Source organism: Palleronia salina (genome assembly GCF_900141995.1).
Taxonomy (GTDB): domain Bacteria; phylum Pseudomonadota; class Alphaproteobacteria; order Rhodobacterales; family Rhodobacteraceae; genus Palleronia; species Palleronia salina.
This window is the reverse complement of the sequence record NZ_FQZA01000015.1, coordinates 1-54732: the sequence shown is the minus strand read 5'-3', so window position 1 is coordinate 54732 and position 54732 is coordinate 1. Positions and strand designations below refer to the sequence as shown.

At 68.7% G+C, this 54732-nt stretch carries 58 protein-coding genes, 1 tRNA gene, 1 other RNA gene and 1 riboswitch (1 of these 61 only partly in view); of the genes, 23 read left to right on the top strand and 37 right to left on the bottom strand.

Translation table 11 applies throughout. From position 1 onward, the window contains the following. Together BUB76_RS15865 and BUB76_RS15860 are read left to right on the top strand one after the other, a co-directional pair. Nucleotides 1–108 carry the end of a 5-oxoprolinase subunit C family protein gene (locus BUB76_RS15865; protein ID WP_073129932.1) on the top strand. The gene continues 915 nt to the left of window position 1, outside the view, so only the last 108 of its 1023 coding nucleotides appear in the window; its start codon lies off the left edge, out of view; it ends in the stop codon at nt 106–108. Then, nucleotides 105–860, top strand: a complete 756-nt coding sequence (locus BUB76_RS15860) for a LamB/YcsF family protein (protein ID WP_073129929.1) — start codon at nt 105–107, stop codon at nt 858–860. The genes BUB76_RS15865 and BUB76_RS15860 overlap by 4 nt, the downstream gene beginning before the upstream one ends. Nucleotides 861–887: 27 nt before the next feature. Here the strand turns inward: BUB76_RS15860 and BUB76_RS15855 are convergent, their stop codons facing one another. After that, nucleotides 888–3221 (bottom strand): aldehyde dehydrogenase family protein, encoded by a 2334-nt coding sequence (locus BUB76_RS15855; protein WP_073129926.1) that lies wholly within the window; start codon nt 3219–3221, stop codon nt 888–890. A gap of 36 nt (nt 3222–3257) precedes the next feature. Then, on the bottom strand, nt 3258–4235 hold the full coding sequence (gene deoC / locus BUB76_RS15850) for a deoxyribose-phosphate aldolase (protein WP_073129922.1): 978 nt from the start codon (nt 4233–4235) through the stop codon (nt 3258–3260). Nucleotides 4236–4385: 150 nt separating this feature from the next. On the opposite strand from deoC, the gene rpe reads away from it, so the two are divergent. Further along, complete coding sequence (gene rpe / locus BUB76_RS15845) at nt 4386–5066, top strand: ribulose-phosphate 3-epimerase (protein WP_073129918.1); 681 nt, start codon at nt 4386–4388, stop codon at nt 5064–5066. A gap of 28 nt (nt 5067–5094) precedes the next feature. On the opposite strand, the gene BUB76_RS15840 is transcribed toward rpe, so the two are convergent. The 3 genes from BUB76_RS15840 to BUB76_RS15830 form a co-directional block, all read right to left on the bottom strand. Further along, nucleotides 5095–5748 (bottom strand): DUF1523 family protein, encoded by a 654-nt coding sequence (locus BUB76_RS15840; RefSeq protein ID WP_073129913.1) that lies wholly within the window; start codon nt 5746–5748, stop codon nt 5095–5097. Between the two features lie 19 nt (nt 5749–5767). Beyond that, entirely contained in the window at nt 5768–6085 is a 318-nt protein-coding gene (locus BUB76_RS15835) for a hypothetical protein (RefSeq protein WP_073129909.1), read from the bottom strand. Nucleotides 6086–6192: 107 nt separating this feature from the next. Continuing rightward, the gene (locus BUB76_RS15830; RefSeq protein WP_073129906.1) at nt 6193–7404 is read right to left on the bottom strand and encodes an aminopeptidase P family protein; all 1212 of its coding nucleotides are present in this window, start codon (nt 7402–7404) and stop codon (nt 6193–6195) included. A gap of 149 nt (nt 7405–7553) precedes the next feature. On the opposite strand from BUB76_RS15830, the gene BUB76_RS15825 reads away from it, so the two are divergent. Further along, a complete protein-coding gene (locus tag BUB76_RS15825; protein ID WP_073129904.1) occupies nt 7554–8546 on the top strand; it encodes a P1 family peptidase in 993 nt (330 codons plus the stop codon). A 7-nt stretch (nt 8547–8553) separates the two neighbouring features. Here BUB76_RS15825 and BUB76_RS15820 read toward each other — a convergent pair whose 3' ends face one another. From BUB76_RS15820 to metZ, 5 genes are all read right to left on the bottom strand, one after another. Further along, a complete protein-coding gene (locus BUB76_RS15820; RefSeq protein ID WP_073129902.1) occupies nt 8554–10035 on the bottom strand; it encodes a TrkH family potassium uptake protein in 1482 nt (493 codons plus the stop codon). Continuing rightward, a complete protein-coding gene (locus BUB76_RS15815; protein WP_073129900.1) occupies nt 10032–10607 on the bottom strand; it encodes a DUF6151 family protein in 576 nt (191 codons plus the stop codon). The genes BUB76_RS15820 and BUB76_RS15815 overlap by 4 nt, the downstream gene beginning before the upstream one ends. A 57-nt stretch (nt 10608–10664) precedes the next feature. Then, nucleotides 10665–11297, bottom strand: coding sequence for a GNAT family N-acetyltransferase (locus BUB76_RS15810; protein WP_073129898.1), 633 nt, complete (start codon nt 11295–11297; stop codon nt 10665–10667). Continuing rightward, nucleotides 11294–12334 carry a GTP cyclohydrolase FolE2 gene (folE2, locus tag BUB76_RS15805; protein ID WP_373280062.1) on the bottom strand — a complete coding sequence of 347 codons (1041 nt, stop codon included), beginning with the start codon at nt 12332–12334 and terminating at the stop codon, nt 11294–11296. Before folE2 ends, BUB76_RS15810 begins: the two co-directional genes overlap by 4 nt. Nucleotides 12335–12476: 142 nt before the next feature. Continuing rightward, nucleotides 12477–13658 (bottom strand): O-succinylhomoserine sulfhydrylase, encoded by a 1182-nt coding sequence (gene metZ, locus BUB76_RS15800; RefSeq protein ID WP_073129960.1) that lies wholly within the window; start codon nt 13656–13658, stop codon nt 12477–12479. 37 nt (nt 13659–13695) lie between these two features. Next, nucleotides 13696–13774: riboswitch (SAM riboswitch) on the bottom strand. Between the two features lie 49 nt (nt 13775–13823). On the opposite strand from metZ, the gene BUB76_RS15795 reads away from it, so the two are divergent. Further along, entirely contained in the window at nt 13824–14513 is a 690-nt protein-coding gene (locus BUB76_RS15795; RefSeq protein ID WP_073129893.1) for a glutathione S-transferase family protein, read from the top strand. Here BUB76_RS15795 and BUB76_RS15790 read toward each other — a convergent pair. Continuing rightward, nucleotides 14510–15106 (bottom strand): inner membrane-spanning protein YciB, encoded by a 597-nt coding sequence (locus BUB76_RS15790; protein ID WP_073129891.1) that lies wholly within the window; start codon nt 15104–15106, stop codon nt 14510–14512. The two genes, BUB76_RS15795 and BUB76_RS15790, sit on opposite strands and share 4 nt — an antisense overlap. A gap of 7 nt (nt 15107–15113) precedes the next feature. After that, a complete protein-coding gene (locus tag BUB76_RS15785; RefSeq protein ID WP_073129888.1) occupies nt 15114–16016 on the bottom strand; it encodes an EamA family transporter in 903 nt (300 codons plus the stop codon). A 69-nt stretch (nt 16017–16085) separates the two neighbouring features. On the opposite strand from BUB76_RS15785, the gene BUB76_RS15780 reads away from it, so the two are divergent. Beyond that, nucleotides 16086–16580 carry an MgtC/SapB family protein gene (locus BUB76_RS15780; protein WP_073129886.1) on the top strand — a complete coding sequence of 165 codons (495 nt, stop codon included), beginning with the start codon at nt 16086–16088 and terminating at the stop codon, nt 16578–16580. A gap of 10 nt (nt 16581–16590) precedes the next feature. On the opposite strand, the gene ftsY is transcribed toward BUB76_RS15780, so the two are convergent. Next, a complete protein-coding gene (ftsY, locus tag BUB76_RS15775) occupies nt 16591–18039 on the bottom strand; it encodes a signal recognition particle-docking protein FtsY (protein WP_073129884.1) in 1449 nt (482 codons plus the stop codon). Between the two features lie 87 nt (nt 18040–18126). Continuing rightward, nucleotides 18127–19809, bottom strand: coding sequence for an NAD(P)H-dependent oxidoreductase subunit E (locus BUB76_RS15770; protein WP_073129881.1), 1683 nt, complete (start codon nt 19807–19809; stop codon nt 18127–18129). A gap of 184 nt (nt 19810–19993) precedes the next feature. Between BUB76_RS15770 and BUB76_RS15765 the strand changes: the two genes are divergently transcribed. Then, nucleotides 19994–21076 carry an alkane 1-monooxygenase gene (locus tag BUB76_RS15765; RefSeq protein ID WP_073129878.1) on the top strand — a complete coding sequence of 361 codons (1083 nt, stop codon included), beginning with the start codon at nt 19994–19996 and terminating at the stop codon, nt 21074–21076. Further along, complete coding sequence (locus tag BUB76_RS15760; protein ID WP_073129876.1) at nt 21073–21471, top strand: hypothetical protein; 399 nt, start codon at nt 21073–21075, stop codon at nt 21469–21471. The genes BUB76_RS15765 and BUB76_RS15760 overlap by 4 nt, the downstream gene beginning before the upstream one ends. Before the next feature lie 7 nt (nt 21472–21478). Here BUB76_RS15760 and xseA read toward each other — a convergent pair whose 3' ends face one another. From xseA to BUB76_RS15745, 3 genes are all read right to left on the bottom strand, one after another. After that, complete coding sequence (xseA, locus tag BUB76_RS15755) at nt 21479–23026, bottom strand: exodeoxyribonuclease VII large subunit (protein ID WP_073129873.1); 1548 nt, start codon at nt 23024–23026, stop codon at nt 21479–21481. 31 nt (nt 23027–23057) lie between these two features. Beyond that, entirely contained in the window at nt 23058–23261 is a 204-nt protein-coding gene (locus BUB76_RS15750; protein WP_073129870.1) for a hypothetical protein, read from the bottom strand. Nucleotides 23262–23332: 71 nt separating this feature from the next. After that, entirely contained in the window at nt 23333–23533 is a 201-nt protein-coding gene (locus tag BUB76_RS15745; RefSeq protein ID WP_073129868.1) for a hypothetical protein, read from the bottom strand. Nucleotides 23534–23701: 168 nt separating this feature from the next. Between BUB76_RS15745 and purD the strand changes: the two genes are divergently transcribed. The 3 genes from purD (at nt 23702) to BUB76_RS15730 (ending at nt 26342) form a co-directional block, all read left to right on the top strand. Continuing rightward, nucleotides 23702–24970, top strand: coding sequence for a phosphoribosylamine--glycine ligase (purD, locus tag BUB76_RS15740; protein WP_073129866.1), 1269 nt, complete (start codon nt 23702–23704; stop codon nt 24968–24970). 92 nt (nt 24971–25062) lie between these two features. Continuing rightward, nucleotides 25063–25641 (top strand): nitroreductase family protein, encoded by a 579-nt coding sequence (locus BUB76_RS15735; RefSeq protein WP_073129864.1) that lies wholly within the window; start codon nt 25063–25065, stop codon nt 25639–25641. Next, complete coding sequence (locus BUB76_RS15730; protein WP_073129862.1) at nt 25638–26342, top strand: EI24 domain-containing protein; 705 nt, start codon at nt 25638–25640, stop codon at nt 26340–26342. The genes BUB76_RS15735 and BUB76_RS15730 overlap by 4 nt, the downstream gene beginning before the upstream one ends. On the opposite strand, the gene BUB76_RS15725 is transcribed toward BUB76_RS15730, so the two are convergent. Both BUB76_RS15725 and mce read right to left on the bottom strand, forming a co-directional pair. Further along, complete coding sequence (locus tag BUB76_RS15725; RefSeq protein ID WP_073129859.1) at nt 26296–26592, bottom strand: DUF1467 family protein; 297 nt, start codon at nt 26590–26592, stop codon at nt 26296–26298. The genes BUB76_RS15730 and BUB76_RS15725 overlap by 47 nt on opposite strands. Further along, the gene (mce, locus tag BUB76_RS15720; RefSeq protein WP_073129857.1) at nt 26589–26993 is read right to left on the bottom strand and encodes a methylmalonyl-CoA epimerase; all 405 of its coding nucleotides are present in this window, start codon (nt 26991–26993) and stop codon (nt 26589–26591) included. The genes BUB76_RS15725 and mce overlap by 4 nt, the downstream gene beginning before the upstream one ends. Before the next feature lie 150 nt (nt 26994–27143). Between mce and BUB76_RS15715 the strand changes: the two genes are divergently transcribed. Both BUB76_RS15715 and BUB76_RS18280 read left to right on the top strand, forming a co-directional pair. Further along, entirely contained in the window at nt 27144–27866 is a 723-nt protein-coding gene (locus BUB76_RS15715) for a response regulator (RefSeq protein ID WP_073129854.1), read from the top strand. A gap of 142 nt (nt 27867–28008) precedes the next feature. Beyond that, nucleotides 28009–28140 carry a hypothetical protein gene (locus BUB76_RS18280; protein ID WP_269085828.1) on the top strand — a complete coding sequence of 44 codons (132 nt, stop codon included), beginning with the start codon at nt 28009–28011 and terminating at the stop codon, nt 28138–28140. Between the two features lie 56 nt (nt 28141–28196). Here BUB76_RS18280 and BUB76_RS15710 read toward each other — a convergent pair whose 3' ends face one another. Together BUB76_RS15710 and aspS are read right to left on the bottom strand one after the other, a co-directional pair. Then, entirely contained in the window at nt 28197–28892 is a 696-nt protein-coding gene (locus BUB76_RS15710) for a GNAT family N-acetyltransferase (protein WP_073129852.1), read from the bottom strand. Beyond that, on the bottom strand, nt 28892–30667 hold the full coding sequence (aspS, locus tag BUB76_RS15705; RefSeq protein ID WP_073129850.1) for an aspartate--tRNA ligase: 1776 nt from the start codon (nt 30665–30667) through the stop codon (nt 28892–28894). The genes BUB76_RS15710 and aspS overlap by 1 nt, the downstream gene beginning before the upstream one ends. Nucleotides 30668–30835: 168 nt before the next feature. Here aspS and BUB76_RS15700 point away from each other — a divergent pair, with 168 nt between their 5' ends. From BUB76_RS15700 to BUB76_RS15685, 4 genes are all read left to right on the top strand, one after another. Then, nucleotides 30836–32032, top strand: coding sequence for an SAM-dependent methyltransferase (locus BUB76_RS15700; RefSeq protein ID WP_073129848.1), 1197 nt, complete (start codon nt 30836–30838; stop codon nt 32030–32032). A gap of 91 nt (nt 32033–32123) precedes the next feature. After that, on the top strand, nt 32124–33392 hold the full coding sequence (locus BUB76_RS15695; protein ID WP_073129845.1) for a glycosyltransferase family 87 protein: 1269 nt from the start codon (nt 32124–32126) through the stop codon (nt 33390–33392). Between the two features lie 88 nt (nt 33393–33480). Continuing rightward, nucleotides 33481–36774 (top strand): carbamoyl-phosphate synthase large subunit, encoded by a 3294-nt coding sequence (carB, locus tag BUB76_RS15690; protein ID WP_073129842.1) that lies wholly within the window; start codon nt 33481–33483, stop codon nt 36772–36774. A gap of 86 nt (nt 36775–36860) precedes the next feature. Next, entirely contained in the window at nt 36861–37451 is a 591-nt protein-coding gene (locus tag BUB76_RS15685; RefSeq protein ID WP_073129839.1) for a thymidine kinase, read from the top strand. Here BUB76_RS15685 and BUB76_RS15680 read toward each other — a convergent pair. The 10 genes from BUB76_RS15680 to BUB76_RS15635 all read right to left on the bottom strand — a co-directional run bounded on the left by BUB76_RS15680 (nt 37448) and on the right by BUB76_RS15635 (nt 45665). Further along, nucleotides 37448–38392: a 2-hydroxyacid dehydrogenase gene (locus tag BUB76_RS15680; RefSeq protein ID WP_073129837.1), complete on the bottom strand. Its 945-nt coding sequence runs from the start codon at nt 38390–38392 to the stop codon at nt 37448–37450. The two genes, BUB76_RS15685 and BUB76_RS15680, sit on opposite strands and share 4 nt — an antisense overlap. Further along, entirely contained in the window at nt 38389–38724 is a 336-nt protein-coding gene (locus tag BUB76_RS15675) for a tRNA-binding protein (protein ID WP_073129835.1), read from the bottom strand. Before BUB76_RS15675 ends, BUB76_RS15680 begins: the two co-directional genes overlap by 4 nt. Further along, entirely contained in the window at nt 38721–39524 is an 804-nt protein-coding gene (proC, locus tag BUB76_RS15670; protein ID WP_073129832.1) for a pyrroline-5-carboxylate reductase, read from the bottom strand. Before proC ends, BUB76_RS15675 begins: the two co-directional genes overlap by 4 nt. A gap of 174 nt (nt 39525–39698) precedes the next feature. After that, the gene (locus tag BUB76_RS15665) at nt 39699–40202 is read right to left on the bottom strand and encodes a type III secretion system chaperone family protein (protein ID WP_073129830.1); all 504 of its coding nucleotides are present in this window, start codon (nt 40200–40202) and stop codon (nt 39699–39701) included. A gap of 199 nt (nt 40203–40401) precedes the next feature. Beyond that, the gene (gene recR / locus BUB76_RS15660) at nt 40402–41001 is read right to left on the bottom strand and encodes a recombination mediator RecR (protein WP_073129827.1); all 600 of its coding nucleotides are present in this window, start codon (nt 40999–41001) and stop codon (nt 40402–40404) included. A gap of 4 nt (nt 41002–41005) precedes the next feature. Further along, nucleotides 41006–41350 carry a YbaB/EbfC family nucleoid-associated protein gene (locus BUB76_RS15655; protein WP_073129825.1) on the bottom strand — a complete coding sequence of 115 codons (345 nt, stop codon included), beginning with the start codon at nt 41348–41350 and terminating at the stop codon, nt 41006–41008. Between the two features lie 99 nt (nt 41351–41449). Continuing rightward, nucleotides 41450–43204 (bottom strand): DNA polymerase III subunit gamma/tau, encoded by a 1755-nt coding sequence (locus BUB76_RS15650; RefSeq protein WP_073129823.1) that lies wholly within the window; start codon nt 43202–43204, stop codon nt 41450–41452. Nucleotides 43205–43253: 49 nt separating this feature from the next. Next, nucleotides 43254–43637 (bottom strand): YidH family protein, encoded by a 384-nt coding sequence (locus BUB76_RS15645; RefSeq protein ID WP_073129820.1) that lies wholly within the window; start codon nt 43635–43637, stop codon nt 43254–43256. Nucleotides 43638–43781: 144 nt separating this feature from the next. Beyond that, nucleotides 43782–43878: signal recognition particle sRNA small type (ffs, locus tag BUB76_RS15640), an RNA gene on the bottom strand. Between the two features lie 32 nt (nt 43879–43910). After that, nucleotides 43911–45665, bottom strand: coding sequence for a bifunctional metallophosphatase/5'-nucleotidase (locus BUB76_RS15635; RefSeq protein WP_175550327.1), 1755 nt, complete (start codon nt 45663–45665; stop codon nt 43911–43913). 239 nt (nt 45666–45904) lie between these two features. On the opposite strand from BUB76_RS15635, the gene nudC reads away from it, so the two are divergent. From nudC to BUB76_RS15620, 3 genes are read left to right on the top strand one after another with little or no spacing between them, the layout of a single operon-like run. Beyond that, entirely contained in the window at nt 45905–46861 is a 957-nt protein-coding gene (gene nudC, locus BUB76_RS15630; protein ID WP_073129816.1) for an NAD(+) diphosphatase, read from the top strand. A gap of 31 nt (nt 46862–46892) precedes the next feature. Further along, complete coding sequence (locus BUB76_RS15625; RefSeq protein ID WP_073129814.1) at nt 46893–47354, top strand: SRPBCC family protein; 462 nt, start codon at nt 46893–46895, stop codon at nt 47352–47354. A 35-nt stretch (nt 47355–47389) separates the two neighbouring features. Then, nucleotides 47390–48085 carry a CDP-alcohol phosphatidyltransferase family protein gene (locus BUB76_RS15620; RefSeq protein ID WP_073129812.1) on the top strand — a complete coding sequence of 232 codons (696 nt, stop codon included), beginning with the start codon at nt 47390–47392 and terminating at the stop codon, nt 48083–48085. A gap of 7 nt (nt 48086–48092) precedes the next feature. Here BUB76_RS15620 and BUB76_RS15615 read toward each other — a convergent pair whose 3' ends face one another. The 3 genes from BUB76_RS15615 to BUB76_RS15605 are packed head-to-tail and all read right to left on the bottom strand — an operon-like array spanning nt 48093 to nt 50716. Then, complete coding sequence (locus BUB76_RS15615; RefSeq protein ID WP_073129810.1) at nt 48093–48929, bottom strand: EamA family transporter; 837 nt, start codon at nt 48927–48929, stop codon at nt 48093–48095. Further along, nucleotides 48926–49126 (bottom strand): DUF3253 domain-containing protein, encoded by a 201-nt coding sequence (locus BUB76_RS15610; protein ID WP_073129807.1) that lies wholly within the window; start codon nt 49124–49126, stop codon nt 48926–48928. Before BUB76_RS15610 ends, BUB76_RS15615 begins: the two co-directional genes overlap by 4 nt. Before the next feature lie 36 nt (nt 49127–49162). Further along, on the bottom strand, nt 49163–50716 hold the full coding sequence (locus tag BUB76_RS15605; RefSeq protein WP_073129804.1) for an AMP-binding protein: 1554 nt from the start codon (nt 50714–50716) through the stop codon (nt 49163–49165). A gap of 122 nt (nt 50717–50838) precedes the next feature. Between BUB76_RS15605 and BUB76_RS15600 the strand changes: the two genes are divergently transcribed. Beyond that, the gene (locus tag BUB76_RS15600; RefSeq protein ID WP_073129801.1) at nt 50839–51183 is read left to right on the top strand and encodes a DUF3140 domain-containing protein; all 345 of its coding nucleotides are present in this window, start codon (nt 50839–50841) and stop codon (nt 51181–51183) included. A 23-nt stretch (nt 51184–51206) separates the two neighbouring features. Here the strand turns inward: BUB76_RS15600 and BUB76_RS15595 are convergent. Further along, nucleotides 51207–51282, bottom strand: a tRNA-Trp gene (locus BUB76_RS15595). Nucleotides 51283–51403: 121 nt separating this feature from the next. Between BUB76_RS15595 and BUB76_RS15590 the strand changes: the two genes are divergently transcribed. Both BUB76_RS15590 and BUB76_RS15585 read left to right on the top strand, forming a co-directional pair. Continuing rightward, nucleotides 51404–51901 (top strand): ferritin-like domain-containing protein, encoded by a 498-nt coding sequence (locus tag BUB76_RS15590; protein WP_073129799.1) that lies wholly within the window; start codon nt 51404–51406, stop codon nt 51899–51901. 158 nt (nt 51902–52059) lie between these two features. Next, on the top strand, nt 52060–52326 hold the full coding sequence (locus BUB76_RS15585; RefSeq protein WP_073129797.1) for a hypothetical protein: 267 nt from the start codon (nt 52060–52062) through the stop codon (nt 52324–52326). Nucleotides 52327–52345: 19 nt separating this feature from the next. On the opposite strand, the gene BUB76_RS15580 is transcribed toward BUB76_RS15585, so the two are convergent. Next, nucleotides 52346–53314 carry a CorA family divalent cation transporter gene (locus tag BUB76_RS15580; RefSeq protein ID WP_073129795.1) on the bottom strand — a complete coding sequence of 323 codons (969 nt, stop codon included), beginning with the start codon at nt 53312–53314 and terminating at the stop codon, nt 52346–52348. Between the two features lie 242 nt (nt 53315–53556). Next, nucleotides 53557–54732, bottom strand: a 1176-nt coding sequence (gene tuf / locus BUB76_RS15575; RefSeq protein WP_073127489.1) for an elongation factor Tu, incomplete at its 5' end; no start/stop codon positions are given.

Genomic DNA, 54732 nt, shown 5'->3' with positions numbered 1-54732 from the left:
GCGGTGCGCCCGCTGGTGCGCGACCCGGCCAAGATGCGCGACCTGCTGAGCTATCAACTCATCTCCGGCGTCACCGCCGGCCGCCCCGAGACAGGAGACACGCAATGACCACCGTCGATCTGAACGCCGACATGGGCGAAAGCTTCGGCCCCTGGAAGATGGGCGACGACACCGCGCTTCTGGACATCATCAGCTCGGCCAACATCGCCTGCGGGTTCCACGCGGGTGATCCGGACATGATGGCCGCGACCATGGCGCGGGCGGTGAAGAACGACGTGGGCATCGGCGCGCATCCGGGCTTTCCCGACCTCCAGGGCTTCGGGCGGCGCAAGATGACCATGCGCCCCGACGAGGTCGCCCACCTGGTGCAGTACCAGCTGGGCGCCGCGCAGGCGATGGCGAAGGCCGCCGGCGGCGCGGTGCGACACCTCAAGCTGCACGGCGCCTTGTCGAACATGGCCATGGTGGACGGCGAACTGGCGCGGCGCGCCTATGACGCGGCGCTGCAGGTGGACCCGGATCTCATCATCATGGTGCTGGCCGCGACCCCCATGCAGGAGGCGGCCGAGGCCCTTGGCGCCAACATGGCCTGCGAAATCTTCGCCGATCGCGGCTACAACGACGACGGCACGCTGATCCAGCGCGGCACGCCCGGCGCGATGATCACCGATGCCGACGAGGCGGCCGAGCGGATCAGCGCCATGGTGCGACAGGGCGCCATCATCGCCGCCTCGGGCCGCGAGATCGAGGCGCGGATCGACACGATCTGCCTGCACGGGGACGAGCCGTCGGCGGTCGCCGCCGCCCGCACCCTGCGCGCGCGGCTCGAATCCGACGGCGTGACCATCAAACGCTTCTGATCCCCGGAATGTCGAAGGCGACCCGGGTCAGCCCTCGCCGTAGGGAATCCAGACCGTCTTCACCTCGGTCGCCTGCGCGAGGAAGGTGTGCGCGTCGGTCACCGACCAGTCCCGCGCACGGCCATTGTTGACCCAGGTGCGTTTCAGGTTGTGCGCCGACTCGGCCTCGATCGTGGCCGAGATATCCGACGACGAGAACGACCAGACCGCGTCCACGTCCATGTGCCCGCCCATCTGCGCGGCCAGCTCGGTCGCGTCGCCGGTCAGGATGTTCACCACCCCGCCGGGCACGTCGGACGTCTCGAGCACCTGGTAGAAATCCGTGGCCGCCAGCGGATAGGCCGTCGAGGCGACGGTCACCGTGCGATTGCCCATGGCCATGGCCGGCGCGATGACCGAGATCAGGCCCAGAAGCGGCATCTCGTCCGGGGCGAACTGGCCGATGACGCCCACCGGCTCGTTCATGGCAAGCGCGACGCCGCGGATCGGCACGCCCTTGGCGCGACCGTCGTACTTGTCGGCCCAGGCCGCCCAGGTGAACAGCCGGTCGACGCTGGCCGCGACCTCGGTCTCGGCCTGCTTGGCGGTGGCCCCGGTCATGTCGCTGATCCGGGCGGCGAATTCCCCCGCGCGGGCCGACAGGTTCTCGCCCATGTAATACAGGATCTGCGCGCGTTGATGCCCCGTGGTCTTCGACCACGCCCCTGCCCCGCGCGCCGCTTCGACCGCGTTGCGCAGGTCCTTGCGATTGGCAAGGCCCACATGCCCCAGAAGCGCGCCCCTGGGCGACCACACGGCGCGCGAATAGCCGCCATCGGGCCGCGCCTGCTTGCCGCCGACGTAAAGTTTCGCCGTCCGGTCCAGCCCCGTGACCTTCGCCTCCTTCGGCGCGGCCACCGGCGCGACGGGCTTCAGCGCCTTGCCCTCGGGGCCCTTCACGTAGGCGCGCAGCCCTTCCCAACCGCCTTCGCGGCCGAAGCCGCTTTCACGCACGCCGCCGAAACCGGCCGCCGCGTCCATCATGTTGGTGCCGTTCACCCAGACGATGCCCGAGGCGAGCTTGGGCGCGATGTCGAGCGCCAGGTTCACGTTCTCGGTCCAGACCGTCGCCGCCAGGCCGTAGCGCGTGTTGTTGGCGAGGCTCACCGCCTCGGCCGGGGTGCGGAAGGTGGTGCCGACCAGGACCGGGCCGAAGATCTCGTCCTGCATCAGCGGATCGGCGGGGTCGAGCCCGGTGATCAGCGTCGGCGGGTAGAAACAGCCCTCGGGCGCGTCCCCGCGATGCACCTGGCCCGTCGTCCCGTCGACCATGGCCGCGATGCGGTCGCGCTGCACCGGGTCGACGATGGCGCCCATGTCGATGCATTTGTCCAGCGGATCACCCACGCGCAGCTTGGCCATGCGGGTGCGCAGACGCTCGTGGAAATCCTCGGCGATGCCTTCCTGCACGATCAGCCGCGATCCGGCGCAGCAGACCTGCCCGCCGTTGAACCAGATGGCGTCGACGATGCCTTCGACCGCCGAGTCGAGATCGGCGTCGTCGAACACGATGAAGGGCGACTTGCCGCCCAGTTCCAGCGTCAGCGCCTTGCCGCTGCCGGCGGTGGCGCGGCGAATGGCCTTGCCCACCTCGGTCGAGCCGGTGAAGGCGACCTTGTCCACGTCCGCGGCCACCACGGCCTCGCCCACCGCGCCGTCGCCGGTCACGATGTTCAGAACGCCCTTTGGCAGCCCCGCCTCGCGCGCGAGGTCGGCGAAGGCCAGCGCCGTCAGCGGCGTCCACTCGGCGGGTTTCAGCACGACGGTGTTGCCCATGGCCAGCGCCGGCGCGACCTTCCAGGCCAGCATCAGCAAGGGGAAGTTCCACGGGATCACCTGGCCGCAGACGCCCAGCGCCCGCGCGCCCGGCAACTCGTCTTCCATGAGCTGCGCCATGCCCGCGTGGTAATAGAAATGCCGCGCCACCAGCGACACGTCGATGTCGCGCGCTTCGCGGATCGGCTTGCCGCTGTCGAGGCTTTCGAGAACCGCGAACAGCCGCGACTGTTTCTGGATGATCCGCGCCAGCGCGTAGAGGATCCGCGCCCGGCCCGGTCCGCCCAGCTTCTCCCAGCCCGGCTGGGCCTTGCGGGCCGCCGTCACCGCCGCCGTGACGTCCTCGGACGTGGCCTGTGTCACCTGCGCCAGCGTCTTGCCGGTCGCCGGGTTGCGCGTGTCGAAGCTGCTGCCCGGGTCGGTGAACGCGCCGTCGATGAACAGGCCGAACCGGCCGCCATGGCCGTCGATCCACGCCATCGCCTCGGCGCTGCTTTCCGGCGCGGGGCCGTAGTCCATCGTTTCGAAGATCTCGGCCACTGTCATGGCTTCACCTTTCCGAAAATACCTTGAAAGCGCCGCCTACGACAGCGCGTGACGGTGCCCGGCCGAATAGCGCCCGGTGACATGGTGTTCGAGCTGCCGCTCGATATCGCCCAGAAGCGACGAGGCGCCGAAGCGGAAAAGATCGTTCCGCAGCCAGTCGTCGCCCAGTTCGTCCTTCATCAGAGCGAGATAGGTCAGCGCGTCCTTCGCCTTCGAGATGCCGCCCGCGGGCTTGTAGCCGACCTTCACGCCGGTCTGGCGCTGGTATTCGCGGATCGCGCGGACCATTACCAGGCTCACCGGCAGGGTCGCGTTCACCGACTCCTTGCCGGTCGACGTCTTGATGAAATCGGCCCCCGCCATCATGCACACGTGCGACGCGCGGGCCACGTTGCGCAGCGAGCCCAACTCGCCCGTGGCGAGGATCGCCTTGACGTGCGCCGGTCCGCACGCCGCACGGAAGGCGCGCATTTCATCATAGAGCGCCTGCCAGTTCCCGGTCAGCACGTGGCGGCGCGAAATGACGATGTCGATCTCGGACGCGCCGGCCTGTACGCTGCGCTCGATCTCGGCGATGCGCAGGTCCAGCGGCGACAGGCCCGCCGGAAAGCCGGTGGAGACGGCCGCGACGGGGATCCCGCTGCCCTGAAGGGCCTCGATCGCCGGTTCAATCATGTCGTGATAGACGCAGACGGCGCCCACGGTGATCGGCCCCATGCCCAGCGCCTCGAGCAGGTCCGCGCGCACCGGCTGGCGCGCCTTGGCACACAGGCGGCGCACACGGCCGGCGGTGTCGTCACCGGCCAGCGTGGTCAGGTCGATGCAGGTGATCGCGCGCAGCAGCCACGCCGCCTGCCAGTCCTTCTTGACCGACCGGCGTCCGGGCAGCGACGCCGCGCGACGCTCGATCGCCGAGGTGTTGGCCTGCACGGCGCGCACCCGGTCGAGATCGAAGGGCAATCCCGGGTTGCGCGCGTGGGCGTGGGCGTTCAGCTGGATGGCAGGGTCGGACATGGTCAATCCTTTCAGGCAGCCCTTGTGCCAAATGTCCCCCCACGCCGCAAGCTTTCCCCCACGGTGGGCTACCGGCGGCGGACGCTTGGCGCTATGCAGGCGGCACCGAACGCGCCCGGTGCGGCGCGCGCCCATCGAAGGAAGGCCGCCATGTCCCAGACCCTCATCGCTCCGTCGATCCTCGCCGCCGATTTCGCCAATTTCGGCGCCGAATGCCGCGCGGTCGAGCAGGCGGGCGCCGACTGGATCCACGTGGACGTGATGGACGGGCATTTCGTGCCGAACCTGACCTTCGGTCCGGCCATGGCCAAGGCGATCCGCCCGCATATCAAGGGCGTGATGGACGTGCACCTTATGATCGCGCCGGTCGATCCCTATATCGACGCCTTCGCCGACGCGGGCGCCGACATCCTGACCGCGCACGTGGAAGCCGGACCGCATATCCACCGGACGTTGCAGGCCATCCGCGCGGCCGGCATGCGGCCGGGCGTGGCGCTGAACCCCGGCACGCCGGCCAGCGCCGTGGCCCACGTGCTCGACCTCGTGGACCTCGTCTGCGTGATGACCGTGAACCCCGGCTTCGGCGGCCAGAGCTTCCTGGACATGACCGGCAAGATCGCCGAGCTGCGCGCCATGGCCGGTGACCGCCCCCTGCATATCGAGATCGACGGCGGGATCGATCCCAAGACCGCGCCGAAGGTCGTGCAGGCCGGGGCCGACGTGCTGGTGGCGGGCTCGGCCGTGTTCCGGGGCGGGTCGGTGGACGATCCTGAACCTTATGCGAAGAACATCAAGGCGATCCGCGACGCCGTCTCCGGCACCTGGGCCTGATCCAACGCCGCACGCGACGCCCCCGCGTTCAGCCCTTGTCCCTGCCGGTCCAGCGATCCACCCAGCGGCGCCAGATCCGGCGCTTGTCGGCGGCGCGCAGTTCGACCTGGTCCCAGGTCTCGGACGCGTCCTCGACCAGCGGGTCGATCCGGCGACGGCGGAAATTCAGCCATGTGCGCCACAGGATCGCGACGATCAGCGCCAGCACGACCAGGAACACGATGTTGAACCACGGCACGAAGCTGGCATCCGGCCCACTCACCTGCCGCACCTTCACCGCGTTGGGAAAGGTCGTCAGCAACTGCGACCGCCAGCCGTAGTGGGTCACCGCCACCCAGACTGGCGCGTCGCGGGTCGAGATCAGATCCGCCGCCTGCGCCTGCAGGTCCGAGCTGTCCAGCTTGAAATACGGCGGCCAGCCCCAGCCGGTATCCTCGTTGCGATAGACTTGCGGGCTGCCGTCGGGGTTCACGGCCTCGATGAAGCGGATGTCGCGGTTCACCCCCGCCTCGCCGCTGCCGGTGTCGCCGCCCGCCCAGAAGATCGAGTTGGTGCCGAAATCCATGCGCCGGATCTCGGTATTGACGATCCGCACGATGTCGCGCTGCGGCAGGGTGTAGTGCAGCACGGCGAACACCGCGAGCAGCCAGCCCAGGATCAACGTCCATTTCACGTAGCGCATGATCGCCCCCCTTGTCCGGCTACCATGTGGCCTTGGTCCAGCGGCGGGGCAACCCCGCAACGCTGAGCACCAGCACCGGCAACCAGATCAGCGCCGAGATCAGGCCGAGGCGCAGGCAATAGAGAACCGCGGCAAAGCCATCGGGCAGTGTCGGCGGGGTCAGAGCGTAGAGCACCGCGAAGCCGGCGGCGGCGATCAGCCACATCAGCAGGACGGCGACGGCCGCCAGCAGCAGGAGCGGCTTCACACCCTCGGGAAAGAACCGCGCCAGCACGCGCGGCACGGCCCAGCCCAGCGCCGCGATCAGGATGGCGGGCAGGACGAGATGCAGCGTCACGGGCGGGCCCCTTGGGGGCTGAAAACTCGGGCAGGCAAGGTCGTCCCCGTCATGAAACGTCCTGCCGACCCTAACAGCCCCTGTTCCGCCCGTCACGCCGCCGGGCGTCAGCCCACCACGTTGAACCCCGGGCCGTAGGGATAGCCGGTGATGTTTTCAGCACCATCTTCCCCCACGACGAGGATATCGTGCTCGCGGTAGCCGCCCGCGCCAGGCGTGCCCTCGGGCAGGGTCAGCATCGGCTCCATGCTGACCACCATCCCGGGGGCCAGCACCGTGTCGATATCCTCGCGCAGCTCAAGCCCCGCTTCGCGGCCGTAGTAATGCGACAACACCCCGAACGAATGGCCGTAGCCAAAGGTGCGGTATTGCAGCAGGTCGCGCTCGGCCAGGAAATCGTTGAGCTTGTGGGCGATCTCGGCGCAGGAGAGACCGGGCCGGATCAGCGACAGCCCGTATTCGTGCAGCGCGACGTTGGCCTCCCATATCTTCAGCGACGCGTCGTCGACCTCGCCCACGAAGAGCGTGCGCTCCAGCGCCGTGTAGTAGCCCGAGATCATGGGAAAGCAGTTCAGCGACAGGATATCGCCGCGGCGCAGCTGGCGCGCGGTGACCGGATTGTGCGCGCCGTCGGTGTTCAGGCCCGACTGGAACCAGACCCAGGTGTCACGATACTCGGCCTGCGGGAAACGGCGGGCGATCTCGGTCTCCATGGCGTCGCGGCCCGCCATGGCGATATCGATCTCGCGCGCGCCTTCGCGCACCGCGTCGCGGATGGCATAGCCGCCGATATCGGCCACCGCCGCGCCCGCGCGGATCAGCTCGATCTCGGCTGCTGACTTGACCATCCGCTGGGCCATGGTGTCCGGGGCGATATCGGTGACCTGGGCGGGGCTGAGAAACCCGTCCAGCTTGCCGCGCTGCACCAGTGTCAGGTGATCGCCCTCGACCCCCACATGGGCGCCCCGCCCCGCGACGTGGACCACCGCGCGCCAGAAGTTGTCGCCCCGCCAGTCGCTATAGGTGATCGCGTCGCCGTGACAGCGCCGCCACGGCTGGCCCGCGTCGATGCCCGCGCCGATCACCACGCTGTCGGTGGCCGTCACCACCAGGGCGTAGGGCCGCCCGAACGCGCAGTAGAGAAAGCCTGAATAGTAGGCGATGTTGTGCATCGAGGTCAGCACCGCCGCCGTGACGCCGCGCGCCGCCATGATGCCGCGCAGCCCCGTCAGCCGCGCGTCATATTCCTCGGACGCGAAGGGCAAAGGCGCCTTCTCGCCGTTGTGGAAGCGATAGAAATCCTGTCGGGTGTCGGTCATGTCGCATGCCTCCTGACCAAATGCGTCCCGGCGTTCAGGACGGATCGGAGCCATCGGCGGGCGACGCCATCGCCCGCGCTCGTGACCCGATTACTGCCCGCGCGACGCCGGCCTTGCAAGCCCTGCCGCGCGGCGCCACCATCGGCCCCATGGAGCATCCTTTCGCCCCCGGACCGCGCAACGCGATCACCGACGTGGCTGGCCTGAGTGTCGGGCAGGCCCGGGACGAGACGCTGAAATCCGGCGTGAGCGTGGTGCTGGGCGACGCGCCCATGGTCGCGGGGGTCCACGTGATGGGCGGCGCCCCGGGCACGCGGGACTGCGACCTCCTGGCGCCCGAGAACACGGTCCAGGCCGTCGACGCGCTGGTCCTGTCGGGCGGCTCGGCCTTCGGTCTGTCGGCGGCGGACGGCGTGATGGCCGCGCTGCGTGAACGCGGGCGCGGCTTCGCCGTGGGCGACGTGCGCGTGCCCATCGTGCCGGCGGCGATCCTGTTCGACCTGGCCGCTGGCGGCGATCACGGCTGGACCGAGAGCCCCTATCCCGACCTCGGCCGCCGCGCGGTGGAAAGCGCGGGCCCCGACGTGGAACTTGGCAGCGTCGGCGCAGGAACGGGGGCCGTGGCGGGCAAGATCAAGGGCGGGATCGGCTCGGCCTCGGCGGTCTTGCCGGACGGCACCACCGTGGGCGCGCTGGTCGCGGCGAACCCGGTGGGCAGCGTTGTGCACCCCGACACCGGCCAGTTCTGGGCCGCCGCTTTCGAGCAGGGAGACGAGTTCGGCGCACGTGGCCTACCCCCGGCACCCGGCGGGATGGACCTGCCCTCGCTGGTGAAGGGGGCCAACACGACCATCGCCGTGGTGGCCACCGATGCGCGGCTCGACAAGGCGCAGGCCACGCGGCTGGCCATGGTCGCCCATGACGGCATGGCCCGCGCGATCCTGCCGTCGCACACGCCCTTCGACGGGGACCTGGTCTTCGCTGCCGCGACCGGGCTGCGCGACGCGCCGGACGCCGCGGGCCTCCTGACGCTGGGGCACGCCGCCGCGCTGTGCCTGTCACGCGCCATCGCGCGGGCGGTCTATCATGCGCGCTCCGCACCCGGCGACACGGTCCCGAGCTGGTTCGACAGATACGGGTAGGCGCGCCTCAGATCTTCCAGAACGCGCTGGTGAACAGCACGTAGACCGCCATCAGCTCCAGCCGGCCCACGAGCATCCCGGCGATCAGCAGCCATTTCGCGGTGTCGTTCAGCGGGCCGAAATACCCCGAGGGGCCGATGATCGGGCCAAGACCCGGCCCCACGTTGCCGATGGCCGTGGCCGCGCCCGACAGCGACGTGACCATGTCCAGCCCCGTCAGGCCCAGCGCGACGGCCAGCACGCCCATGGACACGATGAACAGCACGAAGAAGGCCATGACCGAGCTCAGCACCTCGGGCGTCACGCGCCGGTCCTCGAACCGGGGGGCGAAGACACCGTGGGGCGCGTGGATGCGGCGGATCTGGACCGCGATCGCCGACAGCAGGATCTGGTAGCGAAAGACCTTCACCGAACAGCTGGTCGACCCGGCGCAACCGCCGATCAGCCCCAGCACGAAGAAGGCGACCATCGCGAAGCCGCCCCAGAGCTGGTAGTTGACCGACGCGTATCCCGTGCCCGAGATGATCGAGGTGACGTTGAACACGGCCTCGCGCAGGGACGGCTCGACCGCGAACTCGTCCACCCACATCTGGAACACGGCCAGGACAATCGTGAAGCTCGCGATGATGGCCAGATAGGCGTGGATCTGGCTGTCGCGGAAAATCGGGCGCGCCTGCCCCGCGATCAGCTGGACGTAGCGAACGAACGGCAGGCTCGCCAGCAACATGAACACCGACGCAACGTATTCAGGCGCCCCCTGGAACGCCCCGAACGAGGCATCGGTGGTCGAGAAGCCCCCCGTCGAAACGGTGGTCAGCGCGTGGTTGATCGCGTCGAAGCCGCTCATCCCGACGGCGATATATGTCAGGAAGCAGGCGAAGGTGATGATGACGTAGATCCAGCTGATCTGGCTGGCGATCTCGGCCGCGCGGGGCAGGATCTTGCCCAGCGTGTCGAAGGCCTCGGTCCGGAAGATCTGCATGCCGCCGATGCGCAGCTCGGGCAGGAACACCATGGCCACGACGACGATGCCGATGCCGCCGAACCACTGCATCATCGACCGCCACAGCAGGACGCCCGCCGGCAGGCTGTCGAGCCCCGAGAAAACGGTGCTGCCCGTCGTGGTCATGCCCGACATCGCCTCGAAGAACGCGTCGGTCACCGTGGCATCGGGCGGCCCCAGCACGAACGGAATCGCACCGAAGATGGGCAGCGCCACCCAGACGCCCGTGGTCAGCAGGAAGGTCTGTTGCAGGCCCAGCCGACCCGTGTTGCCCGACGCGCAGGCCAGCGCGGCAAGCCCGCCCACCAGCATGGTCAGCACGGCGGATTGCAGGAAGACCGGCCACTGCCCGTTGCCCACCACCAGGTCGACGGCGAAGGGCACCAGCATGGTCGCGCCAAGGCAGGTGACGAGAAGCCCGATCAGGTAGCCGACGGGCCGCAGGTCGAAGGTGTGGGCAGAGGGGGTCGCCGCGGTGCCGCTCATGTCCGGGCCCCGTAGGCGAGACGCAGGTCATCCCCGTCCGGACGGCCCGGCTTGGACACCGGGCGGCCGTCCGCGTCGAAGAACGGCGTGTCACGCCAACGGCCCGACAGGCGGGAGGCGAGAACGCGGCGCGCGACGCCCAGTGCCAGCGCGTAAAGGCTGCCATGGGGGCGCGGCACCCGGCCGGTCGCCGATCCGCGATGCAGCCGGACGCGCGGTTTGGGCGCGTCCTCAAGACCCGCGGTCATCAGGCTGAAGAACGGCACGCCGCGGAACGGTGCGGTGTTGCCCAGCGGCGTGTCGCAGCAGGTCGTGAACCAGCGCAACGGCCCGCGACGGGTCAGACGCTGGCACCCGAGGTGCTCGGCCCCTTGCAGGATGCGCAGCCGGTCGGACGTGGTGGAATAGAGGGCGACGCCACCCGCCGTATCAAGGGTATCCGCAGCGCTATGCAGGCGGGCGAAGGCGCGGCAATCGGTGCAATAGCAAACGGCGGGCACACCGCTTTGCGGCACCTGGGCGACCGTCGCCTCGACCGCGCCGCAGCGGCATCGCCAAATCCGGTCGCTCATGGATGCGCCTTTCGCCCGTTCGCCGAAGTGCTGCTTAACACGCCCGGCGCGCGGCTGTCAGGGCACATCGCGCCGCTGCCGCGCATTCTGTGCCATCCGCATCGCATCGCCCGAGGGCGTGGCCGGGTAATCGGCCGCGTCCTGCTGCAATGGCAGGACGATCTCCACGTCATCGCCCAGCCGCGAGCCCGTGACAGCGCCGAGATCCGACAGGATATGGCGCATCACGTGGTTGTCGCGATGCACCAACGCGAGGAACCGAGCGATCCCCCTATCCCGCGCGACACCCGCGATGAAGCCCAGAAGCAGCGCGCCCAGCCGTCGCGACTGGGCGTGGTCGATCACGGTCAGGGCGAATTCGGCCGCCTTCGCGTCCCGTGTGCGATAGTAGCGCGCGACCCCGGCCGGCGTTTCGCCGCCATCGGCATCCAGCAGCGCCACGCCGATCGCCTCGTGCTCGGTCCCGTCGGGCGTGGTGAAGGCGGTGATCTCGGGGCCGCTCAATTCGGGCTTGTCGCGCAGGAACCGCATGTAGCGCGACTGCTGCGACAGCAGCTCGAACCCGCGCTCGAGGCTTTGCGCATCGTCGGGGACCAGCGGCCGGAACCGCGCCCGTCCGCCATCGGGCAACGTCAGGTCCAGCGCCGTGCGGTCGTCGGCGCCGGCCCAGCGCGCGTTGCCCTGGCTCACCCCACGTGGAACAGCGTCGCGAACAGCCGCGGGTCAAGGCTGTCGTGGTCGAAGGTCGGGCCCTCGGTCAGGACGCTGACGGCATCGTGACTGTGCAGGCTTTCCTGGTGCGAGGCGACAACGCGGAAATCACCGACGCGTGGCTCGTCCTGCAATTGCAACGCGAAAAGCCGCGCGGCGTCCTCGACGAAGATCGGGTTGGCGGCGTTCAGCTCGGCGAAGGCCTGTTCGTCCTCGCGCTTGACCATCACCTGCGTCTCGGTCGGCACGGCGGCGCGGCACAGGTCGATCAGGTCCTCGAACCACAGGGTATCGTCGCCCTCGTCCAGCACCACCGACACTCGCGCGACGGAACGCTGGGAATGCGGGGTGGCCAGCTGGCCCCGCTCGCGCCGGGCGTGCTCGCTCAGTTCCAGCGAACAGGGGCAGGTCGACGAGTAGACGTAATCGAGATGGACGATCTTGCGGCGCACCCCGGCCTTCTCGACCAGTTCGAGCGCGAAGTCGTAATACTGGTATCCCGTCAGCCCCGAGCGCAGGCTTTCCACCTTCATCGGGAAGGAAAACCGCATCTGGATGCGCGCATCGAAGCTCTCGAGGTCAGCCTTGTAGTCGTCCAGCGCCGCCTCGATCACCGCGAAGCTGAAGGTTTCCTCGGCGCGGCGATAGAAGGTGCGCATGATGCGCGACATGTTGATGCCCTTCTTCTCGGCCTCCAGGCTCACGGTGCCCGTCACCGAGGTTTCGAGCGTCAGGTCGCCGTTGTCGCGGGTGCGAAACCGAATGGGCAGACGGAAATTGCTTATGCCGACGTGCTGGATCTGGCGCGGTGCGCCCTCGATCAGCGAGGCGGGGCCGTTCTGCAGGTCGGGCATCGTCGCGCGATACGCGGCATCGGCGCGGAAGGTATCGTCGTAGACATCGTCCAGCGCCGGGTAATCGTCGCCCAGGCCACCGGCGAGGGATCGAATCGCCGGGTCGAGCGTTGCAAGATCATCCGGGTCCGCTGATCGGGCCCAGGCGCGCAGCCGTGCCATCAGGCGCTGCGCCTCCTGCCGTGACATGTCCCCGTCGTGGTCGTGAAGATGTATGTTCATGCCCTTGTCCTCGCCCCGTTCCGAGCAACGGGCATGTAGGCGCGGGCGTCCCGAAATCCAGACGCGCCGCGCCATCAGGATGTCAAATGACGTCCAGCGCGGCGGTCAGGTCGGCCATCAGATCGCCCGCATCCTCCAGCCCCACGGACAGCCGCAGCAGCCCGTCGGTGATGCCCAGATGCGCGCGCTGCGCCTCGCTCAGCCGCTGGTGCGTGGTGGTGGCCGGATGGGTCACGATGGACTTCGCATCCCCGAGATTATTGGAGATCGTGACCAGTTTCAGCGCGTTCAGCACCCGGAAGGCGGCGTCGCGTCCCCCCGTCACGTCCAGCGCGATGACCGTGCCCGCGCCGCCCATCTGCTCGGCCACGACCTGCGCCTGGGCATGGTCCGGAAGCCCCGGGTAGATCACCCGCGACAGGCCCTTGTGGCCCTGCAGCGCTGCGGCCAGATGCCGCGCCGTGCGTTCCTGTTCGCGCACGCGCAGCTCCAGCGTCTCGAGGCCCTTGAGCATCATCCAGGCGTTGAAGGGCGACATCGCCCCACCCGTGTGCTTCAGGTACGGCTCGACCGTCTTGCGGATGAACTCGCGGCTGCCAAGGATGACGCCACCAAGGCCCCTGCCCTGGCCGTCGATATGCTTGGTCGCCGAATAGATCACCACGTCGGCCCCCATCTCGAAGGCCCGGCTGAAGATCGGCGTGGCGAAGACGTTGTCGACCACCACCGTCGCCCCGGCCGCGTGGGCCAGCCGGGCCACCGCCCGCAGGTCGATCACCTCGAGCGTGGGGTTGCTGATCGTCTCCAGGAACACGGCCTTGGTGTCGGGCCGGATCGCGTCGCGCCACTGGTCCAGATCGGTGCCGTCGACGAAGGTGACCTCGACCCCGAAGCGGGTCAGGATCTCTTCGAGGATGTAGAGGCACGACCCGAACAGCGCGCGCGACGACACCACGTGGTCGCCCGCCTTCAGCATCGACATCATCGCGCCGTTCACCGCCGCCATGCCGCTGGCGGTGGCGAAGGCATCCTCGGCGCCCTCGATGGAGGCGATGCGTTCCTCGAACATGGCCACGGTCGGGTTGCCGTAGCGGGCGTAGATGAATTCGTCCTCGCCCAGGCTCTCGAACCGCTGGGCGGCGGCCTCGGCGCTGTCATAGACGAAGCCCTGGGTCAGGAAGATCGCCTCGCTCACCTCGCCGTACTGGCTGCGGCGCGTGCCTGCATGGACCGCGCGGGTCCGGTGGTTCCAACTGTCACTCATGGGGTCCCTTTCGACGTTTGCCCCACCGATCACGAAGCGGGGAAACATCCCGACCTCTTTAGCGGCATGTTTAACGTGGCCCGCAATCCGGTGTACAAATCGCCACGCTGCATCCGATACTGCGGCGCCGGGGAACGGTCAAGACGGCCGAGGGGAAAGCACGCCATGTCCGAGATCACGCTGTATTACTGGCCCACGCCGAATGGCTGGAAAACGTCCATCGCGCTGGAGGAATTCGGCCTGCCCTACCGGGTCGAGCTTATCGACATCGGCGCGGGCGACCAGCGGACCGACGCCTACCTGGCCGTGTCGCCCAACGGACGCATCCCCGCGATCACCGACCCCGACGGCCCGGACGGGCAGCCCATCTCGATCTTCGAGTCGGGCGCCATCCTGCAATACCTCGCCCGCAAAACGGGCAGCTTCGGCGGCGCGACCGAGCGGGCGCGGACCGAGGTGGACCAGTGGCTCATGTGGCAGATGGGCGGCGTGGGTCCCATGGCGGGCCAGGCGCACCATTTCCTGAAATACGCGCCCGAGGATATCGCTTACGCCAAGGACCGCTATCGCGGCGAGGTCGCGCGGCTTTACGGCGTGCTGGACCGGCGGCTGGCGGACCGGGAGTACGTGGCCGGCGACGACTACACAATCGCCGACATGGCGATCTATCCCTGGGCATCGCTGTGGGAGGGACAGGAGCAGACGCTGGACGACAAGCCCCACCTTGCCCGCTGGCTCGAAACGGTCGCCGCCCGCCCGGCGGTCAAGACCGGGACGGGGCTGCATCTGGACAAGCGGAAGGCGTTCCAGAAGGACGCGGACGCGCAGGACCGGCTGTTTCAGCGCAAGGGCTAGTCGCCCTCGCCCGTCCCGTGTTCCTGGAACAGCTTCCCCTGGAAGATGAAGAACACGAAGATCGCGCCCGTCAGCCCGAAGGTCTTGAAGTTCACCCAGGCGTCCGTGGACATGAGCCGCCAGACCAGCTCGTTCGCCACGGCGAGCGCGAAGAAGAAGGCGCAGAACCGGCGGGTCAGGATCATCCAACCGGTGTCGTCCAGCGGGACCATGCCCTCCATCAGCATCCGCAGGTAGCTCTGGCCGCGCAGCAGGCCCACCAGCAGGATCACCCCGAAGATCAGGTAGATGAGCGTGGGCTTCATCTTGAAGAACCGCTCGTCGTTCAGCCACACGGTCAGGCCGCCGAAGACCACCACCAGAACCAGCGTCATCACCTGCATTTTCGACAGATGCCCGGTGATCCGACGGATCAGCGCCATGGACACGATCAGGATCGGGATGAAGAGCGCGGTCATGAGGATGAAGCCGGTGTATTCCTGCCCCAGCACAGTGAACGTCCGGTCGCGCAGCAGCAGGTAGCCCACGAAGAACAGGGCCACGGGGCCCAGCTCCAGCGCCGTCACCAAGCCCTTTTTCGAATCTTCCGCCATGGTTTCCCTATCCGCTGAATTCCACGATGACCGCACCTATCGCGATCAGCGCCATGAGCGCCAGCCGCCGCGGCCCGGTTTTTTCACCCAGCATCAGCCAGCCGATCAATGCGGCAAAAACGGTCGAGGTCTCGCGCAGCACCGCCGCCTCGCCCACCTTGTCGAGCCTCGTGGCCAGCATGATCGACCCGAAGCTGCCGAAGGCCACCAGCCCGCCGATCACGCCGCGCCGGGCCAGGCTGGCCCAGTCGGTCACCTCGGCCACCTTGCGGCGGTGGAACCACGCGACCAGCGGCGCGAAGCCCAGCCCGTCGATCAGGAAGAACCAGGCGAGGAAGGTGAACGGGTTCGCCGTCGCGCGGATGCCGTAGGCGTCGTAGGTCGTGTAGAGCGCGACGAACAGCCCGGTGACCACGGCCAGGCCCAGCGCCAGCGGCATCGTCTCGCGGTCCACCGTCCAGTGCCGCAGGTTGTAGGCGGCCAGCCCATAGATCCCCGCCAGCAGGGTCGCCACACCAGCCCATTGCAGGGCCGTGAACCGCTCGCCGAAGACGATGCTGGCGCCGATCACGGCGAAAAGCGGCCCGGTGCCGCGCACCACCGGATAGACCACCGTGTAGGCCCCCTTGGTATAGCACAGCCCCTGCAGCAGCTTGTAGGTCGCGTGGATGACGAAGGCGCCGGCGAAGATCGGCCACATATGCGGCTCGGGCCACGGCACCGGGAACAGCGCGATGGGCAGCGCCATGAGGCCGTAGCTCGCGTCGATGACCATGCGGCTCAGCCACGGGTCATGCCGCCCCTTCTGAAGCGCCCCGAAGATCGCGTGCAGCAATGCGGCCGTCAGCGCGAGGACCAGCGCAAGACCGTGCCCGGCGTCGGTCCCTTCCAGCCCTGTCAGTGCGTCCATGCAGGGCTCCGCTGGAACGGGCGCCGCGCCGCATCGTTGTGACCCGAGAGCAAGCCGGAGGAGCGGACCATGTGGGCCACCATCGTCGATGAGCTGAACGGATCCTTCAGCACCGTGCCGCCGGTCGTCGCCTTCATCCGCCTGATGCTGGCGGCGATCCTTGGCGGCATCGTCGGTTGGGAGCGCGAGCGCAGCGACAAGCCCGCCGGCCTGCGCACCCACATGCTGGTGTCCATCGCCGCGTGCCTGTTCATCGTCGTCGGCGCGCAGCTGTCGACCATCGATTTCCTGTCGGCGGGCGGCGGCGACGGCGAGTTGCGGGTCGATCCGCTGCGCCTGATCGAGGCGGTCACCGCCGGCGTCGCGTTCCTGGCCGCGGGCATCATCTTCACGTCGGGCGGACAGGTTCGAAACATCACCACCGGCGCGTCGCTGTGGCTGTGCGGCGCCATCGGGCTTGCCTGCGGCGCGGGGCAGATCCCGCTCGCCGCCATGGCGACGGTCATCGTGTCTGTCGTTGTGGGGGTCATCGGCCGGATCGAGGACGCTCGGTCATCGGACTGACCGGCGGTCCTCACGCATCCGCCCCGGTCAGGGCGGCGGCGAATTCCTCGGGGTCGAACGGCGCCAGGTCGTCGAGTTGCTCGCCCACACCGATGGCGTGGATCGGCAGGCCGAACCGGTCGGCCAGCGCCACCAGCACGCCGCCGCGCGCGGTCCCGTCCAGCTTGGTCATCACCAGCCCCGAGACATCGGCGAGTTTCTGGAAGATCTCCACCTGGCTCAGCGCGTTCTGGCCGGTGGTCGCATCCAGGACCAGAACCGTGTTGTGCGGCGCCTCGGGGTCCTTCTTGCGGATGACGCGGACGATCTTGGCCAGCTCTTCCATGAGGTCGGCCCGGTTCTGAAGCCGCCCGGCGGTGTCGATCATCAGCAGATCGGCGCCGTCGGCCTCGGCCTTGGTCATGGCGTCGAAGGCCAGGCTGGCCGGGTCGCTGCCCTGCGGCGCCGTCATCACCGGCACGCCCGCGCGGTCACCCCAGACCTGGAGCTGCTCGACCGCCGCGGCCCTGAAGGTGTCGCCGGCGGCGATCACGACCTTCTTCCCGGCGGCGCGAAACTGCGAGGCGAGCTTGCCGATGGTCGTGGTCTTGCCCGACCCGTTCACGCCCACGACCAGCACCACCTGCGGGCGCTTGGAATAGATCGGCAGGGGCTTGGCCACCGGCTCCATGATTCGCGCGATCTCCTGCGCCAGCAGCGCCTTGATCTCGGCGGTGGACAGCCGCTTGCCGAACCGCCCCTCGGCCATGTTGGACGTCACGCGCGCGGCGGTCTCGACCCCCATGTCGGCGGTGATCAGCAGGTCTTCCAGCTGCTCCAGCATGTCGTCGTCCAGCGGGCGGCGCATGACGGGGGCCGCGTCGCGGCGCCCGAACAGGCGGCCCAGCAGGCCGGACTGGCGGGCCTCGGCGCGCGGCGGCGTGTCATCGGGAATCTCGATCGGGGTCGGCTGGGCTGGCGCCTCGGGCGGGGCCTGCGGCGCGGGCACCTCGGGCGGCGCATCGGCGGGGCGCGGGTCCTGCGGCCGCGGGAACGGGTCCGGCGCGGGCGGCGGCGTGGGCGCGGGGCGCGGTTCCGGCTCGGGCTCCGGCTTTGGTTCAGGCTGCGGTTCCGGCTCCGGCTGAGGGTCGGGCTGCGGCGCAGGTTCTGGCGTGGGCTCGAGTTCTGGCGTCGGCTCGGGCTCGGGCTCCGGCTCAATGTCGGGAACCGGGTCGGGCACCGCTGCGGGCGGATGGTCCGGCACGGGGTCGAGTTCGGGCGTCTCCTCGGGCTCGGACGGCTCCGGCGCGGGCTCGGTCGCCGTTTGCAGGGGCGTGCTGGCGACCTCCTCGACAGGGGGTTGCGGCTCGGCCTCGGCCTCGGCCACCTCGCCGCCATCCTCGACGATCGCGTCGATCCCCTCGTCCAGCTTCGAGGACGACTTGAAGAGCTTGGATTTCAGCTTGTTGAAGAACGACACGAATGGGACCCCGCCTGTGGTGTACGTCCCTTCACCTAGGCCGGATCCGCGTGATTTGAAAGGCCGGGCGACCGCGCGGGGACGCGGTCAGACCTCGTCGGGGAAATGCTTCAGCACCAGCTTGATGGGGTTCTGCGCGGCCTGCCCCAGCCCGCAGATCGACGCGTCGGCCATGACGGTGCAGAGATCGCCAAGAAGGTCGCGGTCCCACGCGTCGGCCTGCATCAGCTTGACCGCCTTCTCGCAGCCCACCCGGCACGGGGTGCATTGGCCGCAGCTTTCGTCCTCGAAGAACCGCATCATGTTCAGCGCCGCCGCCCGGGCGCTGCCCCGGTCGGACAGGACGACCACGGCGCCCGAGCCGATGAAGCTGCCGTGTTCCTGCAGCATGTCGAAATCCATGGGGATGTCGTCCATCGATGCGGGCAGCAGCCCCGAGGACGGTCCGCCCGGCTGGTAGGCCTTGAACACGTGGCCCTCGGCCATGCCGCCGGCGGCCTCGATGATATCGGCGATGGTCGACCCGGCGGGCAGCAGGTAGACGCCCGGCGCGGCGACCCGGCCCGAGACCGAGTAGCTGCGCAACCCCTTTCGGCCATTGCGCTCAACCGATGTGAGGACCTCGGGGCCTTCGCGCAGCACGCGGGTGATCCAGGCCAGGGTTTCGACATTGTGGACCAGCGTGGGACGCCCCCACAGCCCCACCTGCGCCACGTAGGGCGGGCGGTGACGCGGAATGCCGCGCTTGCCCTCGATGGATTCCAGCATCGCCGACTCTTCGCCGCAGATATAGGCCCCCGCGCCGCGGCGCAGATCGACATATCCCGGGGCGATGAGACCAGCGTCCTCCAATGCCGCGATCTCGCGCCGCAGGATTTCCAGGGACGCCGGATACTCGTCGCGCATGTAGATGAAGCAGCGTTCGGCCTCGACGGCCCAGGCGGCGATCAGCATGCCTTCCAGCATCAGGTGCGGCGCCGTCTCCATCAGCGCGCGGTCCTTGAAGGTCCCCGGCTCGCCCTCGTCGGCGTTCACCGCAAGATAACGCGGACCCTCGTTGGCGCGCACGAAGCCCCACTTCTTGCCCGACGGGAAACCGGCACCGCCGAGACCCCGGACCCCGGCATCCAGCACGGTCTGCTGCACCGCTTCCCAGTCGCCGCCGTCGCGCAATGTCGCAAAAGTGCTGTAACCACCGTCCTCGCGGTAGGACTCAAACCCCTGGTAGTCGGGAATGTGCACTTCCGTGTCGCCGGTATTGATGGCGTCGCGGATCATTTCGGGCGTGGCGAAGTCGATATGGTTGTGCCCCAGCTCGACCACCGGGGCCGTGTCGCAGCGGCCCATGCAGGGCGCGCGCACAACGCGCACCGCCGCCGGGTCCATGCCGTCCTCCAGCGCCTGCTTCAGCGCCTGCGCCCCCGCCAGTTCACAGGCGAGCGAGTCGCAGACCCGCACGGTCAGCGCGGGCGGCGGCGTCTCACCTTCCTTCACCAGGTCGAAATGGGCGTAGAAGCTCGCCACTTCCCAGATCTCGGCCTGCGACAGGCGCATCTCGTGGGCCAGCGCGCGCATGTGGGCGGCGGACAGGTGGCAGTGGGCGTCCTGAATCAGGTGCAGATGCTCGATCAGAAGGTCGCGGCGCCGGGGCCTGTCACCCAGCAGACGCTGCACCTCGGCCAATGCCGCGTCGTCCAGCTGCCGCCCCTTCGGCGTGGCCCGTCCCCGGCCCTTCCGGGCCTTCCCGATACCGTCGCGTTGATCCAGCATGTGCGCCCCTCCTGCCCGCCCGTCCTAGCCCGGCGCCGCGCGCGCGCCCAAGCCAAAAGCGACGCCTTTCGGGTCACAAAAGGCGTGATTTCGCCCACGGCCCGCCGTGACCGGGTCACGCGCTTATGATTTTACTCGGACCATGCCGCCCCGACACTGGGGCCGACCACCAAGGAGGAGGCCCATGACGGGCGCACGCACGCTGTTCTTCGCGGCCACGCTGGGGCCGCTGGCCTGCCTGCTGGCGGGGCTGGCGCTGGGCGGTCCCTGGACGCTGGTTGCCGTCCTGAGCATGACCGGCGTGGTCTTCCTGCTCGACCGCATGATCGCCGAGCTCGAGATGCCGGACGACGCTGCGCAGGAATTCCCGGTCGAAACGGGCCTGTCGGTGGCCCTGGCGGTGGCGCACCTGGCGCTGGTGCCGCTGCTGGTGGCGGCGCTGTCCGGCCCGGCGCTGAGCCCGGTCGAAAAGGCGCTGTCGGCCTATGCCGCGATCCTGTGGCTGGGCCAGATCGGGAATGCCAACGCGCACGAGCTGATCCACCGGCCCCGGCGCGCACTGGCCTGGCTGGGACGCGCGGCCTTCATCGCGCTGCTGTACGGACACCATGCCTCGGCCCATCCGAAGGTGCATCACCGCTGGGTCGCGACGCCGCTGGACCCGGCCACCGCGCGGCTGGGCGAGACGTTCTTCGCCTACGCGCCACGCGCCTGGTGGGGCGGATTCCGTGCGGGCCACGCGGCCGAGACGCGGATGCTGCGCGCGCGCCACGGCGACGCGTGGCGTCGGCATGACCCGTATCTCGTCTATGTCGGCGGGGCCATCGCCTGCCTCACGCTAACCGCCGCCGTCGGCGGTATCGCGGGCGTGGCGTGGTACGTGCTGATCTGCGTCGGCGCGCAGGCGCAGATCCTGCTGTCGGATTACGTGCAGCACTATGGTCTGGCCCGGGCCGAGATCGCGCCGGGCCGCTATGCGCCGGTCGGACCGGCCCACAGCTGGAACGCGCCGCAGGCGTATTCGGGCGCGATGATGTTGCAGGCGCCGCGCCACTCCGACCACCACGCCCACCCCGCGCGCCCCTTTCCGCAGCTGCGCCTGCCCGACGCCGATACGGCGCCGCGCCTGCCCCGGTCGCTGCCGATCATGGCGGCGGTGGCCTGCGTGCCGCCGCTCTGGCGTCGGCTGATGGATCCGCGGGCCCGCGCGTGGCAACAGTCTGCCGCTGGCGACGCCGCGCGACCCGTGGCAGAAGGGGCCGCATGAAACGCATCGCCGCCACCCTCGCCCTGCTCGCTTCCATCGGTCCGGCCCTGGCCCAGACGCCCATGACCGCCGAGGAATTCGAGGCCTATACCGAGGGCCGCACGCTCTACTACGCGTCGAACGGAATCTCCTACGGGATCGAGGAATATCATCCGGGCCGCACGGTCAGTTGGTCGTTCCTCGATGACGAATGCAAGGAAGGCTTCTGGTACCCCCAGGGCGAACAGATCTGCTTCGAGTACACCGACGGGACAGGCCCGCAATGCTGGACGTTCTTCCTGACGTCCAGCGGCCTGACGGCGCGCTTCGCGGGCGACCCGCCGGGATCCGAGCTTTACGAGACGCGCGCCAGCGACGAGCCGCTGAAATGCCCCGCGCCCAACCTGGGCGTCTGATCGGCCGTCAGAGCAGGCTGCCCTGCTGGGGCGGATCGTCCTTGGGCTTCTTCGTGCCGCGCGCCGGTTTGGCAACCGGTTTCATCCGGCCGTCCCGGAACTCGATCTCCAATTCCGGCGCCGCGCGGGCGGCCTTGGCCGTGGTCACGACGGCACCGCCACCGCGCACCACGGCATAACCGCGCGACAGCGTCGCCTCGTAGCCCAGGGACTGGCGCAGGCGTTCGAGCGCGGCGAGCCGATCCCGGTCGGTGCGCTGTCGGGCCGTCCAACCGCGCGCCATGCGCGCGCCCAGGTCGTCGAGCTTGCGGCGCAGGCCCGCCGCGTCGCGCGGCGGCGCGAGCGACGGCAAGCGTGCGGCCACCTGGTCCAGCCGCCCCTGCCCCTGCCGCACCGAGCGCGCCAGCGCGGGCGCCAGCCGCCCCGCCAGCAGGTCGATCCGCGCGCGGCGGTTCTCGATGGCGCGGCGCAGGTTGCCGGGCCGCAGGTCGGCCGCCGCCTCGACCAGCCGGGCGCGGGCGCGCGACACCCGTGCGGCGAGCGCGGCGTCCAGCCGGGTTTCGGCCAGGTCGAGCCGCTGCCGCGCCGGCGACAGGAGCGAATCGGGTCGCGGCAGGGCGCGGCCCAGGTCGTCCAGCCGCCGCCGCCGGTCGCTGACGCCGCGATGCAGGGCCCGCGACAGCCGCGCGCCCTGGTCGTCCAACATGGCCTGAAGCTCCAACCGCACCGGCACGGCCATTTCGGCGGCGGCGGTGGGCGTCGGCGCGCGGCGGTCCGAGACGTAGTCGATCAGCGTGGTGTCGGTCTCGTGCCCCACGGCCGAGATCAGGGGGATGCCGCTGGCCGCCGCCGCGCGGGCGACGATCTCTTCGTTGAAGCCCCACAGATCCTCGATCGACCCGCCGCCGCGGGCGACGATCAACAGGTCCGGACGCGGCAGGGCCCCGCCGGGCGTCAGCGCGTTGAAGCCCTCGATCGCGCGGGCCACCTGCGGCGCGCAATCCCGGCCCTGCACCGCCACGGGCCAGACCAGCACCTTGCGCGGGAAGCGGTCGCGCAGCCGGTGCAGGATGTCGCGGATCACGGCGCCCGAGGGCGAGGTGACAACGCCGATGACCTCGGGCAGGAACGGCGTGGGCCGCTTGCGCGCGGGGTCGAAAAGCCCCTCGGCCTCGAGCGCCTTCTTGCGCTTCTCCAGCATCGCCATCAGGGCGCCGACGCCCGCCGGGCGCAGGTCATCCACGTTCAGCTGGTATTTCGATTGCGAGCCAAAGGTGGTCAGCCGACCGGTTGCGACGACCTCCATCCCCTCTTCCGGCCGGGTGGCGAGCGCCGCCACCTGCCCCTTCCACGCGACCGAGGCCAGCACGGCACGGTCGTCCTTGATATCGAAATAGAGATGCCCCGAGCGCGCCACGAAGACGCGCCCCACCTCGCCCTTGACGCGGACGCGGCCGAACTCGCCCTCGAGCACGCGTTTCACCGCGCCCGAGATCTCGGAGACGGTATATTCGTGGGCGTTTTCGCCCGGCTGCGGATCGTCGATCAGGTCCATGGCGCGACGCTACTGCGGCGCCGGGGCGGGCTCAACCGGGGAAGCGCGGTGCGGGAGCGGCCTCGGGGTCGTCCGGCGACGGGCCGGTGTCGTCGAGCACCAGCGCGCGCCTTGCGGCGTCCTCCAGCCGGGCCTGCGCACCGGTCGGGGGTCTGAACGGGTCGGCGCGCCCGCGCAAAAGCCGCGGACGGGACAGCCGGATTTCGCCCAGGCGGGTCAGTGACAGTCCAAGCATGCTATGTCCCTCGGTTCCATGACCGCTTGTATGGCAGGCTCGTGTGACAGGGCCGTGACCCCCGCCGGGGGTCATCCGGAACAGTCGGAACAGCAGGTGTTGCAGGGCGTGACGGTGTCGAACGCGTCCCGCGCGTGCTTCAGCCCGGTATCGCAATTGGCGTAGTCCCCCAGGGCCTTGCGCTTGTCGGCATTGGGCAGGAACTGGCAGGTCTCGGCATGCATCACGTGTGTGCCGTCGTCGCGCGCCTCGGTGTTGACGTAGTATTTCATGCGGCTCTCCTCTTTCGCCCGAGAACGCGCGCGCCACTGCAGGGGTTTCGCCCGCGATGGGCCGGGCACCTGAGGTATTTGTGGAAAGATGAAGCCGGGGGCCGGCGCACTTCCCATCCGGCAGGCGCGGTTGTATGCGGTTGCGCGACCGGACAAGGGGGCCACGCGATGAACATCCTGATCCTGGGCGGCGGCGGGCGCGAACATGCCCTGGCCTGGGCCGCGCTGCAGAACCCGCGCTGCGACCGGCTGATCGTGGCGCCCGGCAATGCCGGCATCGCGGGCATCGCCGAGACCGCGCGGCTGGATATCGAGGACGGCGCCGCCGTGGCGCAGTTCGCGGGCGAGAACGCGGTGGACCTGGTCATCATCGGCCCCGAGGCGCCGCTTGCCGCCGGGGTGGCCGACCGGTTGCGGGACGCGGGTCTCCTCGTGTTTGGGCCGAACCGCGCCGCGGCGATGCTGGAGACCTCGAAGACCTTCACCAAGGAGATCTGCGACGCCGCCGGGGCCCCCACGGCCGGCTGGGCGCGGTTCGAGGACGCCGCGGCCGCGCGCGCCCATGTCGAGGCCACCGGCGCACCCATCGTGGTCAAGGCCGACGGCCTGGCGGCGGGCAAGGGCGTCGTGGTGGCCGAGACCGTGGCCCAGGCGCACGCGGCCATCGACGACATGCTGGGTGGCGCCTTCGGCGCGGCGGGCGCGTCCGTGGTGATCGAGGAGTTCATGGCCGGCGAAGAGGCATCGTTCTTCGTGCTGGTCGACGGCGAGGACGTGCTGCCCATCGGGACCGCGCAGGACCACAAGCGCGTGGGCGACGGCGATACCGGCCCCAATACCGGCGGCATGGGCGCCTATTCCCCCGCCCCCGTGATGACCGATGCGGTGACCGAGGCCGCGCTGGCGCGGATCGTGCGCCCCGTGGTGGCCGAGCTCGCCCGCCGCGGCACGCCCTATTCCGGCGTGCTTTACGTGGGCCTGATGATCGAGGACGGGCAGCCCCGGCTCGTGGAATTCAACGCCCGGTTCGGCGATCCGGAATGCCAGGTGCTGATGATGCGGCTGGGGGCGCAGGCGCTGGACCTGATGCTCGCCTGCGCCGAGGGCCGGTTGGCGGAGGCGCGGGTGAACTGGGCCGACGACCACGCCCTGACCGTGGTGATGGCCGCCGAAGGCTATCCCGGCCGCTATGAGAAGGGCAGCGCCATCCGCGGGCTCGAGGCGCTGACCGGCACCTCGTCCCAGATGGTGTTTCACGCCGGCACCGCGCTCGTGGACGGGCAGCTTGTCGCCAATGGTGGGCGGGTCCTGTCGGTGACGGCACGGGGCGACGACCTGTTGCAGGCCCGCTCGCGCGCCTATGCCATGTGCGAGGCGGTGGATTGGCCCGAGGGCTTCTTTCGCAGCGATATCGGCTGGCGCGCGCTGGGCGATTGAGGCGTATGACCCTGTGGTTCGGCGTCCGCCCTTGACGGCCCGGCGCGCCGCGCCGACATGGAAAACGCCTGCCTACCCCTCAAGGAGCCACGATGCCCGATCCCAACCCCGTCGCGCTGGATTTCCTTCTGAGCCGCCGGTCGCGGCCCGCCAAGACCCTCGGCCGGCCGGTGCCGGATCGCGACCAGCTTGAGCCGATCCTGCGCGCCGCGCTGCGCACGCCGGACCACGGCAAGCTGGAACCGTGGCGCCTGGTCGTGCTGGAGCGCGCCGCGCTGGACCGGCTGGCGGGGCTGATCCCCGCCTGTGGAGAGCGCCTGTCGCGCCAGCCCGAGGACATCGCCAAGCAAACGGCGCAATACGCCGACGCAGACCTGGCCGTCGCGGTGATCGCGAGCCCGGTGGAAAGCCCCAAGATCCCGCAGGTGGAACAGACCCTTTCCGCCGGCGCCGTCTGCCTGCAACTGCTGAACGCGGCGCTGGCGGCAGGCTGGGGGGCCAATTGGCTGAGCGGATGGGCCTCGCATGACGCGGACTTCGCGCGGCAGGGTCTGGACCTGGCCGAGGGCGAATGGATCGCCGGGCTTATCCATATCGGCACCGAGACCTCGGCCCCGCCCGAGCGGCCCCGCCCCGACCTCGCGGCGAAAGTCAGCTGGCTGGGCGCATGACCGTCATCGGCGACGCGTCCCGGGCCATCGGCCAGATGGGCGACCCGGCCTTTCGCGGAACGCTGCTGAAGGGCGTGGGGCTGACGCTGGCGCTGCTGGCCGGTTTCATTGGCCTGGTCGTGTGGGGGCTGGGCTGGCTCATACCCGACACGCTGTCCCTGCCCTTCGTGGGCGACATAAGCTGGGTGGACGACGCGGTTTCCTGGTCGTCGGTGCCCGTGCTGCTGTTCCTGTCGACCTTCCTGATGGTGCCGGTGGCCTCGGCCTTCACGTCGCTGTTCCTGGACGACGTGACCGACGCGGTCGAGGCGCGGCACTACCCCGCCCTGCCCCCGGCACCGCGGCTGTCCTTCGGGCGGGGGCTGAGCGATTCGCTGAAATTCCTGGGCGTGATCGCGGGGGCCAATATCGCGGCCTTTGCGCTCTACCTGATGGTGCCGCCCTTCGCGCCGCTGATCTTCTTCGGGCTGAACGGCTTCCTGCTCGGGCGCGAGTATTTCCAGCTGATCGCGGCGCGGCGGCTGGGGCCGAAGGGCGCGCGGCGGATGCGGCGCCGGCACGGCATGCGCATCTGGATCGCGGGTTGCCTGATGGCGGTCCCGCTGGTGGTGCCCCTGCTGGGCCTAGTGGTGCCGGTGTTGGGCGCGGCCACCTTCACCCATCTGTTTCACCGGCTTCCGAAACCGGATCCATTCGGTTGAACCAGTCGATGTCGCGCACGCCGTAGCCCGAGAACAGGATGAAGCCGGCGATCAGCGCCCACAGGATCGCCGACACCCAGGTCACCGTGCGCGCCTTGCGCCACATGTCGGTGCGCGCGGGGCTGCCCGCGTGGGTGCCCGGCACGATCTCGCCCTCGTCGCCCTGCGTGCGCAGGCCCACGGGCAGCAGGATGAACAGCACCATGAACCAGATCACAGCGAAAAGCACGATGGCCGAGGTGATGCTCATGTTTCCTCCAGCTCGATCAGGCAGCCGTTGAAATCCTTGGGATGCAGGAACAGGACCGGCTTTCCGTGGGCACCGATCTTGGGCTCGCCATTGCCGAGGATGCGGGCGCCCTGATCGACCAGGCGGTCGCGGGCGGCGAGGATATCATCGACCTCATAGCACATGTGGTGGATGCCGCCGGACGGGTTCTTGTCGAGAAACCCGGCGATGGGCGAGCCCTCGCCCAGCGGATAGAGCAGCTCGACCTTGGTGTTGGGCAGCGTGATGAACACGACCGTGACCCCGTGGTCGGGTTCGTCCTGCGGCGCGCCCACCTCGGCGCCCAGCATGTCGCGGTATTGCGCCGACGCGGCCTCGAGGTCGGGCACGGCGATGGCGATGTGGTTCAGGCGTCCGATCACGCTGTCTGTCCTTGTCCTTCTGGTGTCCGGGACCCGAGATAGGCCCGAGGCGCAGGGCACGCAAGCCGCGCCGTGGTCGCGGCGCGGTGGTGTTAACCCTACTTTAGGATCGTCGGTCCCTACTGGAGACACCAGATTCGGAGAGCCGCCATGACCGACATTCTCGACGATTTCCTGTATCCTAGGCGCCCGACGGCCGAACGGCCGCTGCTGGGGCAGACGGTGCTGGTGGTCGAAGACAGTCGCTTCGCGGGCGAGACCATTCGCCTCATGTGCCTGCGCGGCGGCGCGCGCATCCGCCGGGCCGACAGCCTGCGCGCGGCGGCGCGGCACCTGTCGACATACCGCCCGTCGGTCATCCTGGTGGATCTGGGTCTGCCCGACGGCTCGGGTCTGGACCTGATCCGACAGTTGGACGACGCGGTGCCCCGTGTGCCAGTGCTGCTGGCCCTCTCGGGTGATCCCGCGCTCGAAGAGGCGGCGTTGAACGCCGGGGCGAACGGCTTTATCTCGAAGCCCTTCGGCTCGGTCGCAGGGTTTCAAAGCAAGATCCTCGCCCATCTTCCGACCGAGGCGCAGCCGCGGAGGCCGCGCCCCCTGAGCGACGAGGTGGTCCATGCCGATGCGGGCGCGCTGGGCGACGACTATGCGCTGATCCTCGATCTGCTCGACTCGCCTCAAGGGCCCGAGGATTTGCTTTATGCCATCAATTTCGGCGCGAACCTGGCGCGCAACCTCGAAGACGGGGCGCTGGACGCGGCCGTGACCGCGCTGCGCGAGGACGTGACTGACGGCCGTGGCCATCGTGGATCGCTCGCGCATCTGGCCGGTCTCGTCCAGAGCCGGCTGGCCCGGGGCGCCATCGCCGTCTGAGGCAAGCAAAGGATCCGTCGCGCGGACGCACGCGCGCCGCGAAACTTCACGATTGAAGGCACTCTGCCGCCGCAATCGCACGCGATACAGCACGCTGCCGGGATCCGCCCCGACAGCGCCCCGCAATGGGAAGGAGCACGCCATGATGGACCGACTTGTGGACCGCGTTCTGCGGCTGGAGCACGAGACCCCGTTCCTGGACCGGGCCGTGCTGGCGCTTGGCGCCTTTTCGATCACCTTGTCGCTGGCGGGGACGGTTCTGCTCTACACCTGATCGCCGCAACGCGGGGACGGACGGTCTGCTGGCGGCCCCCAAGGTCGCCGAACAGCCTAGCCCAGCGCGGGATCGATGGCCGCGAGACACGGCCGCGTCAGGTCCGAGAACCGCTGCTTCTGCCGTCCGTCCGCGTCGAAATTCGCGGGATCGAGCCAGGTGGACCACGCCTTGTCGAGCGTGGCCGCGTCGCCATCTGTGATCGCGAACCATGCAGTATCGCGGTTCGCGCCCTTTACGACGCCCGCCTGCCGAAACACACCTTCGAAGCCGAACCCGAATCGCTGCGCCGCGCGCCGCGACGCCATGTTGGCGGCGTTGCATTTCCACTCGAACCGGCGATACCCGGCGCCGAACGCCCAGCGCGCCAGCAGGATCACCGCCTCGCTGGCCGCGCGGGTGCGTTGCAGACGTGGTGCGAAGGTCAGCCAGCCGGTCTCGACGCTGCCCGCACACGGATCGATCCGCAGCAGCGAAAGCGACCCGCCCAGCCGCCCGTCCTCGCCCCGCACGGCGAAATGCAGCGGATCATGGGTGGTGCGGGCGGCGTCGAACCACGGCAGGTAGTCGTCCACGGATGCGAATGGCCCGACCGGCAGATACTGCCACATGGCGCCGCCCGCGTCCTCGGCAAAGGCGTCGAACAGCCCGCTCTCGTGGCCCGGCGCGAAGGGCTCGAGCCGGACATAGCGACCGTCCAGCGCCACGCGGGACGGCAACTGCGGCGGTCGCCAGCCCGCGAGCGGTCCCATCAGCTCTCGGGCGGCAGCACCCGCAGCCGCAGTTCCCGCAGCTGGGCCGCCGTCGGCTCGGACGGGGCGCCCATCATCAGGTCCTGCGCCTGCTGGTTCATCGGGAACATGATGACCTCGCGGATGTTCTGCTCGTCCGCCAGCAGCATGACCATGCGGTCGATCCCGGCGGCACAGCCCCCGTGGGGCGGCGCGCCGTACTGGAACGCGTTGACCATGCCGCCGAAGCGATTGCGCACCTCGGATTCGTCGTAGCCCGCGATCTCGAAGGCCTTGAACATGATCTCGGGGCGGTGGTTCCGGATGGCGCCCGACACCAGTTCGTAGCCGTTGCAGGCCAGGTCGTACTGGTAGCCCATGACCTCGAGCGGGTCGCCATCCAGCGCGTCCATCCCGCCCTGCGGCATCGAGAACGGGTTGTGGCTGAAGTCGATCTTGCCCTCGTCGTCCCGCTCGTACATAGGGAAATCGACGATCCAGCAGAACGCGAAACGGTCCGTGTCGGTCAGCCCCAGTTCGTCGCCGATCACGGTGCGCGCGCGACCCGCGACACCTTCGAACTCGGACGGCTTGCCGCCCAGGAAGAACGCCGCGTCCCCGGTGCCGAGGCCCAGCTGCTGGCGGATGGCCTCGGTCCGCTCGGGTCCGATGTTCTTGGCCAGCGGACCGGCGGCTTCCATGCCGTCGCTGCCGTCGCGCCAGAAGATATAGCCCATGCCCGGCAGGCCCTGCTCCTGCGCGAACTTGTTCATGCGATCGCAGAACTTGCGCGACCCGCCGCCCGGCGCGGGGATGGCGCGGATCTCGGTGCCCTCGTTCTCGAGCAGCTTGGCGAAGATGGCGAAGCCCGAGCCGCGGAAATGGTCGCTGACCACCTGCATCTTGATCGGGTTGCGCAGGTCGGGCTTGTCGGTGCCGTACCACAGCGCCGCGTCGCGGAAGCTGATGCGCGGGAAGGCCTCGTCGACCTTGCGGCCACCGCCGAACCGCTCGAAACAGCCGCGGATCACCGGCTCGATCGTGGCGAACACGTCCTCCTGCTCGACGAAGCTCATCTCCATGTCGAGCTGGTAGAAATCGGTGGGCGAGCGGTCGGCGCGCGGGTCCTCGTCGCGGAAGCAGGGCGCGATCTGGAAATACTTGTCGAAGCCCGACACCATGATCAGCTGCTTGAACTGCTGCGGCGCCTGCGGCAGCGCGTAGAACTTGCCCGGATGCAAGCGCGAGGGCACGAGGAAGTCGCGCGCCCCCTCGGGGCTGGACGCGGTGATGATCGGCGTCTGGTACTCGTTGAAGCCCTGCCCCCACATCCGTTCACGCAGGTCGCGCACCACGTCCGAGCGCAGCACCATGTTGTCGTGCAGCCCCTGACGCCGCAGGTCGAGGAAACGGTATTTCAGGCGCGTCTCCTCGGGGTAGTCCTGCTCGCCGAAGACCGGCAGCGGCAACTCGCCCGCGCGGCCCAGGATCTCGATCCCGCGGGCATAGACCTCGATCTCGCCCGTGGGGATCTTGGGGTTCACCAGCGCGGCGTCGCGGGCCTTCACGCTGCCGTCGATGCGGATGCACCACTCGGCGCGGACCTTCTCCATCTCGGCGAACGCGGCCGAGTCCGGATCGCAGATCACCTGGGTGATGCCGTAGTGGTCGCGCAGGTCGATGAACAGCACGCCGCCATGGTCGCGCACGCGGTGCACCCAGCCGGCAAGCCGGGCTTCGGTGCCCACGTGGCTTTTGTCGAGATCGGCGCAGGTGTGGCTGCGATAGGCGTGCATGAGGTGTCCCCCGGGAAGACTGTCTTGGTGAAACTGCGCGCGATACACCTGCCCCCCGGGCGGAAGTCAAGGGACAGCGAACCCCCGATCCCCGAGCGGGGGGTTGACGCCCGGACAGATTGTCGCAGATTTTTCCCTTGGTGAACGGTGGATTAACGGGACGAGGGCATGTGGGAAACGCTGCTTGAACGGACGGTTCGTGAGATCTTTCATGACGGCACGCTGCGCGTGACGCTGCCGGGGGGCCGGCGTTTCACCGCCGGATCGGGCGCCCCCGAGATCGCGGTGACCCTGACCGATCCCACCCTGCCCCGCCGCCTGGTACTGAACCCCGACCTGGGCCTTGGCGAGGGCTACATGGATGGCGGGCTGGTGATCGAGAACGACGACATCCGCGGCCTGCTGGACATGACCCTGCGCAACTTCGCACAAGGCAACCGGTCGCGCGTGCTCGACCTGCACAACCGACTGCGCCGCCACTCGCGCAGCCTGGGGCAATGGAACCCCATGGACCGTGCGCGCAAGAACGTGGCACACCACTATGATCTTTCGTCCGATCTATACGACATCTTCCTGGACGACGACCGGCAATACAGCTGTGCCTATTTCCGCGACCCGTCCGATACGCTCGAACAGGCCCAGCTTCAGAAGAAACGCCACATCGCCGCCAAGCTGCTGATCGAACCCGGGATGGAGATCCTCGACATCGGCTGCGGCTGGGGCGGCATGGCGCTGACCCTCGCGCGCGAGTTCGGCGCGCGGGTCCACGGTGTGACCCTGTCCGAGGAACAGCACGCCTATGCCACCCGCCGCGCGGCCGAGGACGGGTTGGACGACCGTGTGACGTTCGAGCTGCGCGATTACCGCACGCTGGACCGGAGCTTCGACCGGATCGTGTCGGTGGGCATGTTCGAACATGTGGGCGTGCCCCATTACGACGAGTATTTCCGCCACGTGAACCAGATGCTGCGGCCCGATGGCGTGGCCCTGATCCACACCATCGGACGGACCAGCCCGCCCGGCGCCACGTCGCCCTTCATCGCGAAGTACATCTTCCCGGGTGGCTATGTCCCCGCCCTGTCCGAGATGTCATCCGCGTTCGAGCGTCAGCGGCTTGAGCTGACCGATCTCGAGGTCTGGCGCTATCACTACGCGAAAACGCTCAATCACTGGGATCAGCGCTTCGTGGCAGGCATGGACAAGGCGAAGTCGCTTTACGACGAGCGGTTCTGCCGGATGTGGCGCTATTACCTGATCGCGTCCGAACTGACCTTCGTGCACGGGCAGCAGGTCGTCTTCCAGGCGCAGCTGGCCCACCGGAAGGACGCCGTGCCGATCACGCGCGACTATCTCTACACCGGCTGACGATTGTCCGCGAAATGGCCCCAATCGGGGCCGCGCGCCGCCATTCTGTCGCCACCGCCATCCGCCATCCTCATCTACAGGGAGGCGCATCATGGCGGACGGCACGCACACCGCGATTCATCTCGTCCTGCTCGCCGGGGTGGCATGGTTGTGCGTGTCGGCCCTCATGATGCCGCCGACCGGCGAGGACCTGCTGGCGCTCTGGCTTGCCGCGACCGCCGTTGCCGAGGGGGCGCCGCAGTTGGTCTACGCGGATGGCGCGGTGTTCACGCTGCGCCCGGATCCCGAATGGGCCGACATGGCCCTGGCCGCGGGATATTCGGGGCCGGTCTTTCCCTACCTCTATCCCCCGCTCTGGGCCGTCTTGCTGGCGCCAATCACGCAGGCGATGTCTTTCGCCGCGTTCTCCACGATCCAGCACGGGGTCCACGTGGCCATGATCGGCGCGACGGTCTGGCTGGCCTGGCGGGCCACCGGCCGGGTCGTGCCGCTGCCCGTGTTCCTGGCGGCGGGCGTTGGCATCATCCACCTGACCTTCGCCGGGGCCGTGGCGGTGTCGGTGGGGCAGCCCCAGATATGGGTGGCCTTCCTGACGGTCCTCGCGATCGAACGGCTGGGCGCCGGCCGGCAAGCCAGCGCCGGCGCCGCGCTGGCCCTGGCCGCCGCGCTGAAACTGACGCCGGCCGTTTTCGCGGTGGCCTTCGTGGCGCGGGGCGACTGGCGCGCGCTGCTGAGCTTCGCCATCACCGGCGGCGCGCTTGGCGGCCTGTCGATCATGCTGGGCGGACCGGCGCTGCACGCGAATTTCCTGGCGCAGGTCGCGGCGGTGTCGAACACGGTCATCGCCTTGCCGCTGAACTTCTCGCTGGATTCGGCCATCGCGCAGGTCCTTGGGCTGGGTCACGCGATCCCGAAACTCGGCACGACGGGCTTAGACACGAGCCTCGGCGCCACCGGCATCGCCGAAAAGACCCCGCTCTGGTCCCTGCTCAGCCAGATGGCGCTTCTGGCGGTGCTGGCGGTCTCGGCGCTGGGGTTCCGCCGTCGGAAGGAAGACGTCCTGATCTGGCCCGCGATGATCGCCGGCGTGTCGCTCGTGTCTCCGCTGGCTTGGGGTTATCACTTCCTTGCGGCGCTGGCCTTTGCGCCTGCGCTCATGCCGCGCTGGGGCGCGCTGCCGGTGCTCGGGCTGTTCGTACCGCTGACGGTCGGTCTGCTCCGCATCGAACCGCTGGCAGAACCGCTCTTGCGGGCCCTGCCGGTTCTGGGTGCCGCGATCATGGCGCTCTTCGCGCTGGGCTGCGTCGTGCGCCCGGCCGCGCGGCGCTCCGCGCCACGCTCGGGGTCGGCCGTCCTTTGACCTTGCACGTAACGGCCCCGCGACTATAACCCCGGACGATTTGCGCGCCGGGATCTGCCCCGACCGCGACACGCGCCAGGGGACAGCCATGCCGAAAAGAACCGACATCCAGTCCATCATGATCATCGGGGCGGGACCGATCATCATCGGACAGGCCTGCGAATTCGACTATTCCGGCGCGCAAGCCTGCAAGGCGCTGCGCGAGGAAGGCTATCGCGTCATCTTGGTGAACTCGAACCCGGCGACGATCATGACCGACCCGGGCCTGGCCGACGCCACCTATATCGAGCCGATCACGCCCGAGATCGTGGCCAAGATCATCGCCAAGGAAAAGCCCGACGCCCTGCTGCCCACCATGGGTGGCCAGACCGGCCTGAACACCGCGCTGAAGCTGGAAGAGATGGGCGTGCTGGCCGAACACGGGGTCGAGATGATCGGCGCCCGGCGCGAGGCTATCGAGATGGCCGAGGACCGCAAGCTGTTCCGCGAGGCGATGGAGCGGATCGGCCTGGAAAACCCCGCGGCCACCATCGCGTCGAACATGGACGAGTGCATGGCCGCGCTCGAGCATGTGGGCCTGCCCGCCATCATCCGCCCCGCCTACACGCTGGGCGGCACCGGCGGCGGCGTGGCCTATAACCGCGACGACTACGTGCGCATCTGCAAGGGCGGGCTCGACGCCTCGCCCGTCAGCCAGATCCTGATCGACGAGAGCCTGCTGGGCTGGAAGGAATACGAGATGGAAGTCGTGCGTGACCGCGCCGACAACGCCATCATCGTCTGCGCCATCGAGAATGTGGACCCGATGGGGGTGCATACCGGCGACTCGATCACCGTGGCCCCCGCGCTGACGCTCACCGACAAGGAATACCAGATCATGCGCTCGGCCAGCATCGCCGTGCTGCGCGAGATCGGGGTCGAAACCGGCGGGTCGAACGTTCAATGGGCCGTGAACCCCGAGGACGGCCGCATGGTGGTGATCGAGATGAACCCCCGCGTCTCGCGCTCGTCGGCGCTGGCGTCGAAGGCCACCGGCTTCCCCATCGCCAAGATCGCGGCCAAGCTCGCCGTGGGGTACACGCTCGACGAGCTCGACAACGACATCACGGGCGTGACGCCAGCGTCGTTCGAGCCGTCGATCGACTACGTCGTCACCAAGATCCCGAAATTCGCCTTCGAGAAGTTCCCGGGCGCCACCCCGGACCTGACCACCGCCATGAAGTCGGTGGGCGAGGCCATGGCCATCGGCCGGAGCTTCCACGAGTCGCTGCAAAAGGCGCTGGCCTCGATGGAGTCGGGGCTGACCGGCCTCGACGAGATCGCCATCGACGGCGCCCCCGACCGCGCCAGTATCACCGCCGCGCTCAGCCAACAGACGCCCGACCGCATCCGCGTCATCGCCCAGGCCATGCGCCTGGGGCTGAGCGACGACGAGATCCAGGCCGTGACCAAGTTCGACCCGTGGTTCCTGGCCCGCATCCGCGAGATCATCGACGCCGAGGAACGCGTGCGCTCCAGCGGGCTGCCGACCGACGAGGACGGCCTGCGCGCCCTGAAGATGATGGGCTTCACCGACGCGCGGCTGGCCAAGCTGACCGGCCGGGACGAGGGCAACGTGCGCCGCGCCCGCCACAACCTTGGCGTCACCGCCGTCTTCAAGCGGATCGACACCTGCGCGGCCGAGTTCGAGGCGCAGACGCCCTACATGTATTCCACCTACGAGCACCCGGTCATGGGCGAGGTCGAATGCGAAAGCCGCCCGACCGACGCCAAGAAGGTGGTGATCCTCGGCGGTGGCCCCAACCGGATCGGACAGGGGATCGAGTTCGACTACTGCTGCTGTCACGCCTGTTTCGCGCTGACCGATGCCGGGTTCGAGACCATCATGATCAACTGCAACCCCGAGACCGTCAGCACCGACTACGACACCTCCGACCGGCTGTATTTCGAGCCGCTGACGCTGGAACACGTGATGGAGATCCTGCGCGTCGAGCAGTCGAACGGCACGCTGGCGGGCGTCATCGTGCAATACGGCGGCCAGACGCCGCTCAAGCTGGCCAACGCGTTGCAGGAGGCTGACATCCCCATCCTCGGCACCTCGCCCGACGCCATCGACCTGGCCGAGGACCGCGAGCGGTTCCAGGCGATGCTGAACGAATTGGGCCTGCGCCAGCCCAAGAACGGCCTTGCCCGTTCGGACGACGAGGCGATGGCGATGGCGGCCGAGGTCGGCTACCCGCTGGTGATCCGCCCCTCCTACGTGCTTGGCGGCCGCGCGATGGAGATCGTGCGCGACGACGCCCACCTGGCGCGCTACATCCGCGACGCGGTGGACGTGTCGGGCAAGAACCCGGTCCTGCTGGACAGTTATCTGAGCGGCGCGGTCGAAGTCGACGTGGACTGCCTGAGCGACGGCACCGATGTGCACGTGGCCGGCGTCATGCAGCATATCGAGGAGGCGGGCGTGCATTCGGGCGACAGCGCTTGTTCTCTGCCGCCCTACACCCTGAGCGACGACACGATTGCAGAATTGGAACGTCAGACGAAGGCAATGGCCCTGAAACTGGGCGTTGTCGGCCTGATGAATGTTCAATTCGCGATCAAGGACGACGATATCTACGTGCTCGAGGTCAACCCGCGCGCGTCGCGCACGGTGCCCTTCGTGGCGAAGGCGACCGACAGTGCCATCGCGTCGATCGCGGCACGGCTCATGGCCGGTGAAAAGCTGGCGAGCTTCCCCATGCGCGACCCCTATCCGGATGGCGTGCAACCGGGCGAGACCGTGCCCATCGCCGATCCGCTGACGCTGGCCGATCCGGCGATGCCGTGGTTCTCGGTCAAGGAGTCGGTGCTGCCCTTCGCGCGGTTCCCCGGCGTCGACACGCTGCTCGGGCCCGAGATGCGCTCGACCGGCGAGGTCATGGGCTGGGACCGCGACTTCCCCACCGCCTTCCTCAAGGCGCAGATGGGCGCGGGCGTGCATCTTCCGACCGAAGGCGCGGTCTTCCTGTCGATCAAGGACGCGGACAAGACCGGACAATTGATCGACACCGCGCGCATCCTGACGGAGCTCGGGCTGACCATCGTCGCCACGCGCGGCACCGCCTCGTTCCTGGATGAGAACGGAATCGCGTCGAAGACCGTGAACAAGGTCTACGAGGGCGGGCGTACCATCGTCGACGTGATGAAGGACGGCGACATCGCGCTGGTCATGAACACCACCGAGGGCGCGCAGGCCGTCGAGGACAGCCGCTCCATGCGCAACGTGGCCCTGATGGACCGCATTCCGTATTTCACCACGCTGGCGGGGTGCCACGCGGCGGCGCAGGCCATGCGCGCCCGGGTCGCGGGCGATATCGAGGTGCGCAGCCTGCAGGGCTGAGATCATCCGGGATGATCTCAACCAGACGATCTGGGATCGTCTCTTGCAGATGATCCGAGATCATCTGACCGCGGGATGGAGGGGATTTGGCCAAGCTATACTTCAACTACTCGACCATGAACGCGGGCAAGTCGACGCTGCTCTTGCAAGCCGCGCACAACTACCGCGAACGGGGGATGGAGACGCGGCTGCTGACCACCGGCACCGACACCAGGGCGGGCCTTGGCCGGATCGGCAGCCGGATCGGCATTTCGGCCGCGGCCGAAACCTGCGGGCCGGACGACGACCTGTTCGCGCGCGCCGAAGCCTGGCTCTCGGAGGCCGAGATTGCCTGCATCTTCGTGGACGAGGCGCAGTTCCTGACGCCCGAACAGGTCTGGCAACTGGCCTGCGTGGCCGACGATCTGAGCGTCCCGGTCATGTGCTATGGCCTGCGCGTCGACTTCCAGGGGCGGCTGTTCCCGGCCTCGGCCGCGCTCCTGGCCTGGGCCGACGACATGCGCGAAGTTCGCACCATCTGCCATTGCGGCCGCAAGGCGACCATGGTGGTCCGCAAGGACGCCAAGGGCCGCGTGCTGACTGAAGGCGCGCAGGTGCAGGTCGGCGGGAACGAGACCTACCTGTCGCTCTGCCGGCGCCACTGGCGCGAGGCCACGGGCGAGGCCAGCCCGCTCTAGAGCGCGTGGGGCGGCTCGCGCCCTTCCGCGAAGGCGCGCAGATCCTCGAGGATCACCTCGCCCATGATCAGCCGCACGTCCATCACCGAGGTGCCCATATGCGGCAGCAGGGTGACCCGCTCCATGCACTTCAGCGCGTCCGGCACGTGCGGTTCGTGCTCGTAGACATCCAGCCCCGCACCGGCGATGCCGCCGCGTTCCAACACCTCGATCAGGGCGGACTCGTCCACCACGTCGCCGCGGGCGATATTCACCAGGCAGGCATCGGGGCGCATGGCACCCAGCACCTCGGCATCGATCAGGTGATGCGTCTGCGGTGACGCGGGCACGGCCAGGACGAGAATGTCGACGCGGCTCGCGAGGTCCTTCAGGTCCTCGACCTGCGTGGCGGGAACCCCGGGATCTTCGACGCGCGAGCGGTTGTAGAACGACACCTCCATCCCGAAGCCTTGGTGACAGCGGGCGGCGATGGCCTTGCCGATGCGGCCCATCCCAACGATGCCCAGATGCGCACCGGTGACCTTCTCGCCCAGCAGCGCGCCGGGGTGCCAGCCCTCCCACTCGCCGCGGCGGAGCAGCCGCTCGCCTTCGCCCGCGCGACGGCGGGTCATCAGGATCAGGGTCATGGCGATGTCGGCCGTGCCGTCCGTGACGGCGCCGGGGGTGTTCGTGACGGTGATGCCCTTCGCCCGCGCCGCCTCGACCGCGATGTGGTTGAAGCCGACGCCGTAATTCGCGATCAGCCGGCAGCGGGGATCGCCCTCGAACGCCGCCTCGGAAAGGTCGTCGCCGATGCAGCAGAGCATGGCGTCGAACTCGGCCATCCGCTCGCGCGCGGCCTCGGGCGTCAGCGGCCGGTCCACGTGGGTGACGTCGAAAATGGCTTCAAGCTTTGCATGCGTTTCGTCCGGCAGCCATCTGCTAATGAACAGTTTTTTCAAAACATCCGCCCTCCCAATGGCACATCCCGATCCGGGGCCAGCAACACGACCTCGCCGTCTTCATCCGGCACGCCCAGCACCAGGATCTCGGACATGACGGGTCCGATCTGGCGCGGCGGAAAATTCACGACCGCCATCACCTGCCGACCGACGAGCCCCTCGGGCGTGTAGTGGCGGGTGAGCTGCGCCGAGCTCTTGCGCTCACCCAACGCGCCGAATTCGACCCAAAGCTTGATCGCCGGCTTCCGCGCCTCGGGGAACGGTTCGGCCCGGGTGATGCGCCCCACCCGGATGTCGAGCTTCTGGAAATCGGCGAAGCTCGCCTCGGTCATCCCTTCAGCTCGCGCGAGCGGTCGGCGGCCGCCTTCACCGTGCGCTCCATCAGGTCGGGCAGTTCGCCCATGAGCACATCCAGACCCGCCTGGGTCGTCCCGTTGGGCGAGGTCACGTCGACGCGCAGCTGGCCGGGGTCCTTGGGGCTGTTCTCGGCCAGGTGCCCGGCGCCGCCGACGGTCGCCTTGGCCAGCGCCATGGCCAGGTCGGGCGACAGGCCCTGCGCCTCGCCCGCCTTGGCGAGGCTTTCGATCATGTGGAACACGTAGGCCGGGCCGGAGCCGGACACGCCGGTCACGGCATCCATCTGGTCCTCGCTGTCGAGCCGGACGGTCTGGCCCACCGCCTGCAACAGGTCCTCGGCCAGCGCCAGCGAGGGCTCTCCGCGCTCGTTGGCGACCAGCGCCGTGATCCCGCGGCCCACGGCGGCGGGGGTGTTCGGCATGGCGCGGATCACCGGCGTCGCGGCGCCCAGCGCATCCTCGAACGCGCTGATCGGGGTGCCCGCCGCCACCGACAGGAACACGGTTTCACCGTCGCCCAGCGCGCGCATCTGCGGCAGCGCGTCGCCCATCATCTGCGGCTTCACCGCCACCAGGACCATGGCGGGCGCTTCGGGAAGATCCTCGTTCAGGTGCAGCCCGTCCAGCGATTGCAACCAGTCCGACGGCTTGGGGTCGATCACCCAGACATCCGAGGGCGACAGGCTGCCCGCCAGCCAGCCTTCCAGCATGGCCGACCCCATCTTGCCGCAGCCCAGCAGAACCAGTCCCCGTTTCTTTAGATCGTCCAGATTCATGGCGGCCCCTTTCCTGTCTGCGGCATTCTGTCATTGCGTGACAGAACATGCCGCGACGGTCAGCGCAATCAACCCCGCGCGCCCGGTCGGGGCAACGGCGGGGCTGTCGTTTCGGGGAACAGTCAGGTCGGAACGGGCGCGGCGCCGGCCCCGGCGCCCGCCCGTGTTGGCGGATCAGGCCCGGCCGAACGCCTCGGCAATGGCGATCTGCAGCGCGTCGTCGGGCGCGCGGCCGCCCCACCCCACCAGCTGGAACGCCGGGTAGAACCGCTCGGAAGCGGCGACGGCGGCGCCGATCATGCGGTCGATCTGCTCGGGCGTGGCCGATTGCCCGCCCGACAGGACCAGGCCGTAGCGGAAGACCATCAGGCGCGGTTCGCGCCAGTAGGTGAAGGCGCCCGCCCAGATGTTGTCGTTGGCGCCGTTCAGCACCTCGTAGATTGCCGGCAGGCGATCCTCGGGCGGCTCCATCTCGAAGGTGCAGATCAGGCGCAGCGTCTCGTCCTGCGGCGACCAGGCCAGCGTCAGCGAATAGCTGCGCCATTGCCCCTGTACCATCATCGCGATCTGGTCATCGGCCACGCGGTCGAATTCCCACTCGTGATACTCGGCAAGGTGTTCGACGATATCGATCGGATCCAGCTCGTCGCTCTGGAAATACTGCTCGCTCAGTGCCATGGCGCCCTCATGTTTATTATGCCGCGGGCCTCTTGCGGGCCGCTTTGGCTGGTGCCTGTGCAAGGACGGCGGTTTTTTTTCGCCTGTCCTTGACAACATGGTGTGGGAAGGGCGGTCACCTGTAAAGGACTAACTGGGGCCTGATTCCACGGTTCTTGTGGATAGGCGGGAAGATTCACCAAGATATGGCCGAATTTCGCTAGATTTGCTTCCGCGCGCGCAGGGCCGCGCCAATCGTGCCGTCGTCGAGGTAGTCCAGCTCGCCGCCGATGGGCACGCCCTGGGCCAGCGACGTGACGGTGACACCGCGCCCCTGCAACTGGTCCGCGATGTAATGGGCCGTCGTCTGCCCGTCGACCGTGGCGTTCAGCGCCAGGATGACCTCGGTCACGCCATCCGCCGCGATGCGGTCCATGAGGTGGGGAATGCGCAGATCCTCGGGGCCCACGGCATCCAGCGCCGACAGGGTGCCACCCAGGACGTGATAACGGCCGCGAAAGGCGCCGCCCCGCTCCATCGCCCACAGATCGGCCACGTCCTCGACCACGCAGATTTCGCCGGTGGTCCGCTTCTCGGACTGGCAGATCGCGCAAAGCTCTTCGGTGCCGATATTGCCGCAATTGATGCAGGGGCGCACGCGGTCGGCGACCTCGGCCATGCTTTGCGCCAGCGGGCGCATGAGCTGGCCACGCTTCTTGATGAGGTGGAGCACCGCACGCCGGGCCGAGCGCGGCCCAAGTCCCGGCAGCCGCGCCATCAGGTCGATCAGAGCCTGAACATCCTCGCCCGCGCCCGCCACGTGATCAGAAGGGCAGCTTCATGCCCGGCGGCAGGCCCAGGCCTTCGGTCAGCTTCTGCATCTCCTGCTGGCTGCGCTCGGAGGCTTTCAGCTGCGCGTCCTTGATGGCGGCGAGAATCAGGTCCTCGACGACCTCTTTCTCGTCGGGATTGAAGATCGACGGATCGATGTCCAGCGCCGTCAGCTCGCCCTTGGCGGTGGCGGTCGCCTTGACGAGGCCCGCGCCGGATTCGCCGGTGATGGTGATGGTGCGAAGCTCTTCCTGCAGGTTCTCCATCTTGCCCTGCATATCCTTGGCGGCGGCCATCATCTTGGCCATGTCGCCCAATCCGCCCATGCCTTTGAACATCCTGTCACTCCTGCCTCGGGATCTTGCGTTCAATCACAGATACGAAGCGTCTTGCCGCATCGCAAGGCATGCGCCGCGCGAAAGCGGGCGCGCGGCCGCTCAATCCTCGGCGAAGGGATCCCATTCGTCCTCGACCTCGGGCAGGGCCTCGGCTGCGGCCTCGGCCGCGATCTGCGCGGCCGACCGGATCTCGAGGATCTTGGCCTCGGGAAAGCGCGCGCGCACCGCCTGCATCAAGGGGTGCGCCTCGGCCCTGGCCTCGAGCTCCAGCCGCTCGCGGTCGCGCTCCTCGGCGATGGTCGGCGCGCCGCCTTCGGCGACGACCGACACCGCCCAGCGCGCGCCGGTCCAGGTTTGCAGGCGTTGCGACAGCCGCGCGGCCAGGTCTCGCGGCGCGGCGTCGGTGGGCGCGACCTCGATCCGGCCGGGGCTGTAGCGGACCAGCCTCACGCCGGTTTCGACATCGATCAGCAGCTTGGCGTCGCGGTTGAAACGGATCAGCGCGACGACCTGTTCGAACGTGGCGAACCGCGCCAGCGCGTCCGTGTCGGCGGCCAGCGCCGTGACGGCGCCGCCGGACCCGCCACCGCCGCGCGGCGCCGATCCGCCGTTCGTGTGCGGCGCCGAGGCCGAGGGCCCGGCGGGGGCCGGCGCGGGCGCCGCGGGGCCCGGTGCGGGCGCACCGGCGGGCGGGCCGTCCTGCAACTTCTTCAGCAGGTCCTCGGGCGGCGGCAGGTCGGACACGTGGGTCAGGCGAATGATCGCCATCTCGGCCGCCATCATGGCGTTGGGGGCGGCCGCGACCTCTTCCAGCGCCTTCAGCAGCATCTGCCAGCTGCGGGTCAGCACCCGCATGGACAGGGCTTCGGCCATGCGGCGGCCGCGGTCACGCTCGTCGGGGCCCACGGTCGGATCCTCGGCCGCGTCCGGCGTGATCTTGATGACGCTGAGCCAATGGGTGATCTCGGCCAGGTCGCGCAGCACGGCCAGCGGGTCGGCCCCGTCGGCGTATTGCCCCGCGATCTCGGCCAGCGCACCGGCCGCGTCGCCGCGCATGATCGTGTCGAAGAGGTCGAGCACCCGGCCCCTGTCGGCCAGCCCCAGCATGGCGCGCACCGCCTCGGCGGTGGTCTCGCCCGCCCCGTGGGAGATCGCCTGGTCCATCAGCGACAGCGCATCGCGCACCGACCCTTCGGCGGCGCGCACGATCAGGCCCAGCGCATCGGCGCCGATCTCGGCCCCCTCACGGTCGGCGATGCCGCGCAGGTGCGCCAGCATGACCTCTGGCTCGATCCGGCGCAGGTCGAACCGCTGACAGCGCGACAGGACGGTGACCGGCACCTTGCGGATCTCGGTCGTGGCGAAGATGAACTTCACGTGGGCGGGCGGCTCTTCCAGCGTCTTCAGCAGCGCGTTGAACGCGCTGTTCGACAGCATGTGGACCTCGTCGATGATGTAGATCTTGTAGCGCGCCGAGGCGGGCGCGTACTGCACCGAGTTCAACACGTTGTCGCGGATGTCGTTGATGCCGGTCTGCGACGCGCCGTCCATCTCCATCACGTCCACGTGGGTGCCCTTCGCGATGGCGATGCAGGGCTCGCATTGGCCACAAGGGGTGGTGGTCGGCCCGCCCTGCCCCTCGGGACCGATGCAGTTCATGCCCTTGGCGATGATCCGCGCGGTGGTCGTCTTCCCGGTGCCGCGGATGCCCGTCATCATGAAGGCCTGCGCGATGCGGTCCGCCTTGAACGCGTTCTCCAGCGTGCGCACCATCGCATCCTGCCCGATCAGGTCGGCGAAGGTCTGGGGGCGGTATTTGCGGGCAAGCACCTGGTAGGCGGGCTGGTCGGTCATGGGCTCTCGGTCGAGTCGGGATGTGAGCCGCCAGCCTAGCGCCCTTGGCCTAGAGCAGCCAGAGCACGACGCATGTGAATACCGTCCCGGCGCAGAGCACGACGGTCAGGAGGTGCAAGCGCCACACCGGCTGGCAACGGGCATCGCGGGTCGTGAAATTGCCGTGGTTGATCCGGGCTTCGGACCATCCTGCCAAAAAGATGCACAGCGCCGCGAAGATGAAGACCGACGCGACAGCTTTCGGCAGCCAGGTCGGCTCGGCCGGGCCGAACACTCCCTGCAGAGCGATGGCCACCACCATGGTCGTCAGCCCGGTGCGCACCCAGCCGGCATAAGTCCGCTCGGCCGCCAGAACAGTCCGATCCTCGGCCCAGTCCGTCCGGTCCTCGGCCCATTGGGTCCGATCCCGCGCCATCTGGTTCTTGTCGCTCATCGCAGGGAGGATAGCGCCGTTGGGACGCGACGCCATGCGGTCCGGCGATTTGCGCGACGCACGCCCAGCTTCCCGGCTTGGCGGGCCGAGCGATTGGACCAGGGACCGCGACGGCCGATGCGGCCCATATTGTCAGGAGAAGTGGGTGAGAGGCTGGACAGCGACCCAAGCGGGGCTCGTTGCGGCTGCTTCCTTCCGGATCTGACCGGGTTGGCGAGGCGCCTGCCCGCGCCAGCCTCTCGACCCCGCAGATAACCGCGCGCGCGGGGGAATTCAACCGGCGCCGGCGCCCAGCCGGAACCGGGCCCGCGCGCCCGCGCCATCGACCTGTGTCACCGGACCCAGATCCTCGATCAGGTCCAGGACATGCGCGGCCTCGGGCGCGGTCGTGAAGACGGGCCGCACCGTGGTGGGCCAGCGTAGCGTGAAGCACGGCTGCCACAGGGATTCGTCCACCAGGTCCAGCCCGCGCTCGACCAGCGCGGACTGCACGGTCCCCAATGTGCCGTAACGGACCTTCTGCTGGCTGCAGCCGGGCCACGCCCGCCCGCCGCAGGCGCGGAAGAACGACATGGCGACGGTGTACCGGGCGTCGAAGTCGAGCGCGCGGCCGCGCACGCGGATGTCACGGACCCGCCCATTGGGACGCTCGCTGGAAAGGTCGAAGGTCACGTCGATATCGGGGCTCAGGCTCAGTTCGAGCCCCGGGACCCGGTCGTTCACGATTTCCCGCCCGTCGGCATGATCCGGCAGGAACCGGAACCCGGCCGCACTGCGCACCAGGATCGCGCGCAGGTCGTCACCGCTGAGCGTCACGGCGCAAATCCGTTCCGCGTAGGGATGAAGCCGGGCCATTTGGGCCAGCCGCACCTCGCCCGCCGGCAGGTTCGTCCAGGAATCGCGTCCCCCCTGCCAGCCCGTGTGGGGCGGCCCCGCCAGCCCGATCAGGTATGCCGGGTCCAGGTCGGGGAACGCATCGGCCACCACGTCGCGCATGACGCGCGCCACGAGCATGGTGCCCGGATCGCGCCCGAGGCGGGCAAAGTAGGACGTGGCCGGTCGCGGCATCCGACCGAGGATTCGACCGGCCGAGGCTTCTGCCCGGGCGTGAGCGTCCGCGGTTACCGCGTGAACGCGCAATGCGGGCGACACATCGGTATCGACGGCGCCGCGGGCCGCGTACACCCGGGATTGGTGCCCCAGCACGCGCCAGCCGTTCCCTTCGAATTCCAGCGACAGGTCAATGCACCCAAGGTGACGACCGTAGCACCCCGGCATGATCGCAGGCACCCCGCCGATATCCCCATCCGAAGGGGCACCCTCCGCCGGAAAGACGGCGTGCCGATGGCCCATGACGATGGCGTCCACGCCGTCCAGCGCCGCGATGTTCTCGACCAGATCCGACCGGTTCGACGTGCCATAGGACGGACCTTCGTGACACAGGACGAGACAAATGTCGGCCCCCATGGATCTGAGATCGTCCAGGCCTTGCGTCAGCGCCTCGATCGGCTGCTCCATGCGAAGATCCGCCATGTCCGTGTGGGCATGGCGGAGCTCGGCCACCGTGTGAGGCGGAAGAGCAGACAGGATCCCGATCCGAATGGACCGCTCCCCGTCGTCGTCCCCGTGCATCGTCCTGGTCACCATCGCCGTGCGGACGACCGGCCCGGCTGGCTCATCTGCGATCAGGTTGGTCCCGAGGACTGGAAAATCGGCCTCGCGCAGTGCCGTCCGAAGGCTCCTCAACCCGAAGTCCATGTCGTGATTACCCAGGGCGACCGCGTCATATTGCAACGCGTTCATCGCGGCGATGACGGGGTTCTCCTCGTCATCCGGTTGCTCCATCGCCTGGTCGGCCAGGAACGTCCCGGTCAGGAAATCGCCCGCATCGACAAGGATGCTGGGCCACGGACCGTCGCGCATCGCCTCGATCACGGGCGCCAGGGACGTGAGGCCACCGGACTCTTTCGTCCGTCCGGCGACATAGTCGAACGCCCGCAGATGACCGTGCAGGTCGATGGTGGCCAAAATCCGGAGCCTTATGGCCCGTCCACCCTTCTGTCGCGACAAATTTTCTCTGGAAAACGCATGACCCTGCGAAGACCGGTACATGGAACTCGAAAAATCCCTTCAAACCGCGTAGTGCGTTGATCCACAACGCGGATCCTTCCTCCAAAAGTTGAAGTGTGCAACCTTTCTGACACACTTGCAATCCTCCTCATGCTTGGCGATTAGGGCGACGTAGCGTCGCGGGGAAGGTGGCCAAAATGCAACGTGCCGAACTGGTAACCTTTGGCGGATCCGGGCTGGATCGTGCGGCGTACCTGCGCAAGGACGTCGAGGACCAGCGCAAGGCCGCCGGCGCGCGTGTGCTGCTCTTCTGGCGCGGGAAACCGCTGGTCCGCGGCGATGCGACCGCGCCGCGCCTGGGCGAGATCGCCCCGGACAGCAAGGCCCTTCAAGATGCCGGGCCGCTGATCCTGCTGGGCGTCGACGACACGGGCCCCCTGCTGGCCGCATCGCTGGACCGCTGGCAGCCGGACAAGATGCCCGAAAGCCTCAACGCTTTCCTGGACCCGTCGGTGCAGCGTCACCCGGCCCTGCCCGACGATCACGGGTTCCACGAACTGCGCGCTCTGATGACCCGGCTCACCCCGCGCGAGGCCGAACTGGCGGCGACGGCGCGCGGGCTGTTCGAATGGCACCGCATCCACCGTTTCTGCGCGCGTTGCGGCGCCGAAAGCGAAATGGCGCAGGCCGGATGGCAGCGCGACTGCCCCGCCTGCGGGGCGCATCATTTCCCCCGCTGCGACCCGGTGGCGATCATGCTGATCACTCACGGCAACGACCTGCTGCTGGGTCGCTCGCCGGGCTGGCCGGACCGGATGTATTCGCTGCTGGCCGGTTTCGTCGAACCGGGCGAGACCATCGAGGCCGCCGTGCGGCGCGAGACCTTCGAAGAGTCCGGCATCCGCGTCGGGCCCGTGCGCTATCTCGCCAGCCAGCCCTGGCCCTTCCCGGCATCGCTGATGCTGGGATGCCATGGCACCGCCACCAGCCGCGAGATCCGCATCGATCCGGCCGAGATCGAGGACGCGCTGTGGGTCTCGCGCGAAGAACTGATGCGCGCCGTCTCGGGCGAGCATCCCGACATCGCACCCGCGCGCCCCGGCGCCATCGCGCATTTCCTGATCCGTCACTGGTTGGCCGACACGCTGGATTGACGCGCCGCGCGGGCTGGGCAACAAACGCGCCATGAAGATTTCCACCCGCCGAGATGTGGATGTGGCCCCGGACCGGGTCTTTGCCGCACTGACCGACTTCACGCGCTTCGAACAGAAGGCGCGGGCCGCCGGCGCGCAGGTCGACCTGACCAACGGCGAAAGCCGCGGCATGGCGGCATGGCGGGTCCGGTTCGACTATCGCGGCCGATCGCGCAAGGCCGACCTGCGCGTGGTCACCTACGACCCCGACACACAGCTGGCGATCAAGGCCGAGCTGGATGGCATACACACCCTCTTCAATGTCGAGGTGATGGAGGTCGCGCCCAACTGCGCGCGGATGTTCGTATCGCTGGATATCCGTCCCACCACCATGAAGGGCCGCCTTCTGGTGCAGTCCCTGAAGCTGGCCAAGACGTCGATGACGCGGCGGCTGGATCGCCGGCTGGACCAGTTCGCGCGCGAGATCGAACGCCGCCCGGCCGGCGGCATCTGATTGCACTTGGCCGCACCATCCGGCAGGAGGCAGCCATGACCCTGCGCATCAAGGCCCTTTTCGTCCACCTGCTGACCGCCAGCGGCGCCGTCTTCGCCATGCTGGCGATGCTGGCCGCGGTGGACCAGAAATGGGACATCATGTGGCTGTGGCTTGTGGTGGCCTTCTTCGTCGACGGCATCGACGGCCCGCTGGCCCGACGCTACGACGTGGGAACGAACGCGCCGCAGCTCGACGGGGTGTTGATGGACCTGATCATCGACTACCTGACCTACGTTTTCATCCCGGCCTACGCGCTGTTCCGGTCGGACCTTCTACCGGGCTGGACGGGCTGGATCGCCATCATCGTCATCACCTACACCTCGGTCATCTACTTCGCCGACACGCGGATGAAGACGCGGGACTACTCGTTCCAGGGCTTCCCGGGCTGCTGGAACATGGCGGTGCTGGTCTTCTTCGCGGTCCAGCCGGAATGGTGGACGATCCTCATCATCACGGTCCTTCTGGCCGCGGCGATGTTCCTGCCGCTGAAATTCGTGCACCCGACCCGCACGCAACGCTGGCGCGTGCTGACGCTGCCGGCCGCACTGGCGTGGACGGTCCTGGCGGGCGTCGCGGCGTGGCAGAACTTCCAGACCTCCGATGCGCTGCACCTGGCGCTGATCGTCCTGTCGATCTACCTGGTCTTCGCCGGGATCGCGCAGCAGTGGATCTACCGCGAAAAGCTCTGACCCTGGGTCAGAGCCGGGTCAGCGCGACGCCCGCCACGATCAGCAGGGCCGAAAGCGCCTTGCCCCGGTGCATCCGTTCGCCCAGCACCAGCCAGCCGATCAGCACCGCGAAAAGGATCGAGCTTTCGCGCAGCGCCGCCACCAGGGCAATGGGCGCAACGGTCATGGCCCAGACCGCGATGGCATAGGCGCCGTAGGACGCCGCCGCGGCCAGCGCCCCCAGGCCCCAGGCCCGCCTGTCGGCCCGCAACACGTCCCGCCCCCGCAGCGCCAGGCAGACCGGCGTGAACAGCACCATGTCGAGAAAGAACAGCCACGCGACGAAGGTCACCGCGTCGCCCGACACCCGGGCGCCCAGCCCGTCGACGATGGAATAGCCCGCCGTCATGGCCGCCGAGCCCAGGGCGAAGGGCAGCAGGCGCACCGCCTCGCCGCCCGAGAACACGCCCCGCGCCATGCCGAGGATCCCCGCGCCCAGCACGGCGATGCCCGCGTATTCCCAACCCGTCAGCGCATCGGTCAGGACCAGCCCGCTCAGCGCCATGACGATCAGCGGCGCGGTGCCGCGCGCGATGGGGTAGACCCGGCTCAGGTCGCCCTGTTCGTAGGCCAGCGCCAGGAACAGCTTGTATCCCGCGTGAAACAGCCCGCTGGCGGCCAGCCACGGCACCACCTCGAGCCCCGGCAGGTCCCGCATGAGCAGGATCACCAGCCCGGCCACCCCCTGCACGATGGTGAGGATCAGCATGCCGGTGATCTTGGACGCGCCGAACTTGATCAGGCTGTTCCACGCCGCGTGCAGGAAGGCCGCCGCCATCACGGCGGCGAAGATACCGGCGCTCATTCCGTGATCTGCAAACGGATCGGGCCGCGTGCTGCCACCGGATCGACCGGACGGCCCCGCTGGGTCGCCCGCAGCGGTAGCGTGGCGGCGACGCGGCGCACGTCGTCCATCAGTGGCCGCCAGTCATCCGCAAGCCGGCGCGCGGCCTCGGACGGGCAGAAGGTCTTGTCGGGCCCGCGGCTGCGGGCCAGCGCCATCAATACCTCTGCCACCTCCTCGTCCGATGCCACCGGTCAGGCCAGCCCGTCCCGCAGCACCCGGCGCAGGATCTTGCCAGAGGCGGACTTCGGGATCTCGTCCACCAGCCGCACGTCCCGCGGCACCTTGTAGGACGACAGTCGCCCGGCCAGGAAGGCGGTGACGTCTTCGGCCGACAGCCCGGCACCGTCCTGCGCGACGACGAAGGCCACCGGCACCTCGCCCGACTCGTCGTCGGGCTTGCCCAGCACGGCGCAGTCGGTGATGGCGTCGTGGGCCAGCAGCTCGGCCTCGAGCTCGGCGGGCGCCACTTGGAAACCCTTCACCTTGATCAGCTCCTTCACCCGCTCGCGCATGAAGAAGTATCCGTCCTCGTCCGCCACGGCCAGGTCGCCGGTGCGCAGCCAGCCATCCTCGGTGATGGTGGCGGCGGTCGCCTCGGCGTTGTTCAGGTAGCCCAGCATCACCTGCGGCCCGCGCACCCACAGCTCGCCCTCGCCGCCCGGGGCGCAATCCTCGCCCGTTTCGAGATCCACGATCCGGCACTCGGTATTGGCGATCGCCACGCCCGAGGCGCCCGACTTGGGCCGCGCCAGGGGCGTCGCGTGGCTGACGGGCGACAGCTCGGTCATGCCGTAGGCCTGCGTGGTCACGGCGCCCAGCCGCTTGGCCGCCGCGTCGGCCACGTCGCCGCCCAGGGGCGCCGCCCCGCTGATGAGCTGCTTGACCGACGACAGGTCGTGTTCGTCCACCATCGGGTGCTTGGCCAGCGCCAGCACCACGGGCGGCACGAGGTATAGCTTCTTCACACCGTGCCGCGGGATGAGCTGCAAGAACAGCTCCAGCTCGAAACGCGGCATGGTCACCAGCGCGCCGCCCCCCGCCAGGAAGGCGTTCATCAGCACGTTCATCCCGTAGATGTGGAAGAACGGCAGGAAGGCGACCGTGCTTTCGCCCTTTTCGATGGGCAGTGCCGCCAGCGTCTGGTCCACGTTGGCGACCATGTTGCGATTGCTGAGCATGACACCCTTCGGCAGGCCCGTGGTGCCCGAGGAATAGGGCAGCACCACGATGTCCCGCTCCAGGTCCACCGGCACCTGCGCCCCCAGCGGGTCGCCCATGAGCGCGGTCAGCGGCGTCGCCTCCGGCGCCTCGCCGATCACCGCGATCTGGCTGACCTTGGTGCCTTCTGCCGCCGCGCGCGCGGTGTCGAGGAACATGGGCACCGTCACCAGCCAGGTTGCGCCCGAGTCGGTCAGCTGCTTGCGCACCTCGTGGGCTGTGTAGGTCGGGTTGACCGTGGTCACGGTGCCGCCCGCGAAGGCCGTGCCGTGGAAGACCACTGCGTATTCCGGCACGTTGGGCGCCATCAGCGCCAGCACGTCGCCGCGCTTCAGCCCCCGGTCGATCAAGCCGCCCGCGAGCCGGCGGACCGCATCCTCCAAAGCCGCCGCGGTCAAGCTGCGCCCCGTGGGACCATCGGTGAGAACGACGGCGTCGCCCTGCCCCTCCAGGCCGGCGATCAGGCGTTCCGTGATCGACATCTCGGGGATGGCAATCGTGTCGTGCGGGCTTGTGATGATGGCCATGCGCGTCCTCCCAAACGGCGTTGATCCGTCCGACCCTAACCAAGCCGACGCCAATGACCAGAGCCCGCGCGGAACCCGACGGACACCCGGTCGATTGCCGCTGCAACGAAAGGATAGACGCAATGGCAAAATCGAAAGACGAGATCTGGGACGAATGGGGCGACCGCGTGAACATGGCGCCGCAAGAGCTCGAGGACTGGCTGGAGACCGAGGAAAGCAAGTCGGTGGGCGATGACGATGGCGGCGAGTCCACGGGTCACCAGTCGGGCCGCAAGATCGTGAAGATCAAGCGCACCAACAAGGACGACCTGACCGACGCCCAGTGGGACCATATGCAAAAGGTGGTGGGTTACATCAATCGTCACTGCGCGCAGGTGCCCAACGGTGATCTCGAGGACAGCACGTGGCGGTATTCACTGATGAACTGGGGGCATGACCCGCTGAAGGACGACGGCTGCGCGTCGTGACGTTCGCGGGTCTTTTGGTGGATTGGCAGGGGCAGCAGGGCTCGAACCCGCGACCTACGGTTTTGGAGACCGTCGCTCTACCAGCTGAGCTATACCCCTAGGCCGCGTGTTGCGTATGGCAGGCGCGGGCCCCCGTCAAGGCCGGATCGTGTGGAACAATGGGCGGCTGCGAATGTTGTTTTCGCAACGAATGCCTACTTCGACGGAAGGAGATAACACCATGGCGATGAACAGCCTCAAAGACGTCTATATCGACCAGATCCAGGACCTCTATAGCGCCTGCAAACAGTCGATCGAGGCGACGACCGCCCTTGGTCAGGCCACCGAGGACAAGGAACTCGGCGAAGCCATGGCCGCGGGCAGCGCCGGCATTGCCGACGGCATGCAGAAGCTCGAACAGATCTGCTCGGACCACGGCGTGAACCCCGATGGCGAGTTCTGCAAGGGCATGGAAGGTCTCGTGAAAGAGGCGCATGCCCACGCGCTCGACGAAGAGTTCGGCGATAGCGACGTGCGCGATGCCATGATCATCACCCAATACCAGCGGATGGTGCATTATGCGCTGGCCGGCTATGGCTGCCTCGTCGCCTTCGCCAACCGGCTGAAGCTGGACGGCGACGCGGCGATCCTGCAGGAATGCCTCGACCAGACCTACGATGGCGACCGGCACATGACCGAGATCGCCACCAAGGGCGGCGTGAACGCCGCCGCGGCCTGATCCCCGATCTTTCCGGCGCGGCCTGACCCGCCGCGCCCGACACACCCCCGCAGTTCTCTGCGGGGGTGTTTTCGTATGGCGCGAAAGCCCGGTCCGTCCGGCCAATCTCCTGCCCCAATCGCGTGCGATGACTGGCCCGGTGCAGAACGGAGGGTCGGTTGCTCACGCTCGATCTCGAATGGCTGGCATGGCTGCTGGTGGCCTGGCTGGTGGGCGGCCTCGCATGGCGGGGGCTCGCGCACGTGGTGCAGGTGCGCACGCTTCGCCGGACGAGGACACCCCTGGGCAGCCCCGTCTATAGCTGGAAAACCCCGCTGGGCCGCACCCGCAGATCGCACACGCATCCGGGCCTGGGCCAAAGACCGGGCGACAGTTTCGACGGTGGCGACTGGGGGGCGTGCGGGGACGGCGACGGCGGCGACTAGGCCGGGCGCCGGCGACGCGTCAAAGCACGCGGAACAGCCGCAGCACCGCCAGCACCGCCACCGCCATGACCACCATCGACCCGCTGAACACCCAGAAGGCGGGCGGCCATGACGCGCCCGGCATGCCCGCGAGGTTGATTCCCATCAGGCCCGTCATGAAGCCCAAAGGCAGGAACACGGCCGAGATCACCGACAACACGTAGAGATTGCGGTTGAGCCGCTCGTCGCGGGCGCCGTCGATCTCGGCGCGGATGGTGGCCAGCTGTTCGCGCACGGCATCCAGCGTCTCGGTCACGCGGGTCAGCTGGTCGAGCTGTTCGCCCAGCTTCGCGTGATCGGCCTCGTCGACCCAGTCCAGTCCAGCCCGCAGGCAGTCGCGCACGGCGTCGCGCTGGGCGGGAAGGAAGCGGCGCAGGTCGGCCACCTCGAGCCGCTGATCGGTTGTCTCGGCGGCGTGGTTCGGCATCGGATCCTGGATGACCGCCGCCTCGAGCGCCTCGCTCCGCGCCTCGAGGTCGGCGACCTGCGCCTCGATCCTGTCGGTCAGCAGCTCGACCAGGTCGGCCAGGAACGCGCCCGCGTCCTCGGGCCCCTGCCCGCGCGCGATGCGATCCGACAGCTCGCCCACCGATCGCAGCTTGCGCCGCGACAGCGACACGATCCGGGCGGGGTCGATATAGACGCGCAGCGACACCATGTCCTCGGGGTCGGCGCCTTCGTTCAGGTTGATGCCCCGCAGGATCAGCAGCAGGCCCGCGCCGATCCGCAGCGCGCGCGGTCGGCTCATCGGTTCGGTCAGGGCGGCCCGGATCGACGGATCGAGATAGTCCAGATGCCGCTCGATCCAGATCGCGGTTTCGGGGCGGTCGAATGACAGGTGAACCCAGGCGCAGCCATCGGCGGCCAGCGCCTCGGAAATGTCCTCGTCGGTGTCGATCGCGGCGCCGTCACCGGCCAGTCGGTGGGCAAGGACGATATGTCGATCCATGGGCGGGGTCCTTTCCGGTCGCGCGGTCCCGAACCCTCTACCGGCGCGGTCCCTGCGCTTGCAACGAAATGCGCGGTGCGCCGGTTCAACGGCACGGGTCGTTTCGCGTCAGGACGGCGAAGAATGCCCTGACACCGCGCCCGTGGGGATGCAGGGGGGCCGGCACGACAAAGGCCCCTCGCGGGGCCTTTGCGCTTTCGGTCTCGGGTCATCCCGGCGGGGTGCGCCGGGATGCGTTCCGATTACTCGATGATCTTCGACACCACGCCGGCGCCGACGGTGCGGCCGCCTTCGCGGATGGCGAAGCGCAGTTTCTCTTCCATGGCGATCGGCGCGATCAGCTCGACGCCGAACTGCACGTTGTCGCCCGGCATGACCATCTCGGTGCCTTCGTTCAGCTGCACCGTGCCGGTCACGTCCGTCGTGCGGAAGTAGAACTGCGGGCGGTAGTTCGCGAAGAACGGCGTGTGGCGGCCGCCCTCTTCCTTGGTCAGGATGTAGGCCTCGGCCTCGAACTTCGTGTGCGGCTTCACCGAGCCGGGCTTGCACAGCACCTGGCCACGCTCGACGCCGTCACGGTCCACGCCGCGCAGCAGCGCGCCGATGTTGTCGCCGGCTTCGCCGCGGTCCAGCAGCTTGCGGAACATCTCGACACCGGTGCAGGTCGTCTTCTTGGTGTCGCGGATGCCGACGATCTCGATCTCGTCGCCCACGTTGATCACGCCACGCTCCACACGGCCGGTGACCACGGTGCCGCGGCCCGAGATCGAGAACACGTCCTCGACCGGCATCAGGAACGGCTGGTCCACGGCGCGCTCGGGCGTCGGGATGTACTCGTCCACGGCGGCCATGAGCTTCTTGATCGACTCTTCGCCGATCTCGGGGTTCTCGCCGTTCATCGCGGCCAGAGCCGAGCCCGGGATGACCGGGATGTCGTCGCCGGGATACTCGTAGGACGACAGCAGCTCGCGGATTTCCATCTCGACGAGCTCCAGCAGCTCCTCGTCATCCACCTGGTCGACCTTGTTCATGTAGACCACGATCGCGGGGATGCCGACCTGGCGGCCCAGCAGGATGTGCTCGCGCGTCTGCGGCATGGGGCCGTCGGCGGCGTTCACCACCAGGATCGCGCCGTCCATCTGCGCGGCGCCGGTGATCATGTTCTTCACGTAGTCGGCGTGGCCGGGGCAGTCCACGTGGGCATAGTGGCGGGCCTCGGTCTCGTACTCCACGTGCGCGGTCGAGATCGTGATGCCGCGGGCCTTCTCCTCGGGCGCGCCGTCGATCTGGTCGTAAGCGCGGAAGTCGCCGAAATACTTGGTGATCGCCGCGGTCAGCGTCGTCTTGCCGTGGTCAACGTGACCGATGGTCCCGATGTTCACGTGCGGTTTGTTGCGTTCGAACTTTGCCTTCGCCAT

Coding starts and splice junctions, on each gene's coding strand:
- BUB76_RS15770 (WP_073129881.1), bottom strand. CDS start 19,809: ATGCTGGATCAACGCGACGGTATCGGGAAGGCCCGGAAGGGCCGGGGA.
- BUB76_RS15695 (WP_073129845.1), top strand. CDS start 32,124: ATGGCGGACGGCACGCACACCGCGATTCATCTCGTCCTGCTCGCCGGG.
- BUB76_RS15765 (WP_073129878.1), top strand. CDS start 19,994: ATGACGGGCGCACGCACGCTGTTCTTCGCGGCCACGCTGGGGCCGCTG.
- rpe (WP_073129918.1), top strand. CDS start 4,386: ATGTCCCAGACCCTCATCGCTCCGTCGATCCTCGCCGCCGATTTCGCC.
- BUB76_RS15625 (WP_073129814.1), top strand. CDS start 46,893: ATGAAGATTTCCACCCGCCGAGATGTGGATGTGGCCCCGGACCGGGTC.
- aspS (WP_073129850.1), bottom strand. CDS start 30,667: ATGCACGCCTATCGCAGCCACACCTGCGCCGATCTCGACAAAAGCCAC.
- BUB76_RS18280 (WP_269085828.1), top strand. CDS start 28,009: ATGATGGACCGACTTGTGGACCGCGTTCTGCGGCTGGAGCACGAGACC.
- BUB76_RS15840 (WP_073129913.1), bottom strand. CDS start 5,748: ATGCGCTACGTGAAATGGACGTTGATCCTGGGCTGGCTGCTCGCGGTG.
- BUB76_RS15650 (WP_073129823.1), bottom strand. CDS start 43,204: ATGACCGACCAGCCCGCCTACCAGGTGCTTGCCCGCAAATACCGCCCC.
- BUB76_RS15785 (WP_073129888.1), bottom strand. CDS start 16,016: ATGGACGCACTGACAGGGCTGGAAGGGACCGACGCCGGGCACGGTCTT.
- BUB76_RS15610 (WP_073129807.1), bottom strand. CDS start 49,126: ATGGCGCTGGCCCGCAGCCGCGGGCCCGACAAGACCTTCTGCCCGTCC.
- BUB76_RS15795 (WP_073129893.1), top strand. CDS start 13,824: ATGTCCGAGATCACGCTGTATTACTGGCCCACGCCGAATGGCTGGAAA.
- BUB76_RS15820 (WP_073129902.1), bottom strand. CDS start 10,035: ATGAGCGGCACCGCGGCGACCCCCTCTGCCCACACCTTCGACCTGCGG.
- metZ (WP_073129960.1), bottom strand. CDS start 13,658: ATGAGTGACAGTTGGAACCACCGGACCCGCGCGGTCCATGCAGGCACG.
- BUB76_RS15735 (WP_073129864.1), top strand. CDS start 25,063: ATGCCCGATCCCAACCCCGTCGCGCTGGATTTCCTTCTGAGCCGCCGG.
- BUB76_RS15580 (WP_073129795.1), bottom strand. CDS start 53,314: ATGGATCGACATATCGTCCTTGCCCACCGACTGGCCGGTGACGGCGCC.
- BUB76_RS15825 (WP_073129904.1), top strand. CDS start 7,554: ATGGAGCATCCTTTCGCCCCCGGACCGCGCAACGCGATCACCGACGTG.
- BUB76_RS15780 (WP_073129886.1), top strand. CDS start 16,086: ATGTGGGCCACCATCGTCGATGAGCTGAACGGATCCTTCAGCACCGTG.
- BUB76_RS15815 (WP_073129900.1), bottom strand. CDS start 10,607: ATGAGCGACCGGATTTGGCGATGCCGCTGCGGCGCGGTCGAGGCGACG.
- xseA (WP_073129873.1), bottom strand. CDS start 23,026: ATGGACCTGATCGACGATCCGCAGCCGGGCGAAAACGCCCACGAATAT.
- nudC (WP_073129816.1), top strand. CDS start 45,905: ATGCAACGTGCCGAACTGGTAACCTTTGGCGGATCCGGGCTGGATCGT.
- BUB76_RS15675 (WP_073129835.1), bottom strand. CDS start 38,724: ATGACCGAGGCGAGCTTCGCCGATTTCCAGAAGCTCGACATCCGGGTG.
- BUB76_RS15590 (WP_073129799.1), top strand. CDS start 51,404: ATGGCGATGAACAGCCTCAAAGACGTCTATATCGACCAGATCCAGGAC.
- BUB76_RS15725 (WP_073129859.1), bottom strand. CDS start 26,592: ATGAGCATCACCTCGGCCATCGTGCTTTTCGCTGTGATCTGGTTCATG.
- BUB76_RS15750 (WP_073129870.1), bottom strand. CDS start 23,261: ATGCTTGGACTGTCACTGACCCGCCTGGGCGAAATCCGGCTGTCCCGT.
- BUB76_RS15665 (WP_073129830.1), bottom strand. CDS start 40,202: ATGGCACTGAGCGAGCAGTATTTCCAGAGCGACGAGCTGGATCCGATC.
- BUB76_RS15655 (WP_073129825.1), bottom strand. CDS start 41,350: ATGTTCAAAGGCATGGGCGGATTGGGCGACATGGCCAAGATGATGGCC.
- BUB76_RS15730 (WP_073129862.1), top strand. CDS start 25,638: ATGACCGTCATCGGCGACGCGTCCCGGGCCATCGGCCAGATGGGCGAC.
- deoC (WP_073129922.1), bottom strand. CDS start 4,235: ATGTCCGACCCTGCCATCCAGCTGAACGCCCACGCCCACGCGCGCAAC.
- BUB76_RS15790 (WP_073129891.1), bottom strand. CDS start 15,106: ATGGCGGAAGATTCGAAAAAGGGCTTGGTGACGGCGCTGGAGCTGGGC.
- BUB76_RS15600 (WP_073129801.1), top strand. CDS start 50,839: ATGGCAAAATCGAAAGACGAGATCTGGGACGAATGGGGCGACCGCGTG.
- BUB76_RS15860 (WP_073129929.1), top strand. CDS start 105: ATGACCACCGTCGATCTGAACGCCGACATGGGCGAAAGCTTCGGCCCC.
- BUB76_RS15855 (WP_073129926.1), bottom strand. CDS start 3,221: ATGACAGTGGCCGAGATCTTCGAAACGATGGACTACGGCCCCGCGCCG.
- BUB76_RS15700 (WP_073129848.1), top strand. CDS start 30,836: ATGTGGGAAACGCTGCTTGAACGGACGGTTCGTGAGATCTTTCATGAC.
- carB (WP_073129842.1), top strand. CDS start 33,481: ATGCCGAAAAGAACCGACATCCAGTCCATCATGATCATCGGGGCGGGA.
- folE2 (WP_373280062.1), bottom strand. CDS start 12,334: ATGGCACGGCTGCGCGCCTGGGCCCGATCAGCGGACCCGGATGATCTT.
- BUB76_RS15615 (WP_073129810.1), bottom strand. CDS start 48,929: ATGAGCGCCGGTATCTTCGCCGCCGTGATGGCGGCGGCCTTCCTGCAC.
- BUB76_RS15830 (WP_073129906.1), bottom strand. CDS start 7,404: ATGACCGACACCCGACAGGATTTCTATCGCTTCCACAACGGCGAGAAG.
- purD (WP_073129866.1), top strand. CDS start 23,702: ATGAACATCCTGATCCTGGGCGGCGGCGGGCGCGAACATGCCCTGGCC.
- BUB76_RS15710 (WP_073129852.1), bottom strand. CDS start 28,892: ATGGGACCGCTCGCGGGCTGGCGACCGCCGCAGTTGCCGTCCCGCGTG.
- BUB76_RS15645 (WP_073129820.1), bottom strand. CDS start 43,637: ATGAGCGACAAGAACCAGATGGCGCGGGATCGGACCCAATGGGCCGAG.
- proC (WP_073129832.1), bottom strand. CDS start 39,524: ATGAATCTGGACGATCTAAAGAAACGGGGACTGGTTCTGCTGGGCTGC.
- BUB76_RS15605 (WP_073129804.1), bottom strand. CDS start 50,716: ATGGCCATCATCACAAGCCCGCACGACACGATTGCCATCCCCGAGATG.
- BUB76_RS15620 (WP_073129812.1), top strand. CDS start 47,390: ATGACCCTGCGCATCAAGGCCCTTTTCGTCCACCTGCTGACCGCCAGC.
- BUB76_RS15715 (WP_073129854.1), top strand. CDS start 27,144: ATGACCGACATTCTCGACGATTTCCTGTATCCTAGGCGCCCGACGGCC.
- BUB76_RS15760 (WP_073129876.1), top strand. CDS start 21,073: ATGAAACGCATCGCCGCCACCCTCGCCCTGCTCGCTTCCATCGGTCCG.
- BUB76_RS15745 (WP_073129868.1), bottom strand. CDS start 23,533: ATGAAATACTACGTCAACACCGAGGCGCGCGACGACGGCACACACGTG.